The sequence below is a fragment of the Thermaerobacter sp. PB12/4term genome, from assembly GCF_003403315.2.
Taxonomy (GTDB): domain Bacteria; phylum Bacillota; class Sulfobacillia; order Thermaerobacterales; family Thermaerobacteraceae; genus Thermaerobacter.
On sequence record NZ_CP048407.1, the window covers coordinates 2244844 to 2301660 of the forward strand.

General features: G+C 71.2%; 54 protein-coding genes and 3 pseudogenes (1 of these 57 only partly in view). 19 read left to right on the forward strand and 38 right to left on the reverse strand.

Annotated elements, in window-relative coordinates:
* Positions 1-54: 54 nt before the first annotated feature.
* From DYI95_RS09355 to DYI95_RS09380, 6 genes are all read left to right on the forward strand, one after another.
* Positions 55-2043 (forward strand): hypothetical protein, encoded by a 1989-nt coding sequence (locus DYI95_RS09355; protein ID WP_116900065.1) that lies wholly within the window; start codon positions 55-57, stop codon positions 2041-2043.
* Positions 2044-2225: 182 nt separating this feature from the next.
* Positions 2226-3440 carry a MoxR family ATPase gene (locus DYI95_RS09360; protein WP_116900064.1) on the forward strand — a complete coding sequence of 405 codons (1215 nt, stop codon included), beginning with the start codon at positions 2226-2228 and terminating at the stop codon, positions 3438-3440.
* Positions 3409-4497 carry a DUF58 domain-containing protein gene (locus tag DYI95_RS13120; RefSeq protein ID WP_116900063.1) on the forward strand — a complete coding sequence of 363 codons (1089 nt, stop codon included), beginning with the start codon at positions 3409-3411 and terminating at the stop codon, positions 4495-4497. The genes DYI95_RS09360 and DYI95_RS13120 overlap by 32 nt, the downstream gene beginning before the upstream one ends.
* A gap of 115 nt (positions 4498-4612) precedes the next feature.
* Positions 4613-7174, forward strand: coding sequence for a BatA domain-containing protein (locus DYI95_RS09370; RefSeq protein WP_116900062.1), 2562 nt, complete (start codon positions 4613-4615; stop codon positions 7172-7174).
* A complete protein-coding gene (locus tag DYI95_RS09375) occupies positions 7164-10418 on the forward strand; it encodes a VWA domain-containing protein (RefSeq protein WP_116900061.1) in 3255 nt (1084 codons plus the stop codon). Before DYI95_RS09370 ends, DYI95_RS09375 begins: the two co-directional genes overlap by 11 nt.
* A 232-nt stretch (positions 10419-10650) precedes the next feature.
* A complete protein-coding gene (locus tag DYI95_RS09380) occupies positions 10651-12018 on the forward strand; it encodes an MFS transporter (protein WP_371731870.1) in 1368 nt (455 codons plus the stop codon).
* Positions 12019-12161: 143 nt separating this feature from the next.
* On the opposite strand, the gene DYI95_RS09385 is transcribed toward DYI95_RS09380, so the two are convergent.
* Entirely contained in the window at positions 12162-13667 is a 1506-nt protein-coding gene (locus DYI95_RS09385; RefSeq protein WP_116900060.1) for an RsmB/NOP family class I SAM-dependent RNA methyltransferase, read from the reverse strand.
* 351 nt (positions 13668-14018) lie between these two features.
* Between DYI95_RS09385 and DYI95_RS09390 the strand changes: the two genes are divergently transcribed.
* From DYI95_RS09390 to pckA, 4 genes are all read left to right on the forward strand, one after another.
* Entirely contained in the window at positions 14019-15095 is a 1077-nt protein-coding gene (locus DYI95_RS09390; RefSeq protein WP_116900059.1) for an ABC transporter ATP-binding protein, read from the forward strand.
* A complete protein-coding gene (locus DYI95_RS09395; RefSeq protein ID WP_147308093.1) occupies positions 15095-16015 on the forward strand; it encodes a hypothetical protein in 921 nt (306 codons plus the stop codon). The genes DYI95_RS09390 and DYI95_RS09395 overlap by 1 nt, the downstream gene beginning before the upstream one ends.
* Positions 15973-16851: a hypothetical protein gene (locus tag DYI95_RS09400; protein WP_147308092.1), complete on the forward strand. Its 879-nt coding sequence runs from the start codon at positions 15973-15975 to the stop codon at positions 16849-16851. The genes DYI95_RS09395 and DYI95_RS09400 overlap by 43 nt, the downstream gene beginning before the upstream one ends.
* 559 nt (positions 16852-17410) lie before the next feature.
* Complete coding sequence (gene pckA, locus DYI95_RS09405; protein ID WP_116900057.1) at positions 17411-19006, forward strand: phosphoenolpyruvate carboxykinase (ATP); 1596 nt, start codon at positions 17411-17413, stop codon at positions 19004-19006.
* Between the two features lie 212 nt (positions 19007-19218).
* Here the strand turns inward: pckA and DYI95_RS09410 are convergent, their stop codons facing one another.
* From DYI95_RS09410 to DYI95_RS12705, 6 genes are all read right to left on the reverse strand, one after another.
* Positions 19219-19581, reverse strand: a complete 363-nt coding sequence (locus tag DYI95_RS09410) for a type II toxin-antitoxin system RelE/ParE family toxin (RefSeq protein WP_116900056.1) — start codon at positions 19579-19581, stop codon at positions 19219-19221.
* Positions 19574-19936: a hypothetical protein gene (locus DYI95_RS09415; RefSeq protein ID WP_116900055.1), complete on the reverse strand. Its 363-nt coding sequence runs from the start codon at positions 19934-19936 to the stop codon at positions 19574-19576. The genes DYI95_RS09410 and DYI95_RS09415 overlap by 8 nt, the downstream gene beginning before the upstream one ends.
* Before the next feature lie 329 nt (positions 19937-20265).
* The gene (locus tag DYI95_RS09420) at positions 20266-20526 is read right to left on the reverse strand and encodes an SOS response-associated peptidase family protein (protein WP_371731871.1); all 261 of its coding nucleotides are present in this window, start codon (positions 20524-20526) and stop codon (positions 20266-20268) included.
* Between the two features lie 83 nt (positions 20527-20609).
* Entirely contained in the window at positions 20610-21413 is an 804-nt protein-coding gene (locus DYI95_RS09425; RefSeq protein WP_116900054.1) for a copper amine oxidase N-terminal domain-containing protein, read from the reverse strand.
* A gap of 54 nt (positions 21414-21467) precedes the next feature.
* Complete coding sequence (locus DYI95_RS12700) at positions 21468-21590, reverse strand: excalibur calcium-binding domain-containing protein (protein ID WP_243149725.1); 123 nt, start codon at positions 21588-21590, stop codon at positions 21468-21470.
* A gap of 248 nt (positions 21591-21838) precedes the next feature.
* Positions 21839-22048 (reverse strand): thermonuclease family protein, encoded by a 210-nt coding sequence (locus DYI95_RS12705; protein WP_243149726.1) that lies wholly within the window; start codon positions 22046-22048, stop codon positions 21839-21841.
* 217 nt (positions 22049-22265) lie between these two features.
* Here DYI95_RS12705 and DYI95_RS09440 point away from each other — a divergent pair, with 217 nt between their 5' ends.
* Together DYI95_RS09440 and DYI95_RS09445 are read left to right on the forward strand one after the other, a co-directional pair.
* Positions 22266-23414 carry an ISL3 family transposase gene (locus tag DYI95_RS09440; RefSeq protein WP_305849861.1) on the forward strand — a complete coding sequence of 383 codons (1149 nt, stop codon included), beginning with the start codon at positions 22266-22268 and terminating at the stop codon, positions 23412-23414.
* Positions 23415-23503: 89 nt separating this feature from the next.
* Positions 23504-24601, forward strand: coding sequence for a metal ABC transporter solute-binding protein, Zn/Mn family (locus tag DYI95_RS09445; RefSeq protein ID WP_158556020.1), 1098 nt, complete (start codon positions 23504-23506; stop codon positions 24599-24601).
* An 8-nt stretch (positions 24602-24609) separates the two neighbouring features.
* On the opposite strand, the gene DYI95_RS09450 is transcribed toward DYI95_RS09445, so the two are convergent.
* Entirely contained in the window at positions 24610-25077 is a 468-nt protein-coding gene (locus DYI95_RS09450; protein WP_116900051.1) for a Fur family transcriptional regulator, read from the reverse strand.
* 60 nt (positions 25078-25137) lie between these two features.
* Between DYI95_RS09450 and DYI95_RS09455 the strand changes: the two genes are divergently transcribed.
* The 4 genes from DYI95_RS09455 (at position 25138) to DYI95_RS09470 (ending at position 28268) form a co-directional block, all read left to right on the forward strand.
* Positions 25138-25941: a metal ABC transporter ATP-binding protein gene (locus tag DYI95_RS09455; RefSeq protein WP_116900050.1), complete on the forward strand. Its 804-nt coding sequence runs from the start codon at positions 25138-25140 to the stop codon at positions 25939-25941.
* Entirely contained in the window at positions 25941-26786 is an 846-nt protein-coding gene (locus DYI95_RS09460) for a metal ABC transporter permease (protein ID WP_116900049.1), read from the forward strand. Before DYI95_RS09455 ends, DYI95_RS09460 begins: the two co-directional genes overlap by 1 nt.
* Positions 26787-26849: 63 nt before the next feature.
* On the forward strand, positions 26850-27311 hold the full coding sequence (locus DYI95_RS09465) for a hypothetical protein (RefSeq protein WP_116900048.1): 462 nt from the start codon (positions 26850-26852) through the stop codon (positions 27309-27311).
* Positions 27312-27341: 30 nt separating this feature from the next.
* Complete coding sequence (locus tag DYI95_RS09470) at positions 27342-28268, forward strand: VWA domain-containing protein (RefSeq protein WP_116900047.1); 927 nt, start codon at positions 27342-27344, stop codon at positions 28266-28268.
* A gap of 29 nt (positions 28269-28297) precedes the next feature.
* Here DYI95_RS09470 and DYI95_RS09475 read toward each other — a convergent pair whose 3' ends face one another.
* The gene (locus DYI95_RS09475) at positions 28298-28438 is read right to left on the reverse strand and encodes a hypothetical protein (protein WP_158556019.1); all 141 of its coding nucleotides are present in this window, start codon (positions 28436-28438) and stop codon (positions 28298-28300) included.
* 265 nt (positions 28439-28703) lie between these two features.
* Here DYI95_RS09475 and DYI95_RS09480 point away from each other — a divergent pair, with 265 nt between their 5' ends.
* The gene (locus DYI95_RS09480; RefSeq protein ID WP_116900046.1) at positions 28704-29036 is read left to right on the forward strand and encodes a cell wall arabinan synthesis protein; all 333 of its coding nucleotides are present in this window, start codon (positions 28704-28706) and stop codon (positions 29034-29036) included.
* Between the two features lie 573 nt (positions 29037-29609).
* Here the strand turns inward: DYI95_RS09480 and DYI95_RS09485 are convergent.
* The 7 genes from DYI95_RS09485 to DYI95_RS09515 all read right to left on the reverse strand — a co-directional run bounded on the left by DYI95_RS09485 (position 29610) and on the right by DYI95_RS09515 (position 36617).
* On the reverse strand, positions 29610-30797 hold the full coding sequence (locus tag DYI95_RS09485; RefSeq protein WP_116900045.1) for an ABC transporter ATP-binding protein: 1188 nt from the start codon (positions 30795-30797) through the stop codon (positions 29610-29612).
* A 13-nt stretch (positions 30798-30810) separates the two neighbouring features.
* The gene (locus DYI95_RS09490) at positions 30811-31623 is read right to left on the reverse strand and encodes a carbohydrate ABC transporter permease (RefSeq protein ID WP_243149728.1); all 813 of its coding nucleotides are present in this window, start codon (positions 31621-31623) and stop codon (positions 30811-30813) included.
* Positions 31624-31636: 13 nt separating this feature from the next.
* Positions 31637-32512, reverse strand: coding sequence for a carbohydrate ABC transporter permease (locus DYI95_RS09495; protein WP_116900043.1), 876 nt, complete (start codon positions 32510-32512; stop codon positions 31637-31639).
* 14 nt (positions 32513-32526) lie between these two features.
* Positions 32527-33525: a sugar phosphate isomerase/epimerase gene (locus tag DYI95_RS09500; RefSeq protein ID WP_243149981.1), complete on the reverse strand. Its 999-nt coding sequence runs from the start codon at positions 33523-33525 to the stop codon at positions 32527-32529.
* A gap of 56 nt (positions 33526-33581) precedes the next feature.
* Entirely contained in the window at positions 33582-34922 is a 1341-nt protein-coding gene (locus DYI95_RS09505) for an ABC transporter substrate-binding protein (RefSeq protein WP_116900041.1), read from the reverse strand.
* A 416-nt stretch (positions 34923-35338) separates the two neighbouring features.
* Positions 35339-35668, reverse strand: coding sequence for a hypothetical protein (locus DYI95_RS09510; protein WP_243149729.1), 330 nt, complete (start codon positions 35666-35668; stop codon positions 35339-35341).
* A gap of 118 nt (positions 35669-35786) precedes the next feature.
* The gene (locus tag DYI95_RS09515) at positions 35787-36617 is read right to left on the reverse strand and encodes a hypothetical protein (protein WP_116900040.1); all 831 of its coding nucleotides are present in this window, start codon (positions 36615-36617) and stop codon (positions 35787-35789) included.
* A gap of 686 nt (positions 36618-37303) precedes the next feature.
* Here DYI95_RS09515 and DYI95_RS12710 point away from each other — a divergent pair.
* Positions 37304-37402, forward strand: a pseudogene (locus tag DYI95_RS12710) (hypothetical protein); the annotation flags it as partial.
* A gap of 132 nt (positions 37403-37534) precedes the next feature.
* On the opposite strand, the gene DYI95_RS09525 reads toward DYI95_RS12710, so the two are convergent.
* From DYI95_RS09525 to DYI95_RS13305, 15 genes and pseudogenes are all read right to left on the reverse strand, one after another.
* Entirely contained in the window at positions 37535-37957 is a 423-nt protein-coding gene (locus DYI95_RS09525) for a type II CAAX prenyl endopeptidase Rce1 family protein (RefSeq protein ID WP_116900039.1), read from the reverse strand.
* Between the two features lie 74 nt (positions 37958-38031).
* Entirely contained in the window at positions 38032-38577 is a 546-nt protein-coding gene (locus DYI95_RS09530; protein WP_116900038.1) for an EAL domain-containing protein, read from the reverse strand.
* A gap of 36 nt (positions 38578-38613) precedes the next feature.
* Positions 38614-39808, reverse strand: a pseudogene (locus tag DYI95_RS09535) (IS3 family transposase).
* A 360-nt stretch (positions 39809-40168) separates the two neighbouring features.
* On the reverse strand, positions 40169-40744 hold the full coding sequence (locus DYI95_RS09545; RefSeq protein ID WP_116900032.1) for a hypothetical protein: 576 nt from the start codon (positions 40742-40744) through the stop codon (positions 40169-40171).
* The gene (locus DYI95_RS09550) at positions 40741-40983 is read right to left on the reverse strand and encodes a hypothetical protein (RefSeq protein ID WP_116900031.1); all 243 of its coding nucleotides are present in this window, start codon (positions 40981-40983) and stop codon (positions 40741-40743) included. The genes DYI95_RS09545 and DYI95_RS09550 overlap by 4 nt, the downstream gene beginning before the upstream one ends.
* The gene (locus tag DYI95_RS09555; RefSeq protein WP_158556017.1) at positions 40980-42143 is read right to left on the reverse strand and encodes a diguanylate cyclase; all 1164 of its coding nucleotides are present in this window, start codon (positions 42141-42143) and stop codon (positions 40980-40982) included. Before DYI95_RS09555 ends, DYI95_RS09550 begins: the two co-directional genes overlap by 4 nt.
* A gap of 167 nt (positions 42144-42310) precedes the next feature.
* On the reverse strand, positions 42311-43564 hold the full coding sequence (locus tag DYI95_RS09560) for an ABC transporter permease (RefSeq protein WP_116900029.1): 1254 nt from the start codon (positions 43562-43564) through the stop codon (positions 42311-42313).
* Entirely contained in the window at positions 43561-44559 is a 999-nt protein-coding gene (locus DYI95_RS09565; RefSeq protein WP_158556016.1) for an ABC transporter ATP-binding protein, read from the reverse strand. The genes DYI95_RS09560 and DYI95_RS09565 overlap by 4 nt, the downstream gene beginning before the upstream one ends.
* A gap of 470 nt (positions 44560-45029) precedes the next feature.
* Positions 45030-45218, reverse strand: a pseudogene (locus tag DYI95_RS09570) (ATP-binding protein); the annotation flags it as partial.
* Positions 45201-45413 carry a hypothetical protein gene (locus DYI95_RS09575; RefSeq protein WP_243149998.1) on the reverse strand — a complete coding sequence of 71 codons (213 nt, stop codon included), beginning with the start codon at positions 45411-45413 and terminating at the stop codon, positions 45201-45203. The gene DYI95_RS09575 and the pseudogene DYI95_RS09570, both read right to left, overlap by 18 nt.
* Positions 45414-46048: 635 nt before the next feature.
* Positions 46049-46378: a DUF4367 domain-containing protein gene (locus DYI95_RS13300; RefSeq protein WP_371731872.1), complete on the reverse strand. Its 330-nt coding sequence runs from the start codon at positions 46376-46378 to the stop codon at positions 46049-46051.
* A 404-nt stretch (positions 46379-46782) separates the two neighbouring features.
* The gene (locus DYI95_RS09580; RefSeq protein WP_158556015.1) at positions 46783-47388 is read right to left on the reverse strand and encodes an RNA polymerase sigma factor; all 606 of its coding nucleotides are present in this window, start codon (positions 47386-47388) and stop codon (positions 46783-46785) included.
* 135 nt (positions 47389-47523) lie between these two features.
* A complete protein-coding gene (locus DYI95_RS09585) occupies positions 47524-48117 on the reverse strand; it encodes a CPBP family intramembrane glutamic endopeptidase (protein ID WP_116900025.1) in 594 nt (197 codons plus the stop codon).
* A gap of 165 nt (positions 48118-48282) precedes the next feature.
* A complete protein-coding gene (locus DYI95_RS09590; RefSeq protein ID WP_116900024.1) occupies positions 48283-48930 on the reverse strand; it encodes an NAD(P)-dependent oxidoreductase in 648 nt (215 codons plus the stop codon).
* Entirely contained in the window at positions 48839-49081 is a 243-nt protein-coding gene (locus DYI95_RS13305) for an NAD(P)-binding domain-containing protein (protein WP_116900023.1), read from the reverse strand. The genes DYI95_RS09590 and DYI95_RS13305 overlap by 92 nt, the downstream gene beginning before the upstream one ends.
* A gap of 222 nt (positions 49082-49303) precedes the next feature.
* Between DYI95_RS13305 and DYI95_RS09600 the strand changes: the two genes are divergently transcribed.
* A complete protein-coding gene (locus tag DYI95_RS09600) occupies positions 49304-50443 on the forward strand; it encodes a HepT-like ribonuclease domain-containing protein (RefSeq protein WP_116900022.1) in 1140 nt (379 codons plus the stop codon).
* A 49-nt stretch (positions 50444-50492) separates the two neighbouring features.
* Here the strand turns inward: DYI95_RS09600 and DYI95_RS09605 are convergent, their stop codons facing one another.
* The 7 genes from DYI95_RS09605 to DYI95_RS09635 all read right to left on the reverse strand — a co-directional run.
* Positions 50493-51173, reverse strand: coding sequence for an SIMPL domain-containing protein (locus tag DYI95_RS09605; RefSeq protein ID WP_116900021.1), 681 nt, complete (start codon positions 51171-51173; stop codon positions 50493-50495).
* A gap of 164 nt (positions 51174-51337) precedes the next feature.
* Positions 51338-51580 (reverse strand): redoxin domain-containing protein, encoded by a 243-nt coding sequence (locus DYI95_RS09610; protein ID WP_371731908.1) that lies wholly within the window; start codon positions 51578-51580, stop codon positions 51338-51340.
* A 68-nt stretch (positions 51581-51648) separates the two neighbouring features.
* The gene (locus DYI95_RS09615; RefSeq protein WP_116900020.1) at positions 51649-52944 is read right to left on the reverse strand and encodes an MFS transporter; all 1296 of its coding nucleotides are present in this window, start codon (positions 52942-52944) and stop codon (positions 51649-51651) included.
* Positions 52945-53230: 286 nt separating this feature from the next.
* On the reverse strand, positions 53231-53998 hold the full coding sequence (locus tag DYI95_RS09620) for a GNAT family N-acetyltransferase (protein ID WP_116900019.1): 768 nt from the start codon (positions 53996-53998) through the stop codon (positions 53231-53233).
* A 187-nt stretch (positions 53999-54185) separates the two neighbouring features.
* Entirely contained in the window at positions 54186-54521 is a 336-nt protein-coding gene (locus tag DYI95_RS09625; RefSeq protein ID WP_116900018.1) for a hypothetical protein, read from the reverse strand.
* Positions 54522-54830: 309 nt separating this feature from the next.
* A complete protein-coding gene (locus DYI95_RS09630) occupies positions 54831-56588 on the reverse strand; it encodes a sigma-E factor regulatory protein RseB domain-containing protein (RefSeq protein WP_116900017.1) in 1758 nt (585 codons plus the stop codon).
* Positions 56588-56817, reverse strand: partial view of an RNA polymerase sigma factor gene (locus DYI95_RS09635; protein ID WP_116900016.1) — the end only. It continues 433 nt past the right edge of the window; the window shows 230 of its 663 coding nt (coding positions 434-663); the start codon falls outside the window, past its right edge; its stop codon occupies positions 56588-56590. Before DYI95_RS09635 ends, DYI95_RS09630 begins: the two co-directional genes overlap by 1 nt.

Genomic DNA, 56817 nt, shown 5'->3' on the forward strand with positions numbered 1-56817 from the left:
GGGGAGGGGGTCGGGCCGGTGGAGGATCACCCCCCTGCAAGGGAGCATGGCGCCATGAGGTTCCGCCGCCGCACCGGACCCGGAGCGGCAGCCAACATCCGCCCGGAAGAGGACCGGCAGGCAGGGGGCGGCTCGCAGCGGGGCGACCGCAGCGGGCACCGACGGGGCTTGCGCGGGTCGGGTTCGCACGGGACCCGCGCCGCCCCCGGCGTGGCGGGCAGCATCCGGGAGCAGCCCCAGGGGCTGCCCAGCGAGACGGCCGGGGAGGGGGCGGGTGCCCAGATCCGCTCTGCCCTGGCGCCCTGGCGGAGACGGCTGCGGCGCCGGCACTTCCTGGCCCACGGCCTGGCCGGCCTGGTCCTGGCCGCCGGGCTGGCGCTGCCGGCGCTGGTGACGGACCGCTGGCTCGTCGACCCGGTGGGCCGCACCACCGCCCTCGCCGTGGCCGCCCTCACCTTGGCCGCCGCGGCCGTGCGGGCCTGGATCACCACACCGGGCTGGACCGAAGCCGCCCGGGCGGCGGATGCCGCAGCCAACCTGGGGGAGCAGGCCCTGACGGCCCTGCACCCCGATCCCCTGGTGCCGGCCGCCATGACCCTTCTGCAGCGCCGGCGGGCCCTGGCTGCCCTGCGACAAGCCGACCCTCGGCACCTGCCCGTCGCCCCCCGGCGCTGGCGGCGATGGGCGGCGGTGGCCCTGCTGGCGCTGGCTGCGGACGCTGCCCTCTGGCTGGCCCCTCACCCCCTGGCCCCGGCCCGCGCCCAGCGGGCCCAGTGGCGGGCCGAGCTGGCCCGCCTGGAAAGGCAGGTCAAGGCCCTTGAGGAAAGCCTTCCCGCCACCGTGAACCCACCGGGGGAGGAACCCGGCACCCCGGCCCCCGCGGGCGCCGGGACCCGCCCGCCGGAGGACCGGCCGCAGGCCGGCGGCGAGGAGGACGCGGATGGCGCCCCCTCCCCCTCGGGCGCCAGTCTCCGCGGGCCGGAACCGGAGGGGCCCGATCCCGGCGGCCCGCCTGGCCGCCAGCCCGGAGGTTCCCGGGAGCAGGCGGCCGCCGGCGGATCCCGCGGCAGCCGGCCGGCCGGGGCACCCAGAGGGGGGACGGGGGAAGGTTCCGCATCATCCCCGGTCGATAACGCCTTGTCGGGAGCCCTGCACACCCTGGCCCGGCAGCTGCAGGAGGCTCGAGCCAGCCTGGATCCTGCGGCCCTGGCCCAGGCGGCCGCAACCGCCCAGCGGGCAGCCGACCTGGCCCGGGCCGCCGCGGCGGCCGCACCGGAAACCCGGCTCCCGGCGCCGGCGACGCCAGGGGAGACACGAACGCCGGGGGCGGCAGAAACGGCGGGCGTCACGGGAGGCGCTGCCCAGGAGGCGGCCGCCGGGCTGCAGGCACTGGCCAGCCAACTCTCCACGCTGGCCGGGGGATTGGAGGTTCTGGCCGGGCAGGTGGCCCTGGCCGGCCTCGCCCGGGGGCGCAGCGGCCCCGGAACCGCCCCCTTCGTCCCTGGACAGGGCAGTGGTCCGGACGGCGCGGGAAGCCCGGCCGGGGGAGGGAACGGGCTGGCGTCAGGTAGCCCCCCCCGGCTCCGAACAGGGGATAGCGCCGGGAACTGCACCGGGGTCAACCCCCGGGCCCGGCGCGGGCGCCGGCGGCGGATCCGGCGGGGCGCCTGGGAGCGGGCCCGGCGGCGGTGGCGCGGCCCAGGGAGCCGGCGGTGCAGGGTGGGGCCGGGGCACCACCGGCTCGCCGCTGGCCGGCGGGCTGGCATCCAGCCTGCCCGGCGGCACCGTCCAGGGACTTCCGGGCGGCCAGGCGCCGGGCTCCCTCACCCTTCCCGGCTGGGCGGACGAACCCATCACCATCCAGCCGGGCCGGACCCTGCCCGCCGGCGAGTTGCAGCGCCGGTGGGCCAGCCAGGCTGCCCTGGACCTGGGCACGAGCAGCTTTCAAGACCTCTCGCCGGAGCTTCAGTGGCTCGTGCAGGCCTATTTCGGCGGCACGGGCACGGACAGCCTGCCGGGCCCGTGACCCCGGCGGGCCCGTGACCGGGAGGGGGGCCGGGTGGGCGGGGGGGCGCATGGCCCGTGACCGCAGGCGGGGCCCGGGTGACCGGGAGGCGGGCGAGCAGGACGAGGGACCCCGTCCGGCCCGTGCCCCGCGACGACGAAACACGCAGCGGAAGCAGGACGAAACCGGCGCCGCAACATCCAGACAGGGGGCGGAACGGGTGACGGATCGCGAGGACCGCGGCAGCGGGTTCAGCCCGCCGGGGCAGGGGACGCCCGGCCTGGAGGATCCCGATGTCCTGGCCCGGCGGCTGGACCGGGTGGCCGAACAACTGGAGCGGGTCCGCACCGAGCTGGAACGGGTCATCCTGGGCCAGGAAGACGTCATCCGCCAGGTGCTCTGGGCCCTTCTGGCCGGCGGCCACGTGCTCCTGGAAGGCGTGCCCGGCCTGGGCAAGACGGCCCTGGTGCGGGCCCTCGGGCGGGTGCTGGGCCTTCAGTTCTCCCGGATCCAGTTCACGCCGGACCTGATGCCCGCCGACCTGCTGGGCACCCACATCCTGGAGGAGCAGCCGGGCGGGCGCCGGGGCTGGCGGTGGGAGCCCGGCCCCATCTGGGCCCACCTGGTGCTGGCGGACGAGATCAACCGGGCGACCCCCAAGACCCAAAGTGCCCTCCTGGAAGCCATGGCCGAAGGCCAAGTCACCACCGGCGGCACCACCCGGCCGCTGCCCCGTCCCTTCTTCGTTCTGGCCACCCAGAACCCCCTGGAGATGGAGGGGACCTTTCCCCTGCCCGAGGCCCAGCTGGACCGGTTCCTGTTCAAGGTGCTGGTCCCCTACCCTGCCGAAGCCACCCTGGCCGCCATCGGGCGGCTCACCACGGGTCCGGAGCCGCCCGCGCCGGAAACGGTGGCCGAAGGCGCCGCCGAGGTGCAGGCGTGGATCAACCTCACCCGCCAGGTGCCGGTCACCGGGGAGGTGCTGGAGCGGGCCGCCCGGCTGGTGGCCATGACCCATCCCCAGCACCCGGAGGCTCCCCCTGCCGTGCGCCGGTTCGTCCGGTATGGTGCGAGTCCCCGGGGGCTGCAGGCCTTGCTGCTGGGCGCCCGGGCCCGCGCCTTGATGGACCGGCGGCTCAACGTGGCCTATGCCGACCTGGGTGCTGTCCTCTTCCCCGCCCTGCGGCACCGCCTGATCCTGACCTTCGAGGCAGAGGCCGAAGGCACCGGCGCCGAGCAGGTGCTGGCCGAGCTGGCAGCCCGGCTGGATCTTCGCACCCCCGGAGACCGGGCGGCGGAACCGGCGGGGGACGAACGGGCCCCCGCCGGGAGCCGGACGCCAGCCCACCGCCCGGTGGCTTCATCCCTCCGACCCGTCGCGGGAGATCGAGGAGACGGTGGCCATGACCGCGCCCAACCTGGACCGCTGGCTTGAGCGCCCGCTGGTGCCCCTGCTGGAGCGGCTCCAGCTGCTGGGCCAGGCCGCCGCTCCCCAGGCATGGTCGGGGCGGTACCGCGCCCGGTCCAAGGGGCGCTCGCTGGAGTACGCCGGCTTCCGGGAGTACGCGCCGGGGGACGACCCCCGCACCCTGGACTGGCAGGCCCTGGCCCGGCTGGACCGGCCCTACGTCCGGGAGTACCAGGCCGAGCGGGAGCGGGCCGTCACCCTGCTGGTCGACGGGTCCGCCTCCATGGTGGCTGGCGACAAGGGAGACACGGCCCTCGAGCTGGCCGCAGCCCTGGGGTATTGCGCCCTGCACCACGGCGACCGCCTGGAGGTGGTGCTCCTGGAGGGCCCTCGGGCCCTGGCCCTGGGCGGCGGGCGGGGGCGGGCCGCCCGCCACCGGCTGGCGGTGGCCCTGGCGGCGGCAGCCGATCGGATGGCCGGGCAGCGGGCGGCCAGGTTCCTCCAGAGCGGGCGGCCGGCTGGGGACCGGGAGGGCACGCGTGCACGCACCGGGCAGGAGGTGCCCGGGGAACCCACGGCAGCCCGGGCGGCCGGCGGTGGCCCGCCGGTGACCACCGCCCTGCGGGCGGCCTTGCAACGCTGGCAGGCGGGGCCCGGGGGAGAGCAGGCCCATCCCGGGGCCCCGGCACGGCCGGCCTGGGGCCCGCCGCGGCGCGGTAGCCTGGCCATCCTGATCAGCGACCTGCTGGACCCCGGCGGTATCGACAGCCCGGCTTACTGCCGTCAGGTGGCCGCCCTGCTGGCCGCGGCAGGCCAGGGCGCCCTGATCCACCTGCTGGACCTTGACGACCGCGTCCCGCCGCCGGGCGAGTGGACCCTGGTGGACGCGGAAACGGGCACCACCGTCGAGGTCACCGTGGACGAAAGCCTGCTGGCCCGCTACCGGCAGGCCGTCGCCCGGTGGGCGGAGGGCTGGCGCCGGGCCTGCCACGCCCAGCAGGTGCTCTACGTGGCGGTGCCGGCTCCGGCCCCCGCCCGTACCTTGATCGCCGGGCACCTGGTTCCGGCGGGGCTCCTCGGTTGACGGTGCGGCCAGCTGAACGGCCGGCCTCCGCCCGGGGCGGGGGAAGCGAGCGAGGCCAGGGCGAGGATCGGGCACGGCAAGAGGAGCGGGCACAGCAACAGGAGGGCGGTGAACCGTGCCGGGTGCGGCCGGCAGCATCTTTCTCACCACGGGCTGGGGCTGGCTCGGGCCCTTTCTGGCCCTTCTGGGAGCTGGCCTCATCGTGCTGCTTTACATGCTGCGCCGCCGGCCCCGGATCCGGCCCGTGCCTTCCACCCTGCTCTGGCAGCAGGTGGTGCGGGATCAGGTGGCCCGCCGGCCCTGGCAGCGGCTGCGGTCCCGCCTCTCCCTCTGGCTTGAGCTTCTGGCCGCCCTGGCCCTGGCCCTGACGCTGGCGCGGCCCGCCCTGCCGGGCGGCACGGTGCCGGCCCCCGGGGTGGTCTGGGTCCTCGATGCCACGGCCAGCATGGGCGTCGAAGGGCGGTGGCAGGAGGCCATCGCCCTCCTCCGCGACGATCTCCGCCGCACCGGCCCGGGGTTTCGGGGCGCGTTGCTCTGGGCCGGCCCGGTACCCGGCTGGCTGGCGGAGCCGGGAGCGACGGCGGCGGACATCGGCTCCGCCCTGGACCGGCTGGCCGCCTCCCCCTCGGGCCCGGCGGGAGGCACCACCGACTGGGGAACGGTCCTGGCCCTGGCCTACGGGGCGGCGGGGGCTCTGCCTCAAGGCAGCCCCGTGCGGGTCGTCACCGACGGCACCGACCCCGCCCTGGCCCGGGAGCTGGCAGAGCCTCCCCCGGCGTCCCAGCATCCCCTGGAGGTGGTGGTGACCGGCGAGCCGGTGGAAAACACGGCCATCCTGGCGGTGCACCTGCCGGGGCCGGGCCGGGGGAACGGCCCCGGGAACGACCTGGGGAACGGCCTGGCATCTCGAGACCCTGCCGGCAGCACCGAGCTCACCGTCACCCTGGTCCACTACGGCCGCCAGCCCGCCACCGTCACGGTGGTGGTCGAACCGGCCCCCCGCGACTCGGACTCGCCAGGCGCCGGCGGGGGGAGCCCGGACTGGCCAGATCCTCGCGAAGGTGCCGCGGGCCCGCAAAGCGGTGGCGCCGGCGGCTCGGCTTCGCCAGGCCACACCGGGAGCAGCCCGGGCTCGCCAGGCGCCAGCGGAACCGTGCCGGACGGGCCCGGCGCCAGCCGGACCGGCCCGGGAGCCTCCACTGGCTCCGGGGAGCACGTCACCGCGGCCGGTTCGTCCGGCGACGTCCCGCCGCGCACCGTCGCCTTGCAGCCCGGCCGGCCCCTGCAGGTGACCTTCAGCGTCCCCGGTGGCGCCCCCTTTTACCGGGTGGCCGTGGTTCCCGGCGATGCCTACCCCACCGACGATGTCGCCTGGGCGATCCCCGAAGCCTCGCCCACGGTGCACATCGGCCTTCTGGCCCCGGGCGAGGCGGCCCTGATCCACCGGGCCCTGGCACTGCGACCGGGCGCCCAGGTGGTCCGGCTCGTCCCCCCGGGCACGGGCACAACCGGCGGAACCGGGGAAGGGCCTCCTCCTTCCGGGCCACGGCCGGCCGGGGGCGAACCCGCTCATTCCGGCGAAGGCTCCGCTGCGGGCCAACCTGTTCCCCCCGAGGGCGGCCCGGCGGGTGCAGGCGGAAACGGAGGCGCGGGGCCACCCGTGCCCCCCGAGGGCAGCCCGGCGGCGGGTACGGAAGGAAGCGAACCCGGGGCCGCAGCAGGTGCCGCGCCCGGCACGGAAGCCGCTGCGGCCCTTCCCCTCGAGGCCGTGGCCGGGCTGGATCTGCTGGTGGTGGTGGGCCTGCCGCTGCCGCCCGGTCTTCCCGAAAGCTTGCCCGTGATCTGGATCGACCCGCCGGGCCCCTCCTTCCAGCCCCGCTCGCTGACGGTGGCTCCGGGGGGCGACGCCGCCCGGCTCCTTGGCCTGGTGCCGCTGGAAGGGGTGACCCTCCTCTCCGCCCAGGCCCTCGAGCCGGCCCGGGGCGAGCGGGGACCCGGGGAGGTCCCGCTGCTGCTGGGCGACGGCCGGCCCATCGCGACCTACCGTCCCCCCGCCCCCGGCCGGGGCGGCCGGGCCGTCCTGGGCTTCGATCCCTACCAGGGGACGCTGCTGCTCCGGCCGGCGTGGCCGCTTCTGGTCCAGTCCCTGGTGGCTGACCTGGCGCCGGGCGGGCTGGGTGCCCCGCCCCACCAGCGGGCCGGCCAGGTGCTGGCCCTGGCCCCTTCGCCCTGGCTCACGGCGGTGACCGTGCTGTCCCCTTCCGGCCGGCCCGTCCTCCCGGGCGTGCTGGACGAACCCGGCCTCTACCGCATCACCGCCCGGCCGGTGGCACCCGCCACCGGCGGTTCCGGCGGCGATCAAGCGGCGGAGGCGACCGTGGAGGCGGCCCTCTGGGTCCAGCCCGACCCCGGGGAGTCGCTGGCGGTGGCCGAAGGACCCCGGGTGGGCACGGGCCGCGTCCCCCGACCCCAGCCCGGCCGGGGGGCGGACACCGCGGTAGGACGGCAGGGAAGCGATACCCAGGCGGCCGCCCCGGCACCCGGGGACGACCCATCCGGCCCGGGTGCACTCCCCTCTCCCGGCCCCCTGGCCGGTCATCCGGCCTGGCGGTGGGCGGTCTGGCTGGCCCTGGCGGGCCTGGCCGCCGGGACGTGGGTGGTGCGGCATGAGCTTTGACCATCCCTGGATCCTGGTGCTTCTCGTGTTGCCCCTGGCCGCGGTCGTCGGCTGTCCCGGTCCGGCCCTGCAGTGGCCCGGTCAGGCCCTGGGGTGGACCGGGCCCTGGCGTCGGAGGCGGGCCATCGCCTCCCGCCCCGCTGGAGGGCCGCTCCTCCGGCTCCAGGCGCCGCGCCCCGGCCGGCTGCTGCGATCGCTGGCCATGGCCTGCCTCGTCCTGGCCCTGGCCGGGCCGTCCCTGCCCTTGCCCTCCCGCGGCCTGGCCGTGGCCGTGGTGGTCGACCGCTCGGCCAGCATGGAACCGGTCCTGGATCAGGTGACCCGGGCCGTCGACGGCCTCCTTTCCGCCGACTCCGGCACCGGCCTGGGGGGCGACCCGGTGCAGGTGGCGGTGATTTCCGCCGGCGGGGAGCCGGCCGTCGAGCGCTCCCCCGGCCCGGTGCCCCAGCCTCCCCTGACCTGGACGGCCCCGGCCCAGCGGGAGGCCACCGACCTGGCCGCCGCCCTGCGGCTGGCGGCAGCCAGCCTGCCCTCCGATCACCGGCGGCGGGTGGTGCTGATCTCCGACGGGCAGCAGACCCGGGGCGACGCGGTGGCCGAAGCCCGGGCCCTGGCGGCGGCCGGCGCCGTCCTGGACACGGTGGTGGTGAACCCGGACCCCCGGCCGGACCTGGCCGTCACCGGGCTCGACGTCCCGGCCACCGCCAGGCCGGGACGGCCCGCGGCCGTTCAGGTCACCCTTCGCGCCCACCAGGCCGGACCGGCCCGGCTGCATCTGCTGGCCGGCGACCAGGCCGTCGCCAGCCGCCCCGTCCAGCTGGCCGCAGGGGACAACCGGTTCGTCCTGACGGTCACCCCGGAGCGGCCGGGTCCCCTGCCGTTGCGGGCGGTGATCGAGGCGGTGCCGCCCTCCACCAGCACCGAGCCGGCCAACGATGCCTTCACTGCCGTTCTCCAGGTGGAAGGCGCCCGGCCTGTGCTGGTCTTGAGCCCCCACCCCGACCCTCCCCTGGCCCGCTTGCTGGCCGCCCAGGGAATCCCGGTGGAAAGCCGCCGGCCGGCCCAGCGGCCGTCGGACCTGGCCGGGTGGGGGCGTTACGGAGCGGTCATCCTCGACAACGTGCCCGCCCCCGAGCTGGGCGAGGCCGCCATGGCCGACCTGGAGCGGTTCGTCCGGGACCTGGGCGGAGGGCTGGTGATGGCGGGGATGCCCGACACCTTCGGCCCCGGAGGCTACACCGGCACCCCCGTGGAGCGTGCCCTGCCCGTCCACAGCGACCTGCGGAACCGGAAGAACCTGCCCACCGTGGCCCTGGCCCTGGTGATCGACCGCTCCGGAAGCATGGCCGGGCTCAAGCTGCAGATGGCCGTCGAGGCGGCCCGCCGGGTGGCGCAGCTGCTGACGCCGGCCGACCGCCTGGCGGTGGTCCTCTTCGACAGCCAGGCCTACGTCACCCGGCCCCTGGAGCCGGTCCGCGACCCCGGCGAGGTCGACCGCGCCTTCCCCGCCGCAGCAGAGGGCGGGACCAGCCTGGGCCGCGGCCTGGCAGCGGCCCTCCCCTTGATGGAGGGCGTCCAGGCCGACGTGCGCCACGTCATTGCCCTGACCGACGGCGTCTCGGAGCCCTTCGACGTGACCGGCCTGGCCCGCGCCTTCCGCCGCCAGGGCGTCACCCTTTCCGCCGTGGCCATCGGCCCGGACGCGGACCGGAACACCCTGGCCCAGCTGGCGCGGGAAGGGGGCGGGGCGCTGTACGAGGCCGCCGATCCCAGCCAGTTGCCCACCCTGCTGACCCGGGACACCGCCCTGACCTCCCGCCGCTTCATCCGCGACGAACCCTTTCGCCCGGTGGTCACCGCGGCACCGGCACCGGGCGGACCCGGGGCCATCCTGCAGGAGGTGGTGCCGTCCCAGGTTGCGGCTCCAGGAGATCCGGGGTCGCAAGGCGGTCCGGGGGCGCCGGGAGGTCCTGAGGCGGCTGCAGGTCCTGGGGCGCCCGGGGAGGCCGGCGGCGGGCCCCAGGCGCCGGCCGGAACGGGGGCCTTGCTACCGCCCCTGGGGGGCTATGTGCTCACCGCACCCCGGGACCGGGCGGAGGTGCTCCTGGCCAGCGAGGCCGGCGATCCCGTGCTGGGCGCCTGGTTCTACGGTCTCGGCCGGGCGGTGGCCTGGACGGCACCCACGGCAGGGCCCGGCATCGCTGCCTGGACCGGCGGCGCCGGACCGGGGGGAACGGGCCCCTTCGCCCGCCTGTGGGCCAACATCGCCGACTGGCTGTTGGAGGGAGCGGCGGGCGGCAGCGGCCCCTGGCAGGTTGCGGCCCGGGCCACGCCGGCCGGCACGGTGACGGTCACGGTGGAGGGCTCGCCGCCCTTGAGCGGCAAGGTCCGCCTCGGGGACGCGGAGGCGCTGCTGATCCCCGTCGCGGCGGGCCGCTCGGAAGCCGTGCTTCCTGCCCCGGAGCCCGGTGTCCACCCGGTGGTGGTGGAACCGGCAGCGGGAGGAACCGGCACCCTGCGCACCGTCGTGGCGGTGCCCTACCCGGCGGAGTTCCTCCAGACCGGAAGCGACCCCGTCTTGATGGAGACCCTGGCCGGCCTCACCGGGGGGCGGGCGGTGCGGCTGGAGGCATGGGATCCTCGCAGCGCGCTGGACCCCCAGGGCGTCCCAGCGCCGCCGGGCCGCTGGTTCTTGTGGCCGTACCTTCTCCTGGCCGCCGCCGTGCTGCTGCCGGCCGACGTGGCCGCCCGGCGCCTGGGCTGGACCTGGGGAAGCTTCAGGAGGATCCCGGCCGCCCTGGCCACCCTGCTGCGGCCAGGGCGGGCCCAGCAGGCGGCTCGTGACCTGCGCCAGCTTGGGGCAGACCCGCCGGGCCCGGCAAGCAGCCTGGCAGGGCATCCCGCCGCCGGCGCGGCGGGGCAGCAGCCAGGAGACGCGGCCATCGAGCCCGTCACCCTTTCCTCCCCTGCCCCGGACGAACCAGCCCCCCCAGGCCGGTCTGCCGCGGCGCACACCGCTTCAGGAGCCGCGGCGCAAACGGCTTGGCAGGCTGAAGGAACCCCGGCAAGGTCCGGTACCGCAGGGACTTCAGGCGCTCCGGGTGCCCAGCCCGTTCAAGGGTCTCCTGCACCCGCCGCGGCGCAGGATGCCGGCCTGGCCCGCCTTCGGGCCGCCCGCCAGCGTTCCCGGGCCCGCACGGCCGAGCGGGTGCGCAGGCACGTCGATCCCTCTGCCGGGCCATGACGCCGCCGCATCAAGGGGCGCGGGTGCACGGGGACACCGGAACTGACCAAAGTTTTCGGTAGGTGCTGTTGGACGAAAAGCGACTCGGTAGGTCCTGTCGGGCAAAAAGCAAAGGAGAGACCCACTAGGTTGTCCGAACGGGCCCGGCCGGTCCCCCTCTTGACCGCCCCTTCCCTGTGGGCTAAAATGGCGAACATCCGTTTGTATGTGGGAGGGCGTTCTCCCGTCCCCCATGTCCGTTCCGGCTCGCCGTTCCCAAGCCCGTGGATCAGCCGGGTCGTGGATCTCCGGCACACCCCTTCCTTTCCTGCTGGCCGCAGCGGTGGAGGGGATGGGGGGCGTGGCGGTCTACGCCTACGCGCCGGTGTTCATGCGCCAGGCCCTGGGGGAACCGCGCCTCTCGGTACCGGCCGCGGGCCTCGCCCTGGCCTCTCTGGCGACCTTCTTGATGGCCGGGCGCTGGGGGCGCTGGGGGGACCTGACGGGCCGGCCCGCGCGGCTGGTGGCCCTGGGACTGGCGGGCGCCGCCCTGGCCCTGGCCCTGCTGCCCTTGGTGCCGTCGTCGGCGGGGTTCATTGCCCTTCTGGTCGCCACCACCGCCTCCCTGTCCGCCGTGATGCCCCTGTCCGTCGCCTGGCTGACCCTGCGCCATCCCGACCGGCCAGGCGAGGCCGCGGCCGCCCTCTACCGGGCCCGGTCCGTGGGCTGGGCAGCCGGCAGCTTCGGCAGCGGCTGGCTGGCCGGCCGGGCCGGCATGGCGGGGATCGAGCTGTCCTACTGGCTGGCCGCGGGGATGGCCCTGGTGGCCGCGGCCGTGGTCAGCGGGCTGGCCTCCCGGGCCCCGGCAGCGGCGCCGGTCACCGGCGGCAGCGGCCAGGCGCCTCTCCTGGCCTTCGCCGCGGGCGAGGCCGGGCCGGAAGGGCCGGGTTCGTCCCCGGCCGACCTGCGCCGGCCTTCCCGGCCGCTGCGGGGCGCCGGCACCGTCACGCCTTCCCCGCTGCCGGCTCCGCTCCCCTCGCCGGCGGCCTCCGCGCGGCCGGTGTGGCGCTACCCCGCGGTGGTGGCCATCGCCGTGGCGGTGCTCTTTACCGCCGCGGGCAACGAGGCGTTCTTTGCCGTCTTCGGGCCGTATCTCACCGAATACCTGCACGGAAGCAGCGGCCAGGTGGGATGGGCCCTGGGGATCGCCAGCGCCCTGGGCATCCTCATCATGGCGCCGGTGGGGCGGCTGGCCGACCGCTGGGGACCGCAGCGGGTCTTCACCCTGGGCATTCTCGGGTATGTGGTGATGTACGGCTTGATCGCCGCCTTCCGCACCCCGCTGGCCACGGTGGCGGCCTTTGCCCTTCCCCTTTACCCTTTGACCGCGACCGGCGCCACCGGCATCATCAGCCGGACCATCCCCCCGGAGCGGCGGGGCGAGGGTGTGGGGGTCTACGAGGGAAGCGCGGCCCTGGCCGCATCGGTGGGAGGGGCCCTGGGCGGGCTGGTGGCCGACGCGGCCGGGCTCGGCAGCGTGCCGCTGGTGGCCCTGGCCCTGGCGCTGGCCGGCACCCTGGTGGCCTGGCGCTGGGTCGCCGGTGGAACGGGCGGGCGGTGAGCCCGGGGTGCTGGCGGCGCCGGCATCGCCCACAACCCAGGCATTCATGCCGCCACGGGCCAGGAGACCCGGCCGGCCGGCACCGCGGGCGAAGGGACCCGGCCGGCTTGTCGCACCCGCCTGGCTCGCCCCGCCCGCCTGACTTAGCGCGGACCCCGTCCGTTCCCCGCTCCCTGGTGCTCCCCCGCTCCGGCACCCTCGCGGGCCAGAATGCTGAGCAGTTCCCCCGCCCGTTCCTGGGGCAGCGCGGAGCGCAGGCGCTCGCCGTCCCAGAACCCGCACCCCACGGCGTAGCCCCGGTAACGGAGGACGACCCACCCCCGCCTCTCCAGCGGCGCTCCGTGCGGCGGCGTCACCTGCCGGCCTTCCAGAAGCGCCCGCAAGGCGTCCTGCTCCAGGTCGACCACATTCCGCGTGGCCGCTGAACCCCACTGCACGAGGCCAACGCTGGTGGGCTTCCAGGTGGCCCCGTGGGCCCGGACCAGCCGAAGCCCCACCGACCACCGCTCCTCCCAGCCCGGAATGCGGGGCAGCGACGCCAGCCAGATCCCCTGCCCCTCGCTGGCATAGGCGTAAAGGCCGGCAAGCACCCCCTCGTCCAGGCCGAACTCCTGCCGGCACCAGGCCACCACCTGCTCCCGCAGGCTGGCGCTGGCCTCCAGCCACCCCACCCCGCCTGAGCCGGAACCAGCGCCGGCACCGCCCGGCGGGCCGGCCCCGGGGCCGCCGGGTTCTTCCCACGGGACGGGACCTTCCTTGCGCAGCCGGGCCACGAACATTCCGCCGGAGTCCAGGTGATGGGGGTAGATCCGCCGGCAGAGCTCCAATTCGGGCCGGAAGCGCCGCCCCTCCCAGGCGGTCACCCCGGCCGTTCCGGGCAGGCCCGGCGGCAGGGGCTCCAGTCGCACGGCCCCCTCCGCCTCCCGCAGGATCTGGTCGACCACGGCCTCGTTCTCCTCCGGCGCGAAGGTGCAGGTGGAATACACCACCACGCCACCCGGCCGGGCCAGCGCCAGGCCCCGCCGGAGCAGGGCCTGCTGGACGGCCGGCAGCCGGCGCCGCTGGTGCCGGCCGGCCCCCTCCCGGGCCCGGGCGCTGCGCCGGGCGTTGCCTTCGGCCGAGCAGGGGGCGTCGACCAGCACCCGGTCGAAGGCCACCCCGCCGGGGTACTGGCGGCCGTCGGCCCGGGTCACCACGGCCATGGTGACCCCCAGGCGCTGGAGGTTGTGGGCCAGCGCCGCCAGGCGGCGCGGGTCGGGGTCGTTGGCCACCACCATGCCCCGGCCGTCCATGCGCTCGGCCATCTGGGTCGACTTGCCGCCCGGTGCGGCGCTCAGATCCAGCACCGCCTCCCCCGGCCGGGGGTCCAGGGCCAGGACAGGCACGGCCGCCGCCGCCTCCTGGAGGTAGAACCAGCCCAGCCAGTGCTCCAGGGTCAGGGCGGGCGAGAACGGTTCCTCCACCACCCGCCACAGATCCGGATACCAGTCGTAGGGCTCGAGGCGGAAGCCGCGTTCTTCCAGACGGGCGCGCAGCGCGCCGGGATCCGCCTTGAGGCGGTTGACCCTGAGCGTAGCCGGCTGGGGCCGGGCCAGAGCCGCCTGGAAAGCTTCCCAGTCGTCGATGATGGTGCGGTAGCGTTCGAACATGGTCCGGTCGCCCCTTTCGGGGGGTCGGGCAGCCCGCGATGTCGCTGCGGTCTGCAGTGTCCGCGATGGTGCTCCGGTCTGCGGCATCGCGATGCCGCTTGGCGTCCGGCGTCGAGGCCACGGGGACGCCGTCACCGGGTGCCGTCTTCACCTTACACGATCCCCTGGAATGGATCGCACCTGAAACGGATCGGCCCGCGGGTTGGAGCCCAGGGCTGGATCGGCTGGGCCGCCGGGAGTAGGAACATCCACCTGGAAAGACGAACCAGATCCCAGGACGTCGCGCCCAACCGGGGCGGATCGATCGCCGTGATCCCGCCGATCAAGGTCCGAGGAGGACGAAGGGCCGTCATGGTCATCCCCTCTGGAACGCCGGCCGCCGCTCGCGGTGTCGAACTCTACGGCGTCAGCAAGAGCTTCGACGGCGGCACCACCTGGGCCGTGCGCCAGCTCACCTGGCGGGTCGAACCCGGCCGGATCACCGGCCTGCTGGGCCCCAACGGCGCCGGCAAGACCACCACCCTGCGGGTGATCGCGGGGATCCTGCCTCCCGACGCCGGGACCGTCCGGGTCGACGGCATCAACCTCGCCCAACGGCCCCTGGATGCCAAGCGGCGCATCGGGCTGGTGCCCGACGGCGCCGCCCTGTACGACCGGATGAAGGGGACCGAGTTCCTGCGCTTCCTCGCGGACGTGTACGGCGTCCCGGACGACGAGCGGACCCGGCGCATGGAGGAGCTGGGCCGCCGCCTGGGGATCGGGAGCTGGGTCCGCGACCCCATCGCCAGCTATTCCACGGGCATGCGGCAGCGGCTGCTCCTCGTGGGTTCCCTGCTGCACGACCCGGCAGTGTGGATCCTCGACGAGCCGATGACCGGTCTCGACCCCGACGCGCAGCGGGGCCTCAAGGACCTGATGGCCGAACGCCGCGCCCGCGGGGGGACCGTCTTGCTCACCACCCACCTGCTGGACGTGGCCGAGCGGCTCTGCGACCGGGTGGCCATCCTGCACCGGGGACGGCTCCTGGCCGAGGGCTCACCGGCCGCGCTGCGCCGCCGGTTCCTGCGGGATCCGGGGGACGAACCGGCCCGCCGCGACGCCGGCCCTCCCCGGCACACCGCCGCTCCCCGCGACGCCGCCCCTCCCCGGGACGCCGCCGCCGGCCCCGGCGCCACGGCCCCGGCCCGCACCGGGGCCATGGAGGGGACGACTGCGGCGCCCCGGCAGGCCGGGGCGCTGGGAACGGCCGATCTGGAGGCCGTGTTCCTCCTTCTGACCCGGGAGTCGGAGACGGGCGGCGGCGATGGGACGGCCGCACCGGCGGTCGGCCCCGAACCCGGGGACGGGTCCCCGTCCGCCCCGGGGCCGGGGGACGGGCGCCGGGGCGGGCACGGCGGAGACGGGCCCGCCGGCAGGGGGCAACCCTGATGGGAACGGCCCGCTGGTGGCGGCAGGCGGTGTGGGCGCCCGGGTCGGGGCGGGCGCTCCGGGCGCTGGTGCGGCTCCAGGCCCGCCAGCTCTTTCTCCCACCACCCGACCTGTCCGGTCGGTGGCTTCTCAACACGGTGCTAGGCTTCCTCGGTCTCATGGCGACCGTCTGGTTGGCCGGCAACTACGTGTACCATGGCCTCGCCGCCACGGGCCATGCCCGCCTCTGGCTGCCCCTGGTGCTCGCCCTGCTTTCCCTCACGGCCCTGGCCGCGGGATCGTCGGGGTTGGGAAGCCTGTTCTTCCAGCTTCGCGACCTTCCCCTGGTGGCCGCGCTCCCCGTGGCACCGGGCGTATTGGGTGCATCCAAGCTGCTCGTCTCCCTGATCGGGCAGTGGCTGACCCTGGCGCCCCTGGCGTTCGCCGTGCTCCCCGGGGCGCTGGCGCAGGGGTTCGGCGCCGCCTCCTGGGCGCTTGCCGTCCCGGTCTTGCTGCTCTTGCCGCTCCCGCCGCTGGCCGTGGCCGCCCTGGTCCTGCTGGGCATCGCCCGGCTGGTGCCCGCCCACCGGCAGCGGGACGCGCTGGCCGTGGTCGCGGGGCTGGCAGGCCTGGTGATCCTCGTACCCGTGCTGCAGGTCGGGCTGTTCCTCCCCGATCCCCTTCGATCCCGGGGCCCCTCCGGGTTGGAGCCGGCGGCCCAGGCATCCTGGGATGCCCTCGCCGCGCGCTGGGAGGCGGTTGTCGCCTACGGGCTGCCGCACGTGGCGTGGGCGGCCCAGGCCCCCGCGCCGGGCACGGGCATCGCCCGGCGGCGGCGCTCGCGGGTCTCGCGGGTCTGGCGGCCGCCAGCCTGGCCACGGGGCTGGTGGCCGTCCTCGTGGCAGGGGTGGCCCTCCCCCGCGCCCTCGCCGCCGCCCTGACCGCACCCCGGGCCGCGGTCGCCCCAGGGCAAAGGGCGGGGCGGATCGGCGGCCGGTTCGTCCCCGAGATCGGCCGGCGGCGCAGCGCCTTCCGCGCTCTGGTGGCCCGGGAGCTAGCCGTGTGGCGGAGGCCCCAGGAGATGCTGGCCCTCGTCGTGAACGCCCTCCTGTTTCCCTTGGTCATCGGCCGGGGAAGCCTGGCCGGTGACGGGCCGTCACTGCGGCAACTGGCGGGGCCGGCGGGGGCGGTGGGACCGTCCGGCGAGCTTACCCCCGGCGTCGCATGGCAGGTGCTGGCGGCCGTGGCCATGGCCACCGTCGTGCCCCAAGCCTTGGTGGTGACGCGCGCCACCGTCAGCGCCGAGGGCCGCCGGATCTGGCTGTCCCTGGCCATGCCCGTGGCTCCCTCGGTCCAGGTGGCCGCCAAGCTGGCCGTCCAGACGGCGATGGGTCTGGTCGTCGCCCTGCCTGTGGCGGTAGTGTGGGGCCTGCGTTCCGGCATGCATCCGCTGGCGTGGGCCTGCATGCTCGTCAAGGTCCCGGGCACCCTCGCCATGATGAACGCGGCCTCGCTCCTGATGGACGCCACCCGACCCGAATTGGGTTCGCCGCTCGAGGACGTCATGCCGCGCCGGTTCGCCTGGACGATCTTCCTGCTCTGGAGCGGGTGGATGCTCGCCCTGGCCCTGGCGAGCCTGGTGCTGCAACCCACCGGAAGCGGCCCGTTGGTCCTGGCGGGGCTGGCCGCGTGCGCGGTCACCGGCGTCGGGGTCGCCCTCCGGATGCTCCACCGGCACACGCCGGCAGCCTACCGGCGCATCGTCCCCCCGGCGTAGCGGGTCTCGTCCGCCCGGGCGGGGCGACCGGTCACCGCCGGGGGGTCGTTGCCGCCGGCCGCCAAATGTGCTGAAATGGAACCTGCAAGCCGGCCGCGGCGACGCAGGCGATCTTGCTGCCTGGCCCCGGTCCATCACCGGCCGGTCTTGGAAGCGACGGGTGATGGGTTGCGGGGTAAGGGACCAGCGTACCCCGAGGAAGGGCGACCGGACGACCGCGGGGACCGGCATGCGGAGCCTGGGGATCGGCGTAAGGCCTTCGGCGGGCGGCGTAGCTCAGCCGCAGGGGACCGTGCAGCTCGGCGGCAGGAGGCCAGCGTGGGGCCTCGCACAGCCCAAGGGATGAGGGCCGGGCGAAGGAGCGGTGGCGCCTGTGAGCCGGCTCCGTCGTCGTCCCTCGGACGCTGGGCCGGCACCACGGTCGCCGTCTCGCCACGCGTGCCTCAACGGCCCGGTCGCAGTGAGCACGCCAGGCCGCAGGGGCCGCCGAGACCGACGCCCCGGGCGCAAGCCCGCAGGGGCCATGACGGCCCCGCCGCACGGGGGGTCCAGACCCGCCATGGACGCGCGCTTCCGGGACGACGACGAACCCGCACCCCACGCCAGCCGCAAGGTGGCGCCGGTGGTGCACCGCAACCTGCCCGCCGCCCAGCTGGTGGAACTGGCCCTGGCCCGAGGCGAGGGGCAGCTGAGCGACACGGGTGCCCTGGTGGTCACCACGGGCAAGTACACCGGCCGGTCGCCCAGGGACAAGTTCATCGTGGACGAGCCGTCGGTGCACCCGCACATCGCCTGGGGTTCCGTGAACCAGCCCTTCCCGCGGGGCCGGTTCGACCGGCTCTACGAGCGGGTCCAGCAGTACCTGCGCCAGCGCAACCACTTCATCTTCGACGGCTTCGCCGGCGCCGACCCCGCCTACCGCCTGCGGGTGCGGGTGGTGACGGAGTACGCCTGGCACAGCCTCTTCGCCCGGCAGCTGTTCCTCCGCCCCGAACCCGAAGAGCTGCGCGGTTTCGAGCCGGACTTCACCGTGCTCTACGCGCCCACCTTCCACGCCGACCCGCGCACCGACGGCACGCGCTCGGAGACCTTCATCCTGGTCAGCTTCGAGCGCCGCACGGTCCTGATCGGGGGTACGGAGTACGCCGGCGAGATCAAGAAGTCGGTCTTCAGCGTGCTCAACTACCTCCTGCCCGAGCGGGGCGTGCTGCCCATGCACTGCTCGGCCAACGTGGGTCCGGAGGGCGACGTGGCCCTGTTCTTCGGCCTGTCGGGCACGGGCAAGACCACCCTCTCCGCTGACCCCGAGCGGCGTCTGATCGGCGACGACGAGCACGGCTGGTCGGAGCGGGGGATCTTCAACTTCGAGGGCGGCTGCTACGCCAAGTGCATCAACCTCTCCCGCGAGTACGAGCCGCAGATCTGGAACGCCATCCGCTTCGGCGCGGTGCTGGAGAACGTGATCCTGGACCCGCAGACGCGGCAGCCCCTCTACGACCGGGCCGACCTGACGGAGAACACCCGCGCGGCCTACCCGGTGGAGTTCATCGACGGCGCGGTGATCCCGGGCGTGGCGGGCCACGCGCAAACGATCTTCTTCCTCAGCGCCGACGCCTTCGGCGTGCTGCCGCCCATCGCCCGGCTGACGCCCGAGCAGGCCATGTACTATTTCCTGTCCGGTTACACCAGCAAGCTGGCGGGCACCGAGCGGGGTGTGACCTCGCCCGAGGCCACCTTCTCGACCTGCTTCGGCGAGCCGTTCCTGCCGCGGCGGCCGGTGGAGTACGCGCGGATGCTGGGCGAGAGGCTGCGGCAGCACGGGACCCGGGTGTACCTGGTCAACACGGGCTGGACCGGCGGGCCCTACGGCGTCGGCAGCCGGATGAAGCTGCCCTACACGCGGGCCATGATCCGCGCCGCCCTGCGGGGCGAGCTGGACGGCGTGGAGCACCGGATCGACCCGGTTTTCGGCTTCGCCGTGCCGACGGCCTGCCCGGGCGTGCCGTCCCAGGTGCTGGATCCGCGGTCCACCTGGGCCGACCCCGAGGCCTACGACCGGCAGGCCCGCGAGCTGGCCGCCCGGTTCGTGGAGAACTTCCGGCGGTTCGAGGGCGTCTCGGAGGAGATCGGGGCCGCGGGGCCGCGGGTGGGGTAGTCGCGGAGTCGGGGGGCGGAGCCGTCGCGGAGCCGCAGGGTGGAGCCGTCGCGGGGCCGCGGTGCGGGGCATGGTCGGAGGCCGCCGAGCCGCGGGGTCGACGGAGTCACTGGCTTACGCCTCCCATCCGAACGCTGTTGCGAATTAAACGGCCGACACCCCGCCCCGATCTTCGGGGCGGGGTGTGTTTGCTGGTTGCTTACGACGCCCACTCATCCTGAACTCTCAATGCGCTTTTGAATCCACGCATCAATGGCTTCCCGACGCTGGGCCGCCGTTCGATACACCGCCAATCCATCGCGCTCTGCGACCGCCGCAATGACCGCAACCTGCACGACGCCGGTCTCGGTCACCTTCCATACGATGCGAATCCTCTTACGGTCCACGTACACACTCCGAAAACCTGCCAAGTTCAGGCCAGCAAGATGCCCCAGCGGCTTCCCCACCCGATCCGGCGCCCGCGCGATCTTCGCAATGGCCCGGAGAACGAGGACTCTCCGCGACCGGTCCAATCGACCCAAGTCTGCCCTGGCGTCGGGGAAAAACCACACGTTCGGTGGCAGGACTTCACTCATCGTCCATCTCCACGTCCCCGACCAGTTCGTCCGGGGTGATCCCAAACTCCTTCATCACGTCAGCCAACGGGATCAGCTGCTCCCCGGAGACTGCCGCCTGGAGCACCCGTGCCAGAACTTCCAGCTCCAGCTCGAGCTCGGCGGCCTTCTCAGCCTTCTGCCACAACGCCTCGAACTGGTCATAGGGAAGAATCGTGGTGCGGGGATCGGATCCGGAAAACACTAGAATATAAGGAAACTCGCGAAGCTTGGGTTCCACGCGAGAACGCCAGTTGCGCACCACGTCGCTGGCCGACACGATCTGGTCTCTTGTAAACGGCGGCTTGGAAGCCATGGTGGCCGTGCCCCCTGCCATGTTCAGCCTCCTTTCAGCGTATGCGCCGATTCAACATTCTATTCGCATTTATTTTCGCGCTTATTGTCGCGCACTTGCTCGATTCGCGCAATGCCTTGCCATCGCTCATGGCCCCGATGCGGCCTCAAGGCGGCCTCGAGGCGGCCAACCGACGGCCCGAAGCTCGGCCAGCTTCAGGAGGCCGGAAGCGTCATGCGAGGTCTCTGAAAAAGGGGTGGAAAGCTGACCCCATGGGGCCGAAGAGGGTTACCATCGACTGGATGGGACATGTGGCACTACAGGAGAGTGTAGGATCCGGCGGCTGACCATGCCCCGGTCGGCGACGAAGATCACCCGTTGAACGCCTCGGGCCCCCTGGCCCAATGCGGCACGAGCCCCCAGACGAGCCGCCCCAGCCGCCGCTCGCCGCCCGGCGCCTGCACGATGGCGTTCACGGGCTGTCCGGGCGCGATGTTGTAGCGTGGCCGGAAGGGCTCCTGGCGCACGTTCACGGCCCGGAGCCGCAGGGCCAGCGTGATGGGATCCCTGGTCAAGGTGAACCGCCCGCACACGTCTTTGCGCGTCCTCCCTCCCCACGCTGGCACACGCACAGCCGAACGCGGGTTGAATCTCTGCCTCGGCAACTGGGCGGGTGCTCCCTGACGCTCACCTGAGCAGTACTCTCGTCTCTTGTCTATGGTCCGATCAGTACCACCGCCTGTTGGGCACCGAACCAGCGCGCCTCCCAGCCGAATGCTTCGGGCACGTAACGAGCGGGTAGATAGGTGCGCCCCCTGCGCACCACAGGTGCCACATCGATCCGCATGGTGATGCCGTCCACCTGGATCTCCTTCCGGCCAATGATGAGACCCACCTTCCTGTTCCCAGACACCAGGACCACCGTCTGGGCAGCTGGGTCCCACTCGACGGACGCAACCCCAATGGCGGCCGCGAGGTAGCGGACGGGCACGAACGTGCGGCCACCCTCGACGAACGGCGCGGCGTCCATGGCGTGGACCGCGATGGTGCGGGACCCCTTGCTCACCTTCGCGTACGTAGCGCCGCCCACCCGGAAGGCCGCCATGGAGCGGACGGCCGGCTGTGCCAACTCGTTTGTGGGAGGACTCGCGGGCTGCGTAGGCGCCGGTGGCAAGACCGGCACGAGCGGGATCCTCGAGCCACCGATCTGCTTGGCGTCGAAGATCTGACAGGTCTGGTCCCGTTCGGGCAACACGATCTTCGACCCCACGCCCGCGAAGAGGAAGCCGGGGGAGTAGATGATGACCTGCCTGCCTTCGTAAAACCAGAGGCTTAGACACCCCACGCCGTACTCAAGCAGCCATTGCTCGCCGTTGGAACGCTCGACAATCACCCAATTCTCCAGGTCGTCTACTTCAAGCACCCAAACATACTCGACTTCGGCCGCCTCCACAGCACCTGCAGCCAAAGCCAGGGCAGCCAACACCAAGGCAATGGGAAGCCAGCTCCCGCTCCGCAACTATCCTCCCTCTCCTCCTCATCCCCAGTCTGCCACGGGTCCTTGTCGTTCGATCTACTCGCAGCCGATCCCATCGCGGTCGCGGTCGAGCCGGTGCGGGTCGGGCGGGAGTACACGGAAGCCCCGGTACGGGATGTCCCTGCAGTCCAGGTCCGGCGGCGGGGGCGGGATGCACACGTCCGGGTAGGCCGGATCGCACCGCCCGCCACCGCTGCCGCCCCCGGCACGATCCCGGCCGCGGCCCTTGAGGTCTCATAGCCCCCTCCCCTTCTTCCGCGCCTCGCGCTGGAACTCCACCAACAGGTCGGCGTATTTGACGTCGGGCGGGTAGGTGGCCACCTGGGCATGTCCTCCAGCACGAGAACGGCGTTGAAGAGATGCTGGCGGACCTGCTCCTCGGTGGGCTTTGCGGGCGGCAAGGCGAGTCACACGTACCGCAGCGCCCGTCCGTACCGGTCCTTCTCCGAGACGTCCTTCTCAAGGTAGACGGTCTTGCCCAGGAGCCGCTTGCGGGTGAAGGCCGTGGCTTCGCGGCCGTAGGGTTCGACCACTTTGGTGGTCTCGGGCGTGTCCACCCCGATGAGCCGCACGCGCGTGCTGGGCAGGCGGGCGCCGGAGAGGGCCTTGACGTCCACCGTGTCGCGCCGTCGACGACCCTGACCACGCGGGCCTTGGTCACGCCGGGCGGCAGCTTCTCCGCCCGGGCGGCCGCCTGCGCCCCATGGGCCGCGGCCGGGAGGAATACCGCGACTGCGGTCACCGCAGCGAGCCGGGCAAGGGGACGCCGAAACCGCGTCGAACCCACGATCGAACCCTACCCCTACACTCCAGACCGCTCCGCGCGCACCGGCCGTGCACAAGGCCAATCCCTTGGCTTGTCCGCCGCCACGTCCTCTCCCGACCCCACTTTTCAGTCTAGAGCCGGTCCATGACCGCAAGCGCCGCTGGCGACGCATCCTCCACACCTGGTGTGACGGCCGGCCGGTGTACCTGCGGGTTCGGGCGCGACGGTTCGCCTGCACGGCCTGCGGGAAGGTGTTCACGGAGCGGCTGCCGGGCATCCCGCCCTGGGCCCGGCGGAGCCAGCACGCCGAGGCAACCCTGCTGGCGGAGCTGGCGGGACGGAGCTTCCGGAGCGCGGCCCAGCATACGGGCACCCACCCGGGCGTGCTGCGCCGGGCGCTGCTGCGGCACGTGCCGGGCCAGGTGGACGTCCGCGCCGTCCTGGCGGACTGCCCGGAGGTCGTGCTGAGCGTCGACGAGCACAGCTTCCGCCGGCAGGACATGGTGGTCACGATCGCGTGCGTGTGGCCGAGGCGGCGGTTGCTGGCGATCCTGCCGGACGACCGGGTGGAGACACTGGGGCGGTACATGCGGGGGGTACCCGAGGACGTGCAGTCGCGCATCCGCGCCGTCTGCATCGACCTGCGGCATGCGTGGCGGCGGGCGATCCAGCGGGCGTTGCCCGGCGTGACCATCGTCGTCGACCGCTTTCACGTGATCCAGGACGCGAACCGGCGGGTGGACGAGGCGCGGCTGGTGGAGCAGCAGGTGACGGGGCGGAAGATCCCGCGCTGGCCGCTGGTGAAGAACGAGGAGGACCTGACGCGGACACAGGCGTCTCAGTTGGCGGAGATTCGAGAGCGGCACCCGAATGTGGCGCACTTCCATTGGGTCAAGGAGCAGTTGCGGGCGTTCCACCGCGCCGGCAGCCGGAAGGAGGCGGAGCGGATCCTGAGCCGGATCATCCTCAACGCCGAGGAGGCGGGTGACGCGGCGCTGGTGCTCTGGGGCGGCACGCTCCGTGCCTGGCGCGCGGAGCTGGTGGCCTACCACACGCACCGGGTGACCAGCGGCCACACGGAAGGCGTGCACACCAAGATCAAGCTGCTGAAGCGGCTCAGCTACGGGTTCCGGAACCGGCAGCTCTATGTGCGGAAGATGCTCCTAGCCTTCGCGCCCTTGGCTTGGCTGACCGCCTCGCCACACTTCTTGACCTAGAGCCGCGCGACCCTTGACATCCTGGACGACGGGGCTTATTCTCCCAAATAGTAATTTTCTCAACTCCGCCGCAAAAGGAGGCCTGCATCGTGTTCGCGTCACGCCGCATCCCGCAACCCGGCTCGCAAAAGGCGCGCCGCCGCGCCTTCTCGGTCGCGGCCGTCTTGCTGGCCGTGAGCCTACTGGCGGCCTGCGGCCGCGGCAGCACCCCGCAGTCCGGCGGCGAGCCCACGCGCAGCGACGCCCCCGTCGGCGAGGCCCGTAAGGTCCGCGTGGTCGCCACCTTCCTCCCCTACGCCGAGCTGGCGCGTATCGTCGGCGGCGACCGCGCCGAGGTCCACATGCTCGTCCCCGATGGCCTCGACCCGCACGACTGGGAGCCCCGGCCGTCCGACGCCATGCGCATCGAGCAAGCCGACCTCGTGATCTACAACGGGGCCGGCCTCGAACCGTGGCTGTTGCGCATGCTGGACCGCGCGCCCGCCGACCGGCCGGCGCGCATTGAAGCTGTAGCCGGGTTGCAGCTGTTGCCTGCTCCCAAGCCGGCCCTCGCCGCCCCCCAGCACGAGCACGACCATGACCACGACCACGGCCACGACGAACGCCACACCGAGGGCCACGGCGACGAGGGCCACGCCCACGACCACGACACAGGTGGCGTGGACCCGCACATCTGGCTGGATCCCGTCCTGCTCCAGGACGTCGTGAAGCGGCTGCGCGACGCGCTGTCGCAGCTCGATCCCGAGGGCGCCCAGGGCTATGCCCAGCGGGCCGAGGCCCTGATCGCCGATCTCGCGCGCGTCGACAGCTCGTATCGCGACACGCTGTCGACCTGCCAGCAGCGGCAGGTGCTGGTGACGCACGGCTTCTACGCCTATCCGGCGGCCCGCTACGGTTTGGAGCAGCTGCCCGTGATGGGCGTCTCCCCAGAGGCCGAGCCGTCGCCGCAGACCCTGGCGCGCCTCGCCGACCTGGCCCGCGACCGGGGGATCCGTACGCTGTTCGCCGAGACGCTGGTGGGGCGCCGGGTGGCCGAGACCCTGGCGCGCGAGGCCGGACTCACCGTCCGCGTCCTGAACCCCATGGAGGGCCTGACGCCCGAGCAGCGGGCACAGGGCGTCACACTGTTCGACCTGTTCGAACAGAACCTGCAGGAACTGAAGGCGGGGCTGGGCTGCGGGGCCTAACCCCCAGCCTACGCCTCCCGGCCATCCCCGTCCGGGCGCGCCCGGCGGGACAGTTGCTCGCGGTCGCACCGCGGGCAGTAGCCGTAGACCTCGAAGGCATGCCCCACCACCCGGAAGCCCGGCACCGCCCCCGGCAGGACGCGATCGAGGGGCGGCGCGCATTCCGGCAGGCAGTAGCTGGTGCCGCAACCGAGGCAGACGGCATGATGGTGATGAACGTCGCCCTGCAGCTCGAAGCGGGCGGCCTCTCGGTTCTGCAGGTTGATCTGGCCTACCACGCCGGCGGCCGCCAGGGTCGCCAGGGTGCGGTACACGGTGTCCAGGCTAATCGTCGGGTGCGCCGCCTGGACCAGGGCATGGATCTCGCGCGCCGTCAGGGGGCGCCCAGCCGATCCGAGGGTTTCCAGGATGGCGATGCGCTGGCCGGTGGCCCGCAGGCCCCGCTCGCGGAGCCAGCGCAGGACGTCGTCGCGCACGCACCGGCACCTCTGTCATCGTAGTATTCTTACATCGTAACGTAGGAGGAAATACGACCGATGTCAACGTTGCAGGCGACCGGAAGCACGCCCGTGCTGGAACTCGACGGGGTCCACTTCGCCTACGACGGCCGCCCGGTGCTCGAGGACGTGTCGCTGCGCGTCTTTCCGGGCGAGCTGGTGGGCCTGATCGGCCCAAACGGCTCAGGCAAGACGACCCTGCTGCGCCTGGCCCTGGGCCTGCTGCGGCCGCAGGCGGGCACGGTGCGCCTGTTCGGCCAGCCTACCGCCCAGTTCCGCGATTGGGGCCGCGTGGCCTACGTGCCGCAGCGGGCGACCCTGCAGAGCGGCGTCCCGGCCACGGTCCGCGAGGTCGTGCACACCGGCCGCCTGCACGGACCGCGGCTCTGGCGCCCCTGGTCGGCGGCCGACGAAGCCGCGGTGGCGCGGGCCCTGCGCGAGGTCGACCTCGAGAACCTGGCCGACGAGCCGGTCGCGCGCCTCTCCGGCGGACAGGCGCAGCGCGTCCTCCTGGCCCGCGCGCTGGCCGGCGATCCCGCGCTCCTGCTCCTGGACGAGCCGACGGTGGGCATCGACCCCGGGGCCCAGGAGCGGTTCCTCGTCCTGTTGCGGCGGCTGCGGGAGGAGCGCGGCGTGGCCATGGTGCTGGTCTCCCACGACGTGGGCGCAATCAGCCAGGAGGTCACCCGGCTGGCCTGCCTCAACCGCCGGCTGTTCTACTGCGGGCCGCCCCAGGACTTCACTCCGGGATGGTGGAGCGACCTCTACGGGCACCCGGTGCACCTCGTGGAGCACCGGCACGCGCACGACCACCACGCGTATGACGGGGAGGAGGGCCGCTGATGCCGGACTTCCTGGCCTATGACTTCATGCAGCGGGCGCTGGCGGCCGGCCTGCTGGTCGCGGCCGCGGCGGCCACGGTGGGGCTGTTCGTGGTACTACGCCGGCTCGCCCTCCTCGGCGACACGCTGGCCCACGTGGCCCTGGCCGGCGTGGCCGCGGGCATCCTGCTGGGCGTGTACCCAGTGCTGACGGGCCTGGCCGGCACGCTGGCGGGCGCGCTGGCCGTGGAAGGCCTGCGCGTACCCTTCCGCCGCTATGGCGAGCTGGCCACGGCCGTGATCCTGGCCACGTCGCTGGGGTTGGCGGTCGTGCTCCTGGCCGTGGGCCGCGGCTTCAACACCGACCTGTTGGGGTACCTGTTCGGCAGCCTGGTGACCGTCGGGCCGGCCGACGTGGTCACGGTGGCGGTGCTCACCGTCCTGGTAGTGGGCGTGGCTACGCTGCTGTTCCGGCCGCTGTTCTTCCTCACGCTGGACGAGGACTTGGCCCGGGCCAGCGGGCTGCCCGTGCGCACGCTGAACGTGATCTTCGCCCTGCTGACCGGCGCCACGGTGGCCGTGACGATGCGCGTCGTGGGCGTCCTTCTGGTATCGTCGCTCCTGGTCCTTCCGGTGGCGACGAGCCTGCAGCTGGCCCGCAGCTTCCGCGCGGCCTGGCTGCTGTCGGTGCTCTTCGCCGAGCTGGCCGTGACGGTGGGGCTGGCGGCGGCGTTCTATCTGGACCTGCCGCCAGGGGGCACGATCGTCTTGACGGCGGTCGCGCAGCTCTTGCTGGCGATCGCCGCCCGCCGCCCGTACGACCGGCTGCGCACCGGCGCGGCGGCCCGGCGGCCGGCGGCGGAGTGAGGAGCGCCCGTCGAAGGAACGCGGGAAGGTGCCGGGGAATCACCCGTCCGCGGTGGTGATCGCGTGCTGCCTTCCCGATCCGTGGGCGTCCAGGCCCTGGCCTCGCGCCTGCGGGTCCTCGGCCACCCCGTGGGTCCGGGCGAGGTCGCCGACGCGCTGGCCGCCCTGGCCGCCGCCGCGGTGGCCGACCGCCAGGTCGTGCGCGCCGTGCTGCGTTGCACGCTGGTCCGCGATCCCGAGTTCCTGGCGGCCTTCGACTCCCTGTTCGACGAGTACTTCCCGGCGCGCCCGCAGGCCGCCGCCCAGGCGATCGCCACGCTGCGCGAGCCGCGGACCGCCGGGCGACAGGCGGCGGGATCCGCACACCGCGGTCAAGGTCCCGGACCTGCTCCCGGCGGGGCGCGACCCGCGCCCGCGGCCCGCGCCGGAGGGAACCGGCGACGACCGCATGCCGCGGCTGCATCTGGCATATTCCCCGACCCGGCACGCCGGCGCGCCGCCTGGGTGGAGGCCGACCCGGCCTAGGCCGCCGCCTACCGCCGCGCAGCCGCCCAGGTGGCCCGGGCCCTCACCCGGCACCCCTCGCGCCGCTACCGGCCGGCGCGGCGCGGGCCGCGCGTCGACCTGCGGACCAGCATGCGCGGCTGGCTGCGCGCGGGCAGCGAACCGCTGCGCCTGTTGCGCCGGGCGCGCAAGCCGCACCCGGGCCGGGTGATCGTGCTCTGCGACGTGTCCGGCTCCATGGAGCCGTACAGCCATCACCTGCTGCGCTTCGTCCACGCGCTCGACAAGTTCCTGCCGCGCCGGGTGGAGGCGTTCGCGTTCAGCACGAGCTACCTGCGGCTCACGCCGTTCCTGCGGGCTGGCGACGCCGACGCGGCGTTCCGCCGGGCCGTGGCAGCGGCTGCCGACTGGGGCGGCGGCACGCGCATCGGCGAGTGCCTCGACCACTGGTACCGCGAATACGGCTCGTCGCTGTGTCGGCGCCGGTCCACCGTGATCATCCTCAGCGACGGGCTGGACATGGGAGACCCCGAGGTGCTGCGCCGGGCACTGGGCCGGATCCGCCGCGCCACCGGCCGCGTGGTCTGGCTGAACCCGCTGGCGGGCGACCCGCGCTACCGGCCCCTGGCTCGGGGCATGCGGGCAGCGCTGCCCTTCGTCGACGCGCTGCTGTCCGCCCACGACCTGGAGAGCCTGGCGCTGCTAGGCCGCCTCCTGGCGGCACGGGCCGGCACGCTCCCCGCGCCGCGCCAGGCCGCGCCATCTGCCGCGCTGGAGGTGCAGGATGCCGATGAGAACGCCTCGACGACTGGGATCGCTGACGCCGGGCCGGACGCGCTGGCCGCCACCTGGAGATTCAGCGCTGCCGGCACGGGCGGTCGCACGCGCGGTGGCGGGAGCGGATCGACGTTTCGATCGAACGCGGAGATTCACCACTGCCGGCACCTCGTCGGCATGCGCTCCCCGCGCCAACTATGACCCCTTATTCCCGATCAAACCCTGGCGCATCAACGTTCCGGCCCCCCGGCGCCGCGCGCCTCCACGACCCGCTGACGGACGCGACCGTCCTGTCGCGCGTTCTCGACGAGTTGGAGGTAGGTGCGGGTGGAGCCGTCTTTGTTCTTGAAGGTCTTCTGGCCGATGAACATCGCACAACCCTCATAGCATCGAAACCAGTCGCATACAAGTACCTGCTAACCGTGGGACTACACTTTTGGGCCCAAAAGAACCGCCGCCCCATGGGAACCCCTTGACCATGCGGGGACTCATGCGGGTTCCTGGGGCGGTGTGGCACCGAGAAGGGCCGTCAACTGGAACACCCGAGGCAAAACCGAGTCAAACCTCAGCTAGACTACTTGTAGAAGTGGCCGTCATTTCAGCAAGCGCGAGTTATTTCATTGGAGGGGTGACGGTATGGCAAGTTTCGACGTTCATCAGGTCGTCGTTCAATTCGTCGCAGGCATCGGCGCCATGATCGCGACGGGTGTTACGTCTGTCGTTGGACTTGTTCGCCGGCGTCCGGTCTGGTTATACGTTGCCGCTATATGCATCCTTGGCCCTTCGTATTTTATTGCTGGTCTGTCCGACAGCCTTATCATCGTGGGGGTCTTGGCCCCTGCTCTGTGTATCGCATCTGGAATGGCGTTGAAGTATGACAGAACTGCGGTGGCCGCCATACTGATGATACCGGTTTATGTTATGTTCCTCCTGTTCCTATTGATGTACGTGTCGGCGGCGGGATCCTAAGACGGTCCGCGACGCCAACAGCCGTCCGGGGGCCGATTCGGCCCCGGCTACCCTCTATGGGATGTACTCCGCGGTCCCGCTTTCCTGCCGGGAGCGGTCGGAGGTTGCAGCATGTTACCTTGGTAGACAGCGACCTCGCCAACGCGGAACGCGGCTCGTCGGACCACGAGAGCTCCCCGCAACTCGCACACCCCTCCTCGATCTCCCGACGTTGTAGGCACAGGAAACCTTCAGGCCATCGAGCGTATACCCGCCCCTCGTCACGCAGCACTACTTGGCTGACCCCAAGTCCGGCCCGGAGCCGCCACCAAAACGCGCCGCACCGCCGGCGCCGGGGCCGCTTGCCCGGACGTGAGCACCGCCGTCAAGGCCTCCGTCCGCTCCTCTTCCGCCTGCAGCAGCGGCTCCTGATGCCCTGATGCTCGCAAGACGCGTGTGAACGGTTGCCGTGACTTCTACCGAATGCCGCGGGACGGAAGAACCACCCGCGGCACGAAAGAACCGCAGCACCGGGAAGGCCGTGGCGCAGACACGGATCCCCTCCTCCCCGGTGCCGAACCAGCCCGCTCCCCGTCACCCCCGTCCCTCCGCGGTCCCCGCCTGCAGGACGAACGCCGCCTCCCGGTGCGCCGTGCCGCCCTCGTCCGGATAGACCGCCGTCCCCGTTTCCGGGACGAAGAAGTATAGCTGCTCTTCCGGGACCAGAACGCTGACCACCTCCCCCTCCGCGACCCGGCGATCGGACGGCACCAGGGCCTGGAGGCGCAGGTTCGTCCCCACCTCCACGTGCACCACGACCTGCCCGCCGAGAAACTCGCAGAGGTGAACCCGCCCGGGCACCCTAAGAGCAGGCCTGTCCCCGGCACCCGGCCGGGGTTCGCCCGCCCGCTCCACGCAGACGGACTCGGGACGCACGCCCAGCAGCCATTCCTCGCGCCGGTACCGCGCCAGGAAGGCAGCCCGGCGCTCCGGGAGCCGCAGGGCGTGATCGCCCAGCTGGACGTGCGTGCCGCGGATCCGGACCGGGACCAGGTTCATCGGCGGTGTCCCGACGAAGGTGGCCACGAAGGTGTTGACCGGCCGCCAGTAGATCCGCTCCGGTGTGTCCACCTGCTGGAGCCGCCCCTCCCGCAGGACCGCCACCCGATCGCCCAGAGTGAGGGCCTCCACCTGGTCGTGGGTCACGTACAGCATGGTCGCCCCCCACCGGCGGTGCAGCTCGATCAATTCGGCCCGGAAGCGCACCCGGAGCTGGGCGTCCAGGTTGGAGAGGGGTTCGTCCATCAGAAGGATGCGGGCATCGCGCACCAGGGCCCGGCCCAGGGCCACCCGCTGCCGCTGGCCGCCCGACAGCTCCCGGGGCTTTCTCCGCAGCAGCTTGTCGAGCCCCAGCAGTTCCGCCACGCGCCCGACCCGCTGGCGGATCTCCGCCTCGGGCACCCGGCGCAGGCGAAGCCCGAAGGCGATGTTCTCGAACACATCGAGATGGGGGTAGATGGCGTAGTTCTGGAAGACCATGGCCACGTCCCGCTCGCCCGGGGCCCAGCGGGACGCCGGCCGGCCGTCGATATAGAGCTCGCCTTCCGTCAGTTCCTCGAGGCCCGCCACCAGGCGCAGCGCGGTGCTCTTGCCGCAGCCCGACGGCCCCAACAGCACCAGGCGCTCCCCGGGTTCGACGGTCAGGTCCAGATGGTCCAGGGCGGTGACGCCGGCGAACCGCTTCGTCGCACCCTCGAAACGGATGGCCCCTCGGTCCTGCATCGCATCCACCTCCTCAACCCTTGATCCCCGCCGAAAGGAACGTTTGGACCACGTAACGCTGGGCCACCCAGTAGGCCAGCAGCGGGGGCAGGGCCGCCAGCGTCGCCGCTGCCATCATGGGGCCCCAGGAAGTGCCGCCCTCCTCGCTGACGAACAACTGCAGCGCCAGGGGCAGCGTGAACATGTTCTCGTCCTTGATGACCAGAAGCGGCCAGAGATACTCGTTCCAGGTGTTGATGAACACCAGGATGCCCAGGGCGATGAACACCGGGCGCAGGTTCGGGATGAAGACCTTGCGGATCACCTGCAGGTGGGTCGCCCCCTCCAGGCGGGCCGCCTCCACCAGACTGGCGGGTACCGAGCGAAAGGCTTGCCGCAACAAGAAGATGCCCATGGCCTCCGCCAGGTGGGGCGCCATGAGGCCCGCGTAGGAGTCGAGCCAGCCGAGCCGCGCCACCACCAGGTAGTTGGGCAGCATGGTCACCTGCACGGGCACCAACATGCTGGCGACCACCGCGTAGAACAGGAACTCCCGGCCGGGGAAGCGGAACTGGGTGAACCCGTAGGCCGCCAGCGTGGCGGTCACCAGCTGCACCGCCGTCACCAGCGCCGCCACCACCAGGGAATTGAAGAAGTACCGGGCGAAGGGAATCCGGTCCCACACGTAGAGGAAGTTCGAGAGGGTCGGTCGGTGCGGGATCGGGCTGAGGAAGCTGGTGAAGATCTCGTCCTGGAACTTGAAGGCGGTGCCGACCATCCAGGCGATGGGCAACAGGCTGACGCCGCAAGCGACAATGAGCACCAGATGCCAGGGAAGTGCCTTCATTTGAGCTTTCTGATCAACTTTCATAGTGCACCCGCCTCTCCAACACCAGGGCCTGGAGCAGGATCAGGGGAAGGTAGAAGGAGAAGGCGAGGATCGCCACCGCCGCCGCCTCGCCCACCCGGAAGAACTGGAAGGCGTACTGATAGGTCAGATAGACCAGGTTGGTGCTGCTCTCATTGGGACCACCGCCCGTGAGCATATGCACGGGCACAAAGCTGTACTGCACCCCGGTGATGAGGGAGGTCACCACCAGGTACAGCAGGGTGGCCGAGGTCAGCGGCAACACGACGCGGCGGAAGATCTGGCCCTCCCGGGCCTTTTCGACCCGGGCGGCCTCCACCAGCTCGCCGGGGACGGCCATGAGGCCCGCCAAGTAAACGATGAAGCTATAGCCGAAGGCCTTCCAGGCCGTCACGCCGACCACCGCCCACAGCGCCCAGCGGTGGTCGCTCAGCCAGGCGGGCGGATCGAGGCCGAGGGCCCGCAGGCCGACGTTGAAGGCGCCGATCAGGGGGTTGTAGAGCCACAGGAAGATCACCGAGGCCACGGCCAGGGAGATCACCGTGGGCGTGAAGAGCACGGAGCGATAGACGGCCTGCCATCGCCGGGGCACCTGCATGATTCCGTAAGCCAGGAGCACGGGAACCGCAACGTTGGCCAGAAGGAGCCCTGCCCCGTAGAGAAGGGTGTTGCCCACGGCCACCCAGAACTCGCCGCTCCCCAGGATCTCCCGGTAGTTGCCGGCACCCGCCCAGACCCGTTCCGGGCTCACCAGGTTCCAGTCGAACAGGCTGAGGGAGAAGGTCACCACCAGGGGCCGGAAGACGAAGACCAGCAGCGGCAACAGGGCCGGCAAGATGAACAGGTAGGGGGTCAGATGTCGCCTCATGCTCCACGCCCCCTTCACGTCCCCTGCCGGCGGCGCGGTCCCCAGGCCGCGCCCCTGGCGCTCGCCGCGGCCCCCTCTGCGCCGCCACCGGCGCCACCGGCCGGGCCTTCCGCCCCATCGCCGACGGGCACTACCGGCGGATGGGCCCCCTCCCTGGCGGATACCGCGAGCTCCTCCGGCCCATTACTCCCGGCCGCTGCACCGCCTCCACCCCGGTCGGGGCCGGACAGCCAGGCGCCGATCCGGAGGGCATCGTAGACCTGCCGCGACACCGGCGTCCCCGGGGCGTACTCCAGAATCAGCACCGGCGGTCGCGGGAGCTGTCGGAGGGCCTGCCAGACCGGCTGCCAGTCGATGGTCCCCTCACCCACCGGCAAGTGCTCGTCAGCCCCGCCGTGGTTGTCGTGCACGTGGAGGGCGTACAGCCGGGGGCCGAGGGCGACGATGGTCTCCGCCAGCGGCCAGCCGTTGAGGTGGGCGTGCCCCACATCCAGCAAGGCCACGGCCCCCGGCACCTCCGCAAAGAGGGCGACAAATTCGTCCCGGTTGAAGAGGGAGAACGCGCCCACGCCGATGTTCTCCACCGCCAGGCGCACGCCGCGGCCCGCCGCCTCCTCCGCCAGGGTCCGCAGTGCCGACAGCACCCGCTCACGGGCCGCCGCCCGGTCGAAGAGGGGCGCGGCGGTGTCGTGGGTGTGGACCACGACGAACTCGGCCCCACCCGCCGCTGCGACCTGCACCACTTGCCGCAAGACCTCCACGGACCAACGGGCACGGTCAGGGAAGGGCGAGGCGAGGTTGATCTCCCAGAAGGGGGCGTGGACGCTGCGCGGCCCCTCCCACCTTTCCAGGCAGGCCGCCAACCGGCGGCAGGCTTCCTCCGGGTTCGACCAGACGGAACCCTCGGCGAAGATCTCCAGACCTCCCGACCAGGACCGGGTCGACCGGTAAGGCTCGTCCCACGCGCCGGACGCCGCCGCGCCGTACAAGATGGGAAGCGTACTCAACCACATCCTGTCCAACACAGGCCCTCCTCCTCTCGCTCACACCGGGATCCGGGGGATCCCCTTCACTGCCCGGTGCGGCTCAACAGGTCGTTGATACGCCGGGCCGCGTCCGGCAACGCCTCTTCCGGTTCCCGCCGGCCACCCAGAATGTCGTCGCGGGTGTTGAGCAAGATCTCCACGATCTGGAGACCGGACTCCCCCGGGAAGCTGGTCCAGGGCACCACATCGGGCAACTGCTCAAGGGCCGGCTTCATCAAGGGGTTCTCCCGCAGGAAGGGACCCAGGTAGGCCTCTTTCGTGGCGTCCTTGTGGGGCGGCAGGTAACCCGTGCCCTTGACCCAGATGGTCAGCGCCTCAGGCGAGACCATGTACTTGATGAACTCCCAGGCCGCCTCCTGCTGGCGCGGGTCCTGGGCCAGGATGAAGAGGGCGTTGCCCCCCGCGGGAACCCGGCGGGGCTTGGAGCCGAAGGTAGGGAATTTGGCCGTGCGCAGGTCGAACGTGCTGTTCTCCTCGAAGTACGACCGCTTGGCGATGGTGGTGATCAGGATCCCGACGCGACCGGCCGCGAAGGCCTGGTTGCCCTCCTCCCACTTGGCGTGGAGGGCGGTCTTGTCCTTCAACACCATGTCCGCGTACAGGCGGAAGGCCTCGATGGCCTCCGGGCTGCCGATCCCCGTCTCCCGCTTGCCGTTCTCGGAGATCAGGAGCCGCGCCCCGTTGGATTCGATCAGGGCCTGCTCGATCCAGAAGTCCGGCGGCTGCTGCATGTAGAAGCCGTAGGCCCCGGTCTTTTCCTTGATGATGCGGGCGTATTCCCGCACTTCCTCCCACGTGGCGGGCGGGCGATCGGGGTCGAGCCCGGCCTGCCGGAAGAGGTCGGCGTTGTAATAGAGCACCGGGTTGGAGATGGAGAAGGGCATGCCTTCCAGCTTGCCCCCGACCCGGCCCAGGTCGAGGACCTGCGGCAGGAAGTTCGACAGGAAGTCGGGGTCGTTGGTGTCACGACGGGCGGCCTCCTCCACGGGCAGGTGGGGCAGGTTCTGGGCCACGTAGTCCAGGAAGTTGTACCCCACCTGGATCACCGCCGGCGGCCGCCCCGCGGCGACGGCAGCCTGCACGTTCTCAATGATCCCCTTGTAATTCCCCGGGATGAACTTGGCCTCCACCCGGATGTCCGGATGCGACTGGTTGAACCGCCGGACGATCTCGTCGGTGGCGGGACCGCCCCAGTCGGCCGAGTTGACGTGCCAGTACTCGATGGTCACCGGCCCCCCGGCCGACGACCCGCCCCCGGAGGCGGAGGTCGGCGCCCCGCCGCAGCCCGCCGTCACCGTCGTGACCAGCATCGCCATGGCGAGTCCCGCCCCCGCAGCCCAGCGACGGTACCCGGCCACCTTCATGCGGTGCCCCTCCCCTCATGACGAGCCGGCCAAACGGCGCCAGCACCACGCCGGCCCACCACGCGCCGCGCCGGCGAGATGGAAGGATCCAACATGTTTTCAACACCTCCGTTCCAAAGGGTTCACGACGGAGCAATGCCGGGGGTTATCGTCTTGTTATAGGCGGGTTAAGATGATGCTAGGAATCGGTGGCTATTCATCATTATGTAGGTTATTTCCATATGGGATGCATTTGTAATTGCGCTGGAAGGCGAACCGGAAAAGCGACCGAGTGGATGAGAAAACGTGGCGCCCTAGAACTCGCCGCGGAGGAGCTTGTCCTGCCACTCGCCAAACTCCGGCGCGTACTTGTGGATGATGTAAGCGGCCTGGTTGGTGGTGGTCAGGATGCAGTAAATACCCGGAACGGCTACTAGTCAGTCCAGGGCGTAGTGGTGGTGCCAGCTGCCGCCCTCATAGGGTGGACGGTTCATGGGCGCCAGCTCCCGGAGGAGCGCCTCCTGGGCAGGCGACAGGCGCACCCGGTCCACCCGGTTGCCGTCCAGGTCGTGCATGACCAGGACCGGCCGGGCGTCGTGGCCCACGCGGTAGGCGACCTCGTAGACCTCCTTGCCCGCCAGGGCGTCGAAGCGGCGCAGCTCGTCCTCGTGAGCGATGTATGACGGCCAGTAGTGGGCCAGCACGTGGCGCCGATCCGGGTCCCGCTCCCAGTGGTTCTGCCCGTAGGCGTAAGACTGGTACCGCACGGTTCATTCCCCTACCGATCTGGAGTAACAGGAAAAGAGCCCGGCCCGGGACGGGAAGACTGCCCCGGGTCGGGCCCCGGCTGCCGGCGCGCTGGTCGCGCACCGGTCGTGAGGCGCCTCAGAAGTACGACGTGGCGACCACCTCGACGTCGCCGAAGCGCGCGAAGCCGTTGCCCTCCTTGAACAGCTGGATCTGGATGAAGGGCGTCGGCACCGTCGAGTACTCCTTCTCCACGTAGAGCCACTGCGTGCTACCGGCGGGCGGCAGGGTGAACGTGTCCAGAAGGCTCAGCCGCGTGCCCCCCGCGTCGCTGGCGTACACGTGCACGCCGGCGTTCAGGCCGTTGGCCCCCGAGCCACCCAGCACGTTGAAGCCCTCCGTCCAGAAGCTGAGCCGGAAGGGCTGGTCGGTGGGCAGGGGTCCGACCGTCTGGAAGACGGAGACGGTCTCGCTGTGCTGGGGGAAGCCCTGGATGGCCCCCAGCAGCAGGTTGCGGTTGCTGCACGGCCCGCCCGTATTGACGTTCACGGCCGAGGGATCGCCTTCAATGGTCCACCCCGTCGGAGTCGAGCCGGGGGGGTCCTGGTCGAAGCAGCCGTTCACCACCCGGTTGACGCCCGCCGGCGCCGCCTCGAACCCGGTGATCGTCAGGTGGACCCAATCGCCCTCCGTGCTCACGGTCAGGGTGCCGGGCGCGGTCACCGGCCCGGTCCAGGCCAGGAACTTCTCGTCCGCCGCTAGGGTGCCGACCGGCAGCGTGTTGCTGAAGATCGTCTGGCTACCCAGCTTGAGAAAGGTCACCCGGCTGCCGAGGCTTCCCCCGGAGAAATACAGGCTCTCCAGGTAAATCTGGGTACCGGGTGAGGGGGTCAAGAGCACCTGGTCGGTCACCGGCGCCTGCAGGTGCTCGTTGATGACGAATCGACGACCGGTCTGCGTAACTGGCATAACTCTCACCTCCGTGATGGCACGGACCGTCCGGGCCTCGGCCCGGCGCCGGCAGCGGTGGACGGCGGCCAGGCAGCCCCGGCGTCCAACACATCCTACGGGGTTGTCAACGGTAACGTCCCTGCTTGGCCGCAGGTGGGGACTGTTGCCAGAGCATTTCCGCCACTATCTTCCGGGCCGGGGATGTGCGTCGCTTTCCTCTTTGCACGACTGGCGTGCTGGCCCCGGTATCGGGCCGCAGCTATAATGGGCGAGGTGCAGAGGGGGTGACCCGCCGTGTCGGCCGGCGAAATCGCTCGTGAGGTCCAGGAACAGCTCGCTACCAGCCAGGGCGGGGCCGTCCTCGACCGTATCACCCGCCTCCAGCCCTTCGACCGCGCCGAGGTGCTGGCCGGTCTCCCCCACGAGGACCAATTGCAACCCGTGGCGCTGCTCCCCCAACCAGGCGGCGCGGCTCAAGGCCTGGTTGCCCGCCGAGTACCGCCAGCGGCTCCAGACGCTGATGACCTTCCCCGAGAACACGGCCGGCAGCCTCGCCACCATCGACTACATCGCCGTTCGCGAGGGATGGACCGTGCAGCAGGCTCTGTGGATCACGTGCGCAAGGTCGGCCATGAGGCAGAGGTGGTCTCGTACATCTACGTGGTCGACGCCCGCGGCCGGCTCGTGAGCGTCCCCTCTCGGCCGTGGGGAGGAAGGACGTCATCTCGGTCCGGGCCACCGCCGACCAGGAGGAAGCGGCCCGCATCCTGTCCCGCTACGACTTGGTGGCGCTGCCCGTGGTCGACGACCACGACCGCCTGATCGGCATCATCAGCGTCGACGACATCGTCGACGTGATCCACGATACTTCAAGACCCCGGTCTGGTACCTCTTCCGGAAGCGCGGGGGCTGGCTGCTGGTGCCATCGCGCCGGTTCATCCCCACGAGGACGCCGTGGCCGGGGCGGCGCGAGAAGCGCTGGCACAACTGGCCGGGCGGGCCCTTTGGGCCACGGCAAAGATGGCTGCCGGAACCGCGATCCCTGCGGCAACGGAGTGCAACCACTCGACGAGGAGCGATTGGATGGCCGCCCGGAAGAAGATCTCCTCCGCAAGAGCGGTCAAGGCCATGAGAAGAAAGATGTGCAGATAGCTGAGCTGGCTGAAGAACGCGTTGGTTCCGTCGTCGGCCCATAACCTGTCCGGCAGGCAGGTGGCCACGGCGATTTGCATCCCCACCACGATAAGGGCCAAAACCGCTCCCAGGTCCAGAACCTGCCACGGGTTGCCCATCGCCACGAGGACCGACCACCAGGCGTCGTTACCGCCACTCAGCCACAGGATGATGAGGTCCTTCACGCCTCTCCTTCGCGCCCCCGCCACAGGCCCGGGGACTGGAGTTGCCAGGCATTCGCGGGCAGGTGGGGGCTCGTTCAGCGCCGGCACCTGGTGCGGCAGCCGATAACGGCGAGTGCTTCGTTGCCGGACACGACCTCTTCGTGTTCGAAGAGGGTGCGCGGCACGGGCGCCGCGAAGTGGTAGCCCTGCGCCAGGTCGATGCCGGCGCCGGGCAGGGCCGCCGCATCCTCGCCGGCTTCCACCCCCTCGGCGATGGGCGTGGCTCCCATGGCCTTGATCAGCCCTGCCAGGTGACGGATCAGCCGGTGCCGGCGCTCGGAGGAGCCGAGGCCGGCCACCAGCTTGCGGTCGATCTTGACGTATTCCGGGCGCAGGGTCACCAATCGCTCCAGGTCCTCCGTACCGACGCCGAAGTCGTCGAGGGCGATGGGCACGCCCAGCTGATGCAGGCGCCGGGCCACGTCCCCCACCCTGGGACAGCATCGTTCCGGGATCTCCACCACCACATCCCGTTGCTGGCCCAGGTAGGCCGCGTAGGTGTCCGGTTCCAGCACGAACGCGTCCGGGGAGACGTTGAGGAACAGGGTCTTGCCGGGAAAACAGCGCGCCCGCAGCGCCAGCGTGAAGTTGACCCGGTTTCGTGGACAGGTTGAGGCTTACGCGACAACCCCTTCCTGTGGCTGAGCCTTTCGCTCCTGGATCCAACGCTCCTCGTACTCGTAGGGCGAGAGGTAACCAAGTGCCGAGTGACGCCGCCGCCGGTTGTAGAACCCTTCGACGTACTCGAAGATCGCCATGCGCAGTTGATCCCGTGTGGCCCAGGCTTGGCGGTCGAGGAGCTCCCGTTGCAGGGTCGCGTAGAAACTCTCCGCCATCGCGTTGTCCAGCGCATCGCCCACGGAACCCATTGATCCGGCGATGCCCAGGACCTCCAAGCGGCGGGTGAATGCCAGCGAGGTGTATTGCACGCCATGGTCCGAGTGGTGGATCAGACCGGGCCCCGGCCGGCGACGCCGTACCGCCATGGTGACGGCGTCGACCACCAACTCCGCCACGGGCCGGTCCCCATGGCCCAGCCCACCACGGCGCGGGAGAAGGCATCCACCACCGTGGCCAGGTACAGCCAGCCTTCCTCCGTGCGATGCTGCGTGAGGTCCGCCACCCACACCCGGTTGGGGGCATCGGGCACAAACTGCCGACCCAGCCGATCAGGGTAGACGGGGCGGCGGGGATCCCGGAGTGTGATCCCCCGGGTCCGGCGCCGGTGCACGCCGGCCAGCCCCATAGCCCGCATCAGCCGGGCGACCCGCTTCCGACCACAGCGGACCCCATGCGTCAACCGCAGCTCTGCATGGATGCGGGGCGCGCCATACGTGCCCCGGCTGCCAGCATGGATGAGCCGGATCCGCTGGCTCAAATCCGCGTCCTCCTGGGACCGTCTGGAGGCACCCCGTTGCCGCCATGCGTAATAGCCACTCGTCGAGACGCCCAGGACACGGCACAGCGTGGCCACCGGATGGTGGGCCTTCTCCTGCTCGATGAACCGAAACACGGTCACCGGTTCCGTCGGCTCTCCTGGGCAAAAAAGGCTGCGGCTTTTTTTAGGATTTCACGCTCCTCCCGCAGGATCCGGTTCTCCCGCCGCAGCCGGTTGAGTTCCTCCCGTTCGGCGGTCGTCAACCCGGGGCGCTGCCCCGCGTCGATCCCGGCTTGCCGAACCCACTTCCGCAGGCTGGCCTCCGAGACGCCGAGGTCGGCGGCAATCTGCTGGAGCTTCTTCCCACTCTCCCGGACGAGGCGGACGGCTTCGGCCCGGAACTCGGGAGGATACGGCGGCTTGGTAGCCGGCATGGGGATCACCCTTTCCGGGGCTTACGCCCCAAGTATCGGGGTGTCCACTAAACCGGGGCAAGTCCAGCGCCCGGGCGTGGGCCTCGCGCTCGAGCCGCCCCAGCAACCGCGGGGGCACCCCGCCCGTCATGAGGGCCTGGGGCAACAGGATCACTCCCCCCGCCGCCCGGACGCGCAGCAACGCCTCGTAAGCCACCACGGACCCGCCGGCGACGGATACGATGGGCTGGAGGGCCACGTCCGCTTCCACGATCTCGAGGTCCAGGCGCTTCAACCCGTCTTCGGTCACCATCGTCCCTCCCGTACCTGCCCCACGGTTCCCCGGTGCCCTGCCCGCGGCGGGAACCGGCCCGGGGCGGCTCAAGGCCGCACGGCATGCGGCTTGTTCTTCATCTCCTCCCGGGGCAACCCAAGGCCGTCATACACCGCCTGGCGGAACCACGGGGCCAACAGCCACACCGGCGCCGCACCCAGCAGTAGCCCGTGGCTGAGGATGTTCCCCAGCAGCGACACCCCCGCCTCGGCCAGGGTCACCCGGCCGAAGCCGTAGAACATGGCCGCCTCCGGCAGGGCGTTGATCACCGCCGCCGCCAGGGCCGCCAGCGCGACCCGCCCGATAGTCGCCGCAGATCCGCCGGTGATCCGGCCCGCGATGGCAAAGCCCAGCACGTAGCCGATGAAACCCAGCGGGTCGTCCAGCTCATAACCCTCGATGAGGTCGCCGAATCCCTCCCCCACCGCCGCGCCCAGGGCCACGGCCCAGCGGTAGCGAGCGGGCAACGTCACCGTGAACAACAAGGGGATGAAGAAAGGCTTCAGGTCGATGTCCGGCGGGATCTCGCCGAACAGTTCCGTCACCAGCAGGCCCGTAAAGAAGAAAGCCGCGGTGTACGCGCTGGCGTACCACCAGCGGGGGTCGCCGGACACCCGCCTCACGGGTGCCCACCGCCCCGGGCCCGGCCGGGGGCGTCCGCAGCCGTGGTGGTTTCGGTCGCCGCGGTCCCGGCGCCCTCGCCGCCTGCACCACGCCCGGGCCGCGTGCGCAACAGCGCCTGCAGCCGCGCCAGGTAACGGGCTCGCAGGAACAGGTGATAGGCCATGATCGTTGACAGGCTGATGCCGAGCATCTGCCAGAGGGGGTCGCCCGGCAGGTCCACCAGAACCCGGTCCATCATTCCTGACACCTCCGCAGCGCGATTCCCGGCGAGGGCCGATACGCCACGCCCTCCGCCGCTTCGGGCGCCGTCGCCTGCCCGCAGACGCGGACGGCATTGCGGGATGAGTACTTGGCCGCGTACAGGGCCTGATCGGCCGCTTCCACCAGCTGCTCCGCCGTGCCCGCGTGGTCGGGGAAGGTGGCGACCCCCGCGGAAACGGTGACCCGGCCCACCGGCCGGTTGCGGGCGTCACGGAAGAGGTGCGACTCCACCCGGGAGCGCAGGCGCTCGGCGATGTCCAAAGCCTCCTGCGAAGAGGCTCCGGGCAGCAAGACGGCAAACTCCTCGCCCCCGTAGCGAAACACCACGTCGGTGCGGCGCACGTCGGCACACAACAGGCCGGCCACCTCCTGCAGCACCCGATCGCCGCTGCGGTGGCCGTAACGGTCGTTGAAGCGCTTGAAGTGGTCCACGTCCAGCAAGACCAGCGACACCGGGCGGCCGCGGTCTCGCCCCTCCCGCAGCAGGCCCGACAGGGTCTCGTAGAAGGAGCGGTGGTTGAGCAGGCCGGTGAGGCCGTCGGTCTCGGCCTTCTGGCGGCTCAGGTAGTACTCACGCAGGATGAACAGGAGCAGCGGCACCATCGCCCAGGTTTCCAGGACCACCGCCCACACCTCGGGAGTCCGGATGATGGTGCCGAAGGCCTCGTTGGGCCTGGCGAAGGACTGCCTCACCAGCATATAGGCGCGCAGGTAGCTGAAGGTGAAGGCCGCCCCCGACACCGCCAGGGTCGGGCGTAACGGCAGGAAGCGGGCCACGTAGAACACCTCGGTCACCATCAGCAACACGGCCGGGCCGCTGCGCCAGATCTCACCGGCGAGGCCGGCATCATCGGTGAGGATGAAGTTCAGGTTGACGTAGACGAGAAAGGCGAGGCTGCACGCCACCGCGGGCAGGACCACGTCCTCGGTGACCGGCCGCCGGCGGAGCCAGGCCAGGTACAGGCCGTAGGCACCGCCGAACACGAGGGATAGCAGCAGCCAGTTGTCCAACGCCTGGCGCTCGACGGCCAGGGCGACCACCAGGCTGGTGATGATGTGGTTGGCACGCACCCACACGCCCAACCCGCGCTCGTGGGCCCAGGCGCGGGACTGGGGGACCACGCTCGCCCGGTGCACGTGCCGGGCCTCCCTTCGCCGCCCCTGCAACGGAAAACCCGACAGGCAGGACTGAATATACACGGACAAGATTCGACAGAGGATGTTCATCCGGTGAAGGTTGGGTGAAGATTGGGTTTCGTCCTGTGGGGCCCGCGCTCCCGGGCGCGGCCCCGCCGCGCCACCTCTCAGGAGCGCACCGCCCGCCCCGGGCGGAAGGCCCGCCGCAGGGAGAAGGGTTGCTGGACCAGTAGGTTGTCCCGGTACACGCGCCCGGCCCAGCGGAGAAGCAGCCACAGGACGGCCAGGTTGACGGCCACACCCAGGAGCGGCTGCCACAGGGGAGGTTCCAGCGTGACGACGCGGGCGAACATGATCAGGGGGGTCAGGAACGGGACGAAGGAAGCGATGGTGGCCACCTGCCCCCCCGGCGTGACAAGGGCAACTATCGCTACGATGTATGCGACCACAAGAATTATGGTCGGCAGCCCCGAGGCATTCTGAACCTCCTCCGGGCGGCTGACCATCGCCCCCATGGCGGCGTAGAGGGCCGAGTACATCAGGAAGCCCAGAAGGAAGAAGACGAGAAGCCAGGCCCAGGTTCCCACGGGCACGCTGGAGAGCTGCAGGTCCTCCAGTGACACCGGGCTCCCCAGCTGCCCCCGTACCAGGACCGCGCCCACCCCCACGACCGCCATCAGCAGGAACTGCAGCAAACCGGCGGCCCCCAGGCCCACGAGCTTGGAGACGAGGAGAGTGCCGGGGCGGGTGGCCACCAGCAGCACCTCGGCGATGCGCGATGTCTTCTCCGTGGTGACGCCGTATAGCGCCATGCTGCCGTACATGGCGAGGGCGATGTACAGGACGAGCATGAGCAGGTAGCCCAGGCCCTGGGCAACCAGGGACTCCCGCGGCTCCTTCCCCGGCTCCAGGACCACCTCCTGCAAGGGAACGGGAGCCAGTACCGCCTGAAAAGCGGCCTGGTCGATACCCGCCCGCTGCAGGCGCAGGGGCAGGGCCGCCTGGCTCACGGCGGCGGAGAGGGCCGAGACCGCGTCGCGCTGGTAATCCCGGGACACGTACCGGGCCGCGACGGCTTGCGGTCCCGCCACCGGCTTGAGCCAGAGGACGCCGTCCACCCGTTCCTCCCGGACCGCCTGCTCCACGGCGGCCTCGTCGGCCGGCCCCGCCCACGGTTCCAGAACCAGGTCGGCGGCCGGCACCCCGGCATCCAGCACCTCTTGGAGCGCGGCGACCAGGCCCGTGCCCTCGTCGAGGACGGCCACCCGCCGCTGATCCAGTCTGCCCAGCCAGTCCATGAGGGCCGGCAGGAAGGCCAGGCCCGCCACCAGCAGGATGGCCACGGCCGTCGTCACTTTGTACGCCGTGGAGCGGGTCATCTCCAAGAACTCGCGCCGCACCAGCACGCGGAACTGATTCACGGCCGCACCTCCCCGGACTGGCGGGAGGAGGCCCCGGCACCCGGTCCCCCGCCCAGCCCTTCCACCCGGTCGATGTAGATCCGCTCCAGGCTGGGCAGGCCGATCTCAAAGCGGATCGGCACGCCGAACGCCCGGATACGATCCAGGAGGGCGCCCGGGTCGACCGGTCGCCCGGGCTCGATCAGGTACTCCCAGTAGTCGGCGCCGCGCCGGGACACGGTCAGCCCCAGGTCCCGGGCGACGACCTCGTAGCGTTCCGCCGCCGCTGCGGCAGCCGCCCCGGCGAAGGCCAGCCGCAAGGTCCGGCGCCCGTCGGCCCGCTTCACCTCGTCCAGGGTGCCGGCCAGAATGGAACGGCCGCCGGCGATCAGGCATACGCCCTCACAGAGTTCTTCCACGTGGCCCATGCGGTGGCTGGAGAACAGCAGCGTGCGCCCGGAGCGAACCTGCTCCTGGATGATGCCTTTGAGTACATCGACGTTGACCGGGTCGAGGCCGCTGAAGGGCTCATCCAGCACGATCAACTGCGGCTCGTGCAGGAGAGCCGTGGCCAGTTGGGCCTTCTGGGCGTTCCCCTTGGACAGCGCCTGGGCGGGCTTGTCCGCCCACGGCCCCAGTCCCAGGCGCTCGATCCAGGCATTCGCCCGTCGCCGAGCCTCGCCGCCGGGCAGGCCGGCCAGCTCGCCGAAGAAGGCCAGCTGCTCGCGCACACGCATGCGGGGGTAAAGACCGCGTTCCTCGGGGAGATACCCGAAAGCCCGGGGCGGCAACTCCCCTACGGGTCGCCCGTGAAAGTGGATGTGACCGGCGTCGGGCGAGAGAATGTTCACGATCATGCGCAGGGTCGTGGTCTTGCCGGCCCCGTTGGGCCCCACGACACCGAAAGCGGTGCCCGCCGGCACCCGGAAACTGACCTCCCGCACCGCCGCGACGGTGCCAAAAGACTTCCGTAACCCTGCGATCTCCAGGCCCGGCGGGGTGCCCGTCCCGATCACCGGGGAATCCCTCCCTTCCTCAGTGGACGCTCCCCGCTGCCCGCCCCGATGGCCGTGAAGGGAGGGCCCGGGCACCGTGCTCCAGCGCCGGAAGGGGACGCCCATCACCCGGCCCCCCAGTGGCTTACCAACCCAAGGTAATCGGCAAGAGGGGGCCATCGGGTGAAGGGAATGCGAAGCTTGTGTGAACTTTCGGTGAAGGTTCTCGGTTCACACCCCGGGGGCGCATCGCCCGTTGCTTGAAACATAGTCATCTGTTTCAAGCAGCCGATCCTTACGGATAGGCGGTGCCGGTCTTATCCAGCGATCCGCTGGCGCCGGCTTCCCGCTTCCTCCGGGACTGCCTGCCAAGGCCGGTTGAGTTTTGACCCACTTCGGCCGGTTGAAAAGTGACCCACCGGAGCTGGCAATCTGGTCCACTCATCCTGCTGTGGTTCGACCGCACTACGAAGGACACCCGAACGGCGCTTCTACCGGAGTCGGTAGCTCTCGCCCCGGATGTTGATCACGTGACCGTGATGCAGCAACCGGTCGAGGATAGCCGTGGCGATGACCGGGTCACCGAACACCTCCCCCCAGTCGGCGAAGGTCTGGTTCGATGTGAGGACGATGCTGCCGCGCTCATATCGGGCCGCCACGAGTTAGAAGAACACCGTGGCGCCCACCTTGTCGAGGCGGGCCTGCTGCCGGGCCGCTTCCTGAGCCGCCTCTTCCTCCAGCCGCTGCTTGCACGCCTTCAGACGCTCCAGGCGGCTCGCACGGTGGCGCAGCTCCTCCGGCATCGCGTCCCCACGACGCCCGGGGCCGTACCGCTCATCTTCTTCCCCGTCCGTGGCCTCCGCCTCCCGAAGCATCTGCTCGACTTCCTCACGAATCGCTTCGTAGGTTCGGTTGGCCGCCAGCGAGGCGTTGGCCTTGACTTTCGTCGCCCGGGTACCCCCTGGCTCCGGAATGGCTTCCCCGAGCGCGTTGGCGACAAGGTCACGGACGGTCGGTGGAACCGAGCGGTGAGTGTCGTCGTGTACGAGGTGAAAACTTCCCATTCGGCGTGGGGTCCATCCGCGCCTTAGGAGGAGGTACTGCCCGTGGTTAGACGGGTCTACAGCGTAGTCGTCCCGTTTGTTTTCGTGATGTTGATCGTTGCCACTCCGGCGTCGGCGGCCGCCCGGCCTCAGGCCTACCAGTACCTGGTCAATGGGTCCTGTGACATCAATCTCGACCGAGACGGCACCTTCGTGCTTTGGGGCTCTACCACTGCAAGTCGTCCCGTTGACCGAATTTCCGTGGTCGTCACCTTGGAATATTGGGACGGGGCGCGATGGATCGCGTTGACATCCCGAACACTCAATGCGTACAACACGCGGACGGTCTCAGGGGCCTGGTCTGTCATCGCTTCGCCAGGCTATTGGTACCGGGGGTTCTGCGAACACAGCCTCTACGAAAGCGGGGTGTCGGAGTACGGCACCGCGACCACGAGCCCACTTCGATACTAACGCCCTGGGGCAGCGGACGGGCCAAGGGACTCCGGGACCCGGAGGGCGTCTTGCGGTTCAATGGTGCCTTCGACCGTCAATGCGTACCCACGGATGGCCCAAGTCAACTGAACATAGCCCGCCTTGTGCACGATGAGCGTCCCTGGGGATCTACCGACGGACACCCTGTGCACCCGGGCATCATCTGTATCGTACAGGCTACCGAACGCGGTTTGTCCATTGAGCCAGCGCTCTCGGATGACAAAATGGCCACCCGACGCCACATATCGAAGCTCAACCTGCTGGGCTTCCGCATGCTGAACCGAAACCAGGATTACGCCTTCCAACTGGGATGCAGTCGGGAGCCACCGGGGGACGAGAATCGGGAACGATGATGCGCTCCGCTGCGGCGAGATCGATGAACTTGCGGGTCACAGTCTCCGGACCTTCCTCGACGGCGGGCGGTGGCAACGTCGCGGCCGCACCGGGGCTCAAGTACGCCCGAATGTTGCGAACGGTTCCCCCTACCCATGAATCTTCGAACCGGGCCACAAGGACCGGCACCGCCCCCGCACGGACCGACACCACGAAAACAGCAAAGGTGGCCGCTACCGCCGCAGCCCCATACCACGGCACCCTTCGCCGCCGCTGGCGGTAGCGGGCGTACCGGCCCTTCACCAGCCCAAGGGCCCGTTCCGCGTCGGGCTCAGGCTGGCCGGCCATAAGGTGGTGGAACGCTGCCCGCATGGCCTTACGGTCGGGCCAGTCGGGGCGATGTTCCCCCGGCCTCATCCCTCTCCCTCCCCATCGCGTGATGCTGGCCCTGCTGAGAAGCGCCCGCCTCAATGAATTCCCGCAATGCCTGCCGTGCCCGGAACAAGCGAGACTTGATAGTCCCCGCTCGGCTCCCCGTCCGCTTGGCGACCTCGTCGATCGTGTAGCCATCATAGTAATGGAGCAACAGGACCTCGCGATGGGCAGGTGAAAGTCTCATGATCGCACCGGCCAGGTCGTTTGCAATGACCCGGTCCTCAACGGCCTCCTCTACATGGAGACCAGAGCGCACGGCATTTTCGAACACGATTTCAGAATCGCTCGCCTGACGGGTTCGTGATGCATGGCGCACAATGTCGCGAGCCACATTGCGGGCCACGACAAAGAGCCAGGCCTCCAGACTGGAGATCTCTTCAGACCGACGACGGCGGCAGAGGCTGCGGTAAAAGGCTTCCTGCACAGCTTCCTCCGCGATGTGGGTGTTACCGAAAATGACGCTCAAGCGATAAACCAGCGGCGCGTAAAGCCGGCGGAAGGCCTCGTCCCACGATTGCCGTTCAGCGTGGCGGTCCGACGGCTCCATGCGGTCACCCCGTCCAGGCATACCCCCGAACCATTCCATTCCTCCCGCAGGATTTCCTACCGGGTCGTGCTTCCATGTTTACCATCTGACCAGGCCCCGTTCGGTTCGTAAGAGTCCAGGGCATCTCCTCGTCCATCATGTCCGCTGCGGAAGGAACCACCCCTGCTTCCCCAAGACGGTCATGGTGACGTTGCGCAGGAAATGCGCCCACACCGAGGTCCAGATGCTGCCGGTGAACCAATATCCCCAACCCAGGAGGAGCCCGATCAACCACGCCCCCGCCAACAGCACGGGCCGGGTGAGGTACCGCACATGCGCCACGGCGAAGACCCCGGCTGCCACCGCCAGTGCCACGGCAACGGGGGAGATCCAGTGAAGCAGAAGGGATTGGATCGCCGCCCGGAAGAAGAGCTCCTCGCCAAGGGCCGTCAAGACCATCAGCAGGAAGATATGGGAGTAGCTGAGCCGACTGAAGGAGGCATTGGTTCCGTCGTCGGCCCACAACCGTTGGGGGAGGAACACGGCGATGCCGATTTGCATCGCCACGACGAGGAGGCCCAGGATCGTCCCCAGGCCCCACACCTGCCGCGGATCCCCCACCGCCAGCAGGTCGGACCACGAGGGCGTCTTGGCATCGCCGAGCAGGAGGACGAGGAGACCAAACACCCCGACGTACACGGCGCTCAGGTAGAGCATCCACAGGGAAGGCGTCCCGTTCCGCTGTTCCACGCTGTGTGGCTCCTTCTCGTCTTCGCAGCGGCAGACAGCGCATGGGGAGCGGTATAGATCCCATGGGAACGTGGTCGAACGTCACATGACCCTTTGCCGCAGTCGCGACACCCGTTACCGGAGGTCGTGAAACCCGTTACCGGCGGTTCGGGGCGCCCCAAGCGCCTACGGGCACGGAGACCTTCCAGTTGCCGCCGGCCCGTTCCCTGGATTCGGTTGCCAAGCCGCCCACCGCTCGATCTCGCGTACGATGGCGCCGAAGTCGAGATGCCCCAGCCCGCCGGCCGTGGCGGCGGCGTAGGTCTGGGCCACCTGGGCGGTGGCAGGCATCGGCACTCGGGCCTCGTGAGCGGCCGCCAGGGCCAGGCCGAGATCCTTGTGCATCAGGGCCAGCTGGAACTGGGGCGGGAACTCCCCACTGCGCCACGCGGGCAGCTTCATCTTGAGGAGCGGCGCCGCCGCCGGTCCGGCTTCCAGCAGCTCCAGGAACGCCTCCCGGTCGACACCCAGGCGTTCGGCCAGGACCAGGCCCTCCGCCGCCACCTGCAGCAGCCCGGCCAGGACCAGGTTGACGGCGATCTTGGCCGCCTGGCCCTGGCCCGCCTCGCCGAAGTAGATGGTCTTCCGGCCCAGGGCGGAAAACAGCGGCTCAAGTCCCCGCAGCGTGTCGGGATCGCCACCGGCCAGGATCACCAGCTGCGCCTCTTCCGCCGCCCCCAGGCTACCGCTGACCGGCGCTTCGACGAAGGGGATGCCCCACTCCCGGGCTTCGGCGGCGAACTCCCGGGCGGCCTGCGGCCCGATGGTGCTCATGTCGACCCAGACGAACCACCCGGCCGAGTTCCTCCGCCCGGGCCGGCGTCCGGTTCCACACGTCCACCTCAAAACCCGCTTTGATCGGGTTGCGCGCCATGCGACTCCCCATGGCGCCAAGGCCGATCCACCCCACGCGGTGCAAAGGCATAGGCCCTCATCCCTATTTCGCCAATTTCGCCCGGCGCCGTGCCGGTTCGACCGGGCGCGGGCCGCCGCCGGAGGGTTTCGCGCGGGGTGACGGCAAGGTCTACCGGCACCCCACCCCGTTATTGAAGAATTTCCCTCGTCCTTCCTTCCCCGGCGGGCCACTCCACCGGCCGGTGGGCCTTCGCCGGTGGTAACATCGTACTGATACGGGAGGTTCGGAGCCGTGGTCCGTAAGCCGCGGGTGACCGGCGAGTTCGTCCGCGTCGACGAGCGGCTCTACCGCCTTCCGGGCGTCTTCGCCCGGTTCGACGGCCTGGTGGCCGCATTCCTCCACGGCAGTTACAGCACCGCGCACCAGACGCCCCTGAGCGACGTGGACCTGGCCGTGGTCTACCGGGCGGAGCGGCTTCCGGACCTCCGGGAACTCGTGGACCTCCAGGGTGCCGTGGAAGACGCCCTGGACCTCGAAGACGGGTTCGTCACCGTCCTCAACCGGACGCCTTTGCCCTTTCGGTTCCGCGTCCTGGCCAACGGCCGACTGCTCTACGTCACCGATCCCGTGGCCCTGGCGGACTTCCGGGAGCGCGTGTGCAAGCTCTACGGGGATTTCGCCCCCGACTACCGGCGCCTGGCGCTGGACTACGACCGGGCACTCAAGGAGGCCTACGCCCCGATGGTCGAGATAGCGCCTCCCGGTCCCTCAGGCGGTCCCGTTGATTCCGGCGACCAGCGGACCACGGACGCCGACGAGGCGCCGGTTACCCCCTATTCTCCTGCCGGTCTCCCGCGTTCCGATGCCGCGGGTTCCGGCTCTGCAGGTTCCGGCAACCCCGGACCGGCGGACGAACCCGGCCGGCCGACGGCAGGCCCGCGCCGGGACGGCCCCGAGGGCGTGCCGGAAACGCGGCCGACAATGAACGGCGAGCCCCCAACCACCCCGTTGGGCGTCATCGACCGGGAGAAGGTACGGGATAAGCTCGACTTCATTCGGAGGAACCTGGTGCACCTCGAGGCCCTCGCCCGGCGCGGGCCCGCGGCCTTGCGCGACGACAAGATCGCCGAGGCCGCGGCCGTCCATATGCTACAGACCTCCATCGAGGCGATGATCGACGTGGCCAACCACGTGGTGGCCCGCCTGGGGCTGGGTGTTCCCAGGTCGTACCGCGAAGCCTTCGACCTGCTGGTGCAGGCCGGGATCTTCCCCGCGCAGCACCGGGCCGCCTTCCACCGGATGGTCCGCTTCCGCAATCGCGCGGTGCACCTGTGCGACCGGATCTCGCCCGAAGAGGTTCATGCGATCCTGGCCCGTCCCATGGGGGACTTCGACCTGTGCATTGGAGCCGTGGTCCGCCGGTTCTTCTAACCCTTTGTCTCCTTGTGTTTTTGTCTCTTTGTCTTTCCCTCTGGTTGGGTCATTGACTGCTTCCGTTCGGCTCGAGGGCGAAGGTCACCTCGACCTCGGCGCTGATGTCGTGCTGGCCGGGGGTGATGGGCGCCGAAGGTGCGTCCCCGGGTTCCGCCGCGTACACCGCGTAGGAATCGCGGTAGCTGTAGCGGCCCCCGCGCCGGCCCAAGTGCAGGTTCATCTGCACGGGCGGGCCGAGCCGGACCCCAGCCGCTCGGGCGGCCACCTCGGCGCGTTCCCGGGCGTGCCGGACGGCATGCTCGAGGGCCTGGAGCTCGAGTTCCCGTACGTCCGAGATCTCAAAGGCCCACAAGGTCGCCTCGCTGGCCCCTACCGCCAGGGCGCGGCCGAGCAGCTTGCCTGCCAACTCGAAGTCCCGCACCCGGGCTTCCAGGACGTACCGGACCTCGTGTTCGATCAGGCGCCGGCGACCTTGGCGATCGGTGTGGTGACGGGTGCTGGTTTCGATGTCCACGGTCCGCAGGGCGTCGTCGGCGAGCCCCTCTTCCCGCAGGGCGGCGATGACCTGCTGCGCGGCATCGACCGCCGCCCGGTAGGCCGCCATGTGGTTCGTGGGATGCGTCCTGTAGACGTAGAACCGCAAGACCGCCACGTCGGGCGTGACCGAGACCCTTCCGTAGCCGGTGGCGAAGAGGGTAGGTTGGCGGGATTCAGCATCCGGCGGCATGGCGGATCGTCCCTCCGTGATGGGGTATGAAGAAGTGCTACGGCGAGCCGGTTCGCCACGGGGTCGCGGTGGGCCGCAGCGACCGCACCTTATGGGGTGATCGGTACGGCGGCCGACGGCGTCCACCGGTGGGCAGGTCCCAGAACCTGCATGCGACAAACCGGCTACCCCTTGTCAACGAGCCGGGTGGACTCCAGCACCTCCAGCGCCTTCTCCGCATGACGGCTCGGCGGGATCCCCCGGATCACCTCGAGCACCCGCCCGTCCGGGCCGATCACGAAGGTCACCCGGTCCACGAGGGGGACGAACCGGCCGATGACGGGCAAGTCCCGCCGCACCCCGTACGCGGCGGCCAGGCGCCGGTCGGGGTCCGAAATGAGCCGGAAAGGAGCATGCCCAGGGAACAGGCTTCATCGGGGCTTCAGCCCAGTCCGCTGGGCGGTCGGCTGCCGAACGCACCGGTGGCATCGTTCCATTATGGCTCCCGGATACGAGGGGTACGCCCGTGGCCAACCCCGTGGCCCAAGGGTGACATGACCGACCACCGACGAATCCACGGGGACGCGGCCGCCAGCACCAAGCCCCAACCCAGCAATGCCCACCGGACACCGACCTCGGCCACGCTGCCGGCCAGGACGCGCCCCAGGGCCCGCACCCCGTCGTCGGCGAGACCGGCCGCCACGGTGACACGCGCCATTCGATCCTGCGGCGTGACCGCCGTCAACCGGCTGCTCTGCAGTACGAAGGCAGCGGACAGCGCGCCGTCAAGGAGAAAGGCGCCCATCAGAACCGCCAGCGTGCTTCGTGCCCCGGCCAGCACCGCAGCGCCCGTACCGGCCAGGGCGACCGCCCCCGTGAAGAGCCGGGACCAGGCCACCCGATCCACCAGTCCGCCCAGCAGCAGTACCGCCACCACATTGGCCGCTCCCATGGCCGAGAAGATCCACCCCGTCCGTTCCGCATCCCAATGCAGTTCATCCCGTGCCAGGACGACGACCCAGAGACCGACGGCCACGCTGGTGGTCGAGAGAAGGCATCCGGCCAGCGCCAGGCGGCGGGCGAGGGGTGCGCGCCAGAGGTAGCGGAACCCGTCCCAAGCACCGAATCCCGGCCGTTTGCGGCCGTCCCGCAATGCCGCCGCCTCCGGCTGGCTGTATGGGCATTCCTCGCGATGCTGCCGTCCGGATGCTGCGACCCGGGCCGCCAGCAGGCTGGCCACCGCAAGGAGATCCGTCAGCGCATCGGCAGCCAGCGCCCATCCCGCCCCGTACCGGCCGATGATCGTCCCTGCAAGCAGCGGCCCCAGCAATGTGGCGACGGCATCAGCTCCTTCGTTGAGGTTGAACGCGGCCGCCAGCCGGGCCCGCCCCACGGTGTGGACGACCAGCGGGCGGAACGCGGCGGCGTGAAGCACGTCGGCCGCACCCAGCGACGCGAGGACCAGAGCGATCTCCCACGCCCCCGCTTGACCCCCCAGGACCAAACCGGCCACGGCACTCGTGGCACCAAACCGCAGGGTCTCCGCCAGGAGGGCCGCCTTCCACTTGGAACCGCGGTCCACCCAGGCGCCGACGGGGATGGACAGGACGAACGCCGCCAGCCGGTCGCACGCCAGGACCGCGCCGGTGACCCATGCCGAGCTTGTCGCCTGCAGGAGCAACCACGGCAGGGCCAGGTCCGCCAACCGCATACCCAGAAGGGATGCACCGCGCCCGATCCACAGCCATCGAAAAGATGCCTCGCGTAAAAGCCCAAGCATTGGCAGCAGCATCCCGCGACGCGAACGTTGTAGCGCCCGGTCACGCGTAGGGGGCCTCTTGGGCTGGAGAGAAGCATCGCGGTGGGGACGTGCATCCTGAAGGTACCCACCGTCAGGTGCCCACCGTCATCGGGCGGCTCACATCCGTCGATGCGACCGGCCAACTCCACGTGACTCCGCCTTCAGGTCGCTTGGCATCGGGACGCCGGGCACCGCCACCCCTTGCTGTACCAACGCCCATTCGCCCATTGGACTGCAGTCCGCCACCCTTACGGCGCGACCCGCATGCGCCGCCCCCTCATCCGCCCTGCCCCTTGAGCCGCCCCAGCAACCCCTCGAGGTCCGCCCATCCGTACCCCCACTCCTCCAGGTCCACTCCACCGATCGCGATGGTCCGGGTGCGGACGTGAGTGCCACCCAGGGACTCGTAGAAACGCCGGTAAGGGTTTTGGGCCAGTACCCACACCAGCATCGACCGATGACCGCGGGCCAGCAGCTCCCGGACGGCCGCCGCCACCAGCCGCCGGCCTACGCCGCGCCGCTGGTACTCCTCAAGCACGTAGATGGCGCCCAGCTCCCCGCGAAACTCGGGGTCCCTCGACCGCTCCGGGCCGGCGGCGGCGAAGCCCACCACCCGCTCCGGCGTTTCCACCGGAGCGTCTCCCTTCCGCGCCAAGGGGCGGACCGCTCCCACCGGGTGTTTCGCCACCGGCCGGCGTTCCGCATCCGGTGCGATCCCTTCCTGGTGCGCACCCGTCCCGCCTGCCCGGAATTCGTCGCCGGAGGCACCACCACCGGCCTCCCGGCCCGGGCCGCCCCCGTCGCCGACCCCAGCATCGCCGCCAAGGGTCACCCCGTCCACCGCCACCACCACGAAGGACGAACCGGCATCTCCCGCATCGCGGGCGATGACGTCCTGCCACCACCGGGCCCGAGGTTCCTCCTCCATGGCGTCGAGGTACGCGTCGGGGATCAGCTCCCGGTAGGTGCTGCGCCACGTGGCCACCTGCACCCGGGCGATCCCGGCCGCATCGGCCGGCATCGCCCGGCGAATCTCGATGCCCATGATGTTGCCTGCCCCCGCGATGTTCCTGCCCCCGTGGTCCGGACCGCACCACGCCGAGGGTCTGTAGTGCAAACACCGTCGGCACTCGGTCCGTTACCGCGTCCCGTACTACCCTCTGCTTTCGCGCTTACGGACCGGGCTACGACCGGATCGGTAGATGACGTCGCACTGGTCGACCCTTATCGGCCTAGATCTGGCCCGTGATCACGGCCAAAACCAGCATCCACGCCAGGATAGCGACCAGCGGTACCGTCGCCAGGGCCGCGGCGGCCCGCACGTCCCCCTTCCTGCGGAGCACCAGCACCGCCACGATGGCCAGCACGATGCCCACCGGTGCCACGTACTGAAAGCGCGGCGTGGCGGCAAAGTAGACAAGGGGTCCGATGGCGAACAGCGCTGCCGCATAGACCCACCCTGCCCGGCGGGTAACCAGCGCCGCCAGCCCGCACCCGATGGTCAGCACCCAGCCGGGAATCCCCAGCAGGGCGCCAAGCAGCAGAGTGTCCAACGCCTCCAGCGGCACAGGCCTCACCCCTCCCGGCGGCCAGCGTCCCTCATCCAGATCATACCTCCGCCGTGGCCAGCGGGAAACGCGCACGGCCGCCTGCTCCGGCAGGGAGACGACGCTGACCGCATTCGCCGGTGGGGCAACGAAAGCGGCGCGGGCGGCCGGATTCCGGCCCCGCCGGAATCCGGCCGCCCGCGCTCGAGCGTCCCGGTCGCGCCGCAGCCACCCTGACTTGCAAGGCCGGCGTGCCGGTTGTGCCGCCTTGGCCTTGACTCGTCCCGGCCCTTTTTGTCCCGCCTCGTCCGTTCCTCTTGTCCGCTTTCCTCACGACCCGCGCGGATCGTAGCCCACCACCGTCCAGATGCCCGTCTCGTCCTGGCGCACACGGCGCTCGAGGTACACCCGCGCGACCGGGCCGACCTGGACCTCCACCACGGCCCGCCTGCCGTCGTTGTGGACGACGCGGATGTGCCGGTCGACCAGGGCTCCGGGGCCGCCCATCTGCTCGCCGAACCGCCCGAGGAGGAAGGCGCCCGCCACCTGGACGGGATCCAGCATCCACGGGGAGTGACCGGCGTCCACCTGCTGCTGCGAACCGCGTTCCACCTCCATGTCGACGGAGACCTCGACCTCGGGGTCGAAGCCGGTTCCGACGCCGGGATCCCGGTTCGGATCGGGGAGCTGGATGTCCAGTGCCAGGGCCCGGGCCAGTTCCACCCGCCGCGGCCCCTCGACGGTGATCTCGAGCCCCTGCTGGCGCCAGCGCAGCCGCGCGCCGAACACCTCGAGCAGGCCGTCCTGGCCGGCGGAGCCGAGAGCGGCGTTCGGCTGGGGCTCGAACGGGCCCTGGGCCGGTTCTTCCACAATCACCGTCTCACCGTAATCCAGGACCACCCGGTCCCGAGCCGCCAAGATCCGGCGGGGCGCCTCGTCCGGCAGCAGCGGGGTGAAGCCGGCGATGGCCGCCGCCTCCGCGGGCGTGTCCACCAGCTGCCCGGGGTTCTCCTCCTCCACGCGGTAGCCCGCCGGCACGTGGAAGCGAAAGCGGGACGGGTCGACCGCCACATTGGCCTCGAACCGGACGAAAGTGGTCTCGGTCTGGATCCCGTTCTGCATCGCCGTCCGCAGGCGCAGGGGCAGGTGGGACTCGGCGTCGACCCAGAGGTCGTAGGGCAGCCCGCCCGGCGGTTCGATGCGCAGCCGGATCACCTCGCGTCCCGCGACCTGCTCGTGGCCCACCACCCGGTGGGGGTAGCGCAGGGCGGCGCGCGCCTCGTCCTCCAGGTCGAAGGGGCGCACGTCGGGCAGCGGGGGCAGCACCGCCACCACCCGATCGGCGGGACGAACCTGCCACTTGCGCCGGCCGTCGTGCACCGTGACCACGCCCGTGTCGTCGCGCGTCACGTAGCGGTCGCCGTCGACCCAGATCTCGATCCGGCGGACCAGCCAGGTCTCGCCGGCGGCGTTGGTGGTGCGCTTCTCGAGAACCGCGTGGTAGCTGTGGAGCTGGGCGACGGCCCGCTCCATGGCGTGGACCACGTCGGTCTCCGGCGCCGGTCCGAGCCCCAGCTGCGCCCGGAGCCACCCGCCGAGGCCGGGGATCCCGGGCCACGGCGCGAAGACCGCCGCCAGCGCCAGCCCGGCGACCAGGGCCGCCGCGGCAATCCCCACGCGCCGCCGGCGGCTACGCGTCCAAGCGCCCTCCCGCTCCCTGGCCCGGGTGTCGTCCTGTTCCTTGGCGCCAAGGGCGCCGGCACCCTCCCCCTCCCCGGCGCCGGCGAGGCGCCGCTCCTTGGCGCCGGCGTCGAGGGCGTGGAGGGCGTCAAGGGCGCCGATTGCCTCGAGCCCTCTTCCGGCGGCGACCAGCGGCCTCCACCCCTCCGCCGGCTCCGGCACGCCGCGCAGGCTCTTCAGCATGCGGGCCACCGCCAGGAGCTCCGCCTCCTCGGGCTCCGCCGGCGCCGGGGGACGACGCTCCTCGTTCAGGGCGTCGATCATCCGGTCGAGCCGCTCCTCGCGGAGGGCCCGCAAGCGACGCCGGTTCCAGTCGCGCCAGGAAGCCATCGGGCCCTTCCCTTCCATCAGCGGTCCACCTCCCGCAAAAGGTCCCGCAGCGCCTTCAGAGCCCGGTACTGCAAACCGCGGATGGCGGCCTCGCTGCGTCGCATCTGGCGGGCGGTCTCGGCCCTCGACAGCCCGACGACGATGCGCCAGTGCAGCACCTCGCGGTATGCGGGCGGCAGTCGGCGCAGCAGCTCCTCCAGACAGACGCGGTCGACGACCACGGCCGCGTCGGCGTCGCCTGCGGCGC

Excerpts from the sequence above, each read along its gene's own strand:
- DYI95_RS09355 (WP_116900065.1), top strand. The coding sequence starts at position 55 with ATGAGGTTCCGCCGCCGCACCGGACCCGGAGCGGCAGCCAACATCCGC.
- DYI95_RS13120 (WP_116900063.1), top strand. The coding sequence starts at position 3,409 with ATGACCGCGCCCAACCTGGACCGCTGGCTTGAGCGCCCGCTGGTGCCC.
- DYI95_RS09375 (WP_116900061.1), top strand. The coding sequence starts at position 7,164 with ATGAGCTTTGACCATCCCTGGATCCTGGTGCTTCTCGTGTTGCCCCTG.
- DYI95_RS09380 (WP_371731870.1), top strand. The coding sequence starts at position 10,651 with ATGTCCGTTCCGGCTCGCCGTTCCCAAGCCCGTGGATCAGCCGGGTCG.
- DYI95_RS09385 (WP_116900060.1), bottom strand. The coding sequence starts at position 13,667 with ATGTTCGAACGCTACCGCACCATCATCGACGACTGGGAAGCTTTCCAG.
- DYI95_RS09390 (WP_116900059.1), top strand. The coding sequence starts at position 14,019 with ATGGTCATCCCCTCTGGAACGCCGGCCGCCGCTCGCGGTGTCGAACTC.
- DYI95_RS09395 (WP_147308093.1), top strand. The coding sequence starts at position 15,095 with ATGGGAACGGCCCGCTGGTGGCGGCAGGCGGTGTGGGCGCCCGGGTCG.
- pckA (WP_116900057.1), top strand. The coding sequence starts at position 17,411 with ATGGACGCGCGCTTCCGGGACGACGACGAACCCGCACCCCACGCCAGC.
- DYI95_RS09410 (WP_116900056.1), bottom strand. The coding sequence starts at position 19,581 with ATGAGTGAAGTCCTGCCACCGAACGTGTGGTTTTTCCCCGACGCCAGG.
- DYI95_RS09415 (WP_116900055.1), bottom strand. The coding sequence starts at position 19,936 with ATGGCAGGGGGCACGGCCACCATGGCTTCCAAGCCGCCGTTTACAAGA.
- DYI95_RS09455 (WP_116900050.1), top strand. The coding sequence starts at position 25,138 with ATGTCAACGTTGCAGGCGACCGGAAGCACGCCCGTGCTGGAACTCGAC.
- DYI95_RS09460 (WP_116900049.1), top strand. The coding sequence starts at position 25,941 with ATGCCGGACTTCCTGGCCTATGACTTCATGCAGCGGGCGCTGGCGGCC.
- DYI95_RS09475 (WP_158556019.1), bottom strand. The coding sequence starts at position 28,438 with ATGTTCATCGGCCAGAAGACCTTCAAGAACAAAGACGGCTCCACCCGC.
- DYI95_RS09480 (WP_116900046.1), top strand. The coding sequence starts at position 28,704 with ATGGCAAGTTTCGACGTTCATCAGGTCGTCGTTCAATTCGTCGCAGGC.
- DYI95_RS09485 (WP_116900045.1), bottom strand. The coding sequence starts at position 30,797 with ATGCAGGACCGAGGGGCCATCCGTTTCGAGGGTGCGACGAAGCGGTTC.
- DYI95_RS09490 (WP_243149728.1), bottom strand. The coding sequence starts at position 31,623 with ATGAAGGCACTTCCCTGGCATCTGGTGCTCATTGTCGCTTGCGGCGTC.
- DYI95_RS09495 (WP_116900043.1), bottom strand. The coding sequence starts at position 32,512 with ATGAGGCGACATCTGACCCCCTACCTGTTCATCTTGCCGGCCCTGTTG.
- DYI95_RS09500 (WP_243149981.1), bottom strand. The coding sequence starts at position 33,525 with ATGTGGTTGAGTACGCTTCCCATCTTGTACGGCGCGGCGGCGTCCGGC.
- DYI95_RS09505 (WP_116900041.1), bottom strand. The coding sequence starts at position 34,922 with ATGAAGGTGGCCGGGTACCGTCGCTGGGCTGCGGGGGCGGGACTCGCC.
- DYI95_RS09515 (WP_116900040.1), bottom strand. The coding sequence starts at position 36,617 with ATGCCAGTTACGCAGACCGGTCGTCGATTCGTCATCAACGAGCACCTG.
- DYI95_RS09550 (WP_116900031.1), bottom strand. The coding sequence starts at position 40,983 with ATGATGGACCGGGTTCTGGTGGACCTGCCGGGCGACCCCCTCTGGCAG.
- DYI95_RS09575 (WP_243149998.1), bottom strand. The coding sequence starts at position 45,413 with ATGCTTCGGGAGGCGGAGGCCACGGACGGGGAAGAAGATGAGCGGTAC.
- DYI95_RS09580 (WP_158556015.1), bottom strand. The coding sequence starts at position 47,388 with ATGGAGCCGTCGGACCGCCACGCTGAACGGCAATCGTGGGACGAGGCC.
- DYI95_RS09590 (WP_116900024.1), bottom strand. The coding sequence starts at position 48,930 with ATGAGCACCATCGGGCCGCAGGCCGCCCGGGAGTTCGCCGCCGAAGCC.
- DYI95_RS13305 (WP_116900023.1), bottom strand. The coding sequence starts at position 49,081 with ATGCCTTTGCACCGCGTGGGGTGGATCGGCCTTGGCGCCATGGGGAGT.
- DYI95_RS09605 (WP_116900021.1), bottom strand. The coding sequence starts at position 51,173 with ATGCCGCCGGATGCTGAATCCCGCCAACCTACCCTCTTCGCCACCGGC.
- DYI95_RS09615 (WP_116900020.1), bottom strand. The coding sequence starts at position 52,944 with ATGCTGCTGCCAATGCTTGGGCTTTTACGCGAGGCATCTTTTCGATGG.
- DYI95_RS09620 (WP_116900019.1), bottom strand. The coding sequence starts at position 53,998 with ATGGGCATCGAGATTCGCCGGGCGATGCCGGCCGATGCGGCCGGGATC.
- DYI95_RS09630 (WP_116900017.1), bottom strand. The coding sequence starts at position 56,588 with ATGGAAGGGAAGGGCCCGATGGCTTCCTGGCGCGACTGGAACCGGCGT.